The organism is Mycoplasma amphoriforme A39 (genome assembly GCA_000723365.1).
Taxonomy (GTDB): Bacteria; Bacillota_I; Bacilli_A; order Mycoplasmatales; family Mycoplasmoidaceae; genus Mycoplasmoides; species Mycoplasmoides amphoriforme.
In genome coordinates, this window is the sequence record HG937516.1 from 922743 (window position 1) to 980413 (window position 57671).

At 30.5% G+C, this 57671-nt stretch carries 41 protein-coding genes, 9 tRNA genes and 1 other RNA gene (2 of these 51 cut by a window edge); 23 read left to right on the forward strand and 28 right to left on the reverse strand.

Annotated elements, in window-relative coordinates; all coding sequences use genetic code 4:
* Nucleotides 1-6, reverse strand: partial view of a glycosyltransferase family 2 protein gene (locus ABDB96_RS03495; RefSeq protein ID WP_343251398.1) — the beginning only. 981 nt of this gene lie to the left of the window's left edge; only the first 6 of its 987 coding nucleotides appear in the window; it begins with the start codon at nucleotides 4-6; its stop codon lies beyond the left edge, outside the window.
* Between the two features lie 491 nt (nucleotides 7-497).
* On the opposite strand from ABDB96_RS03495, the gene ABDB96_RS03500 reads away from it, so the two are divergent.
* Both ABDB96_RS03500 and ABDB96_RS03505 read left to right on the forward strand, forming a co-directional pair.
* On the forward strand, nucleotides 498-1493 hold the full coding sequence (locus ABDB96_RS03500; protein WP_343251399.1) for a hypothetical protein: 996 nt from the start codon (nucleotides 498-500) through the stop codon (nucleotides 1491-1493).
* A gap of 246 nt (nucleotides 1494-1739) precedes the next feature.
* Nucleotides 1740-3338, forward strand: coding sequence for an alpha-amylase family glycosyl hydrolase (locus tag ABDB96_RS03505; RefSeq protein ID WP_343251400.1), 1599 nt, complete (start codon nucleotides 1740-1742; stop codon nucleotides 3336-3338).
* Nucleotides 3339-3501: 163 nt separating this feature from the next.
* Here the strand turns inward: ABDB96_RS03505 and ABDB96_RS03510 are convergent, their stop codons facing one another.
* From ABDB96_RS03510 to ABDB96_RS03520, 3 genes are all read right to left on the reverse strand, one after another.
* Complete coding sequence (locus tag ABDB96_RS03510; protein WP_343251401.1) at nucleotides 3502-4041, reverse strand: ferritin-like domain-containing protein; 540 nt, start codon at nucleotides 4039-4041, stop codon at nucleotides 3502-3504.
* Between the two features lie 455 nt (nucleotides 4042-4496).
* Nucleotides 4497-4784: a hypothetical protein gene (locus tag ABDB96_RS03515; protein WP_343251402.1), complete on the reverse strand. Its 288-nt coding sequence runs from the start codon at nucleotides 4782-4784 to the stop codon at nucleotides 4497-4499.
* On the reverse strand, nucleotides 4742-6358 hold the full coding sequence (locus tag ABDB96_RS03520; RefSeq protein WP_343251403.1) for a DUF262 domain-containing protein: 1617 nt from the start codon (nucleotides 6356-6358) through the stop codon (nucleotides 4742-4744). Before ABDB96_RS03520 ends, ABDB96_RS03515 begins: the two co-directional genes overlap by 43 nt.
* Before the next feature lie 301 nt (nucleotides 6359-6659).
* Between ABDB96_RS03520 and cdaM the strand changes: the two genes are divergently transcribed.
* The 16 genes from cdaM (at nucleotide 6660) to ABDB96_RS03600 (ending at nucleotide 26797) form a co-directional block, all read left to right on the forward strand.
* Nucleotides 6660-7313 (forward strand): diadenylate cyclase CdaM, encoded by a 654-nt coding sequence (cdaM, locus tag ABDB96_RS03525; RefSeq protein ID WP_343251404.1) that lies wholly within the window; start codon nucleotides 6660-6662, stop codon nucleotides 7311-7313.
* Nucleotides 7314-7319: 6 nt separating this feature from the next.
* Nucleotides 7320-9122 carry a translation elongation factor 4 gene (gene lepA / locus ABDB96_RS03530; protein WP_343251405.1) on the forward strand — a complete coding sequence of 601 codons (1803 nt, stop codon included), beginning with the start codon at nucleotides 7320-7322 and terminating at the stop codon, nucleotides 9120-9122.
* A gap of 9 nt (nucleotides 9123-9131) precedes the next feature.
* Entirely contained in the window at nucleotides 9132-10544 is a 1413-nt protein-coding gene (locus tag ABDB96_RS03535; RefSeq protein ID WP_343251406.1) for an MFS transporter, read from the forward strand.
* 433 nt (nucleotides 10545-10977) lie between these two features.
* Nucleotides 10978-11952: a P30/P32 family tip organella adhesin gene (locus ABDB96_RS03540; protein WP_343251407.1), complete on the forward strand. Its 975-nt coding sequence runs from the start codon at nucleotides 10978-10980 to the stop codon at nucleotides 11950-11952.
* Nucleotides 11953-12107: 155 nt separating this feature from the next.
* Nucleotides 12108-14054, forward strand: a complete 1947-nt coding sequence (locus tag ABDB96_RS03545) for a hypothetical protein (RefSeq protein ID WP_343251408.1) — start codon at nucleotides 12108-12110, stop codon at nucleotides 14052-14054.
* 222 nt (nucleotides 14055-14276) lie between these two features.
* Nucleotides 14277-14942, forward strand: a complete 666-nt coding sequence (locus ABDB96_RS03550) for a LemA family protein (protein WP_343251409.1) — start codon at nucleotides 14277-14279, stop codon at nucleotides 14940-14942.
* 864 nt (nucleotides 14943-15806) lie between these two features.
* Nucleotides 15807-17060 (forward strand): DnaD domain protein, encoded by a 1254-nt coding sequence (locus ABDB96_RS03555; RefSeq protein WP_343251410.1) that lies wholly within the window; start codon nucleotides 15807-15809, stop codon nucleotides 17058-17060.
* Between the two features lies 1 nt (nucleotide 17061).
* Complete coding sequence (locus ABDB96_RS03560; protein WP_343251411.1) at nucleotides 17062-18054, forward strand: ATP-binding protein; 993 nt, start codon at nucleotides 17062-17064, stop codon at nucleotides 18052-18054.
* A 163-nt stretch (nucleotides 18055-18217) separates the two neighbouring features.
* Nucleotides 18218-20224, forward strand: coding sequence for a cysteine peptidase family C39 domain-containing protein (locus ABDB96_RS03565; RefSeq protein ID WP_343251412.1), 2007 nt, complete (start codon nucleotides 18218-18220; stop codon nucleotides 20222-20224).
* Nucleotides 20214-20579 carry a hypothetical protein gene (locus ABDB96_RS03570; RefSeq protein ID WP_343251413.1) on the forward strand — a complete coding sequence of 122 codons (366 nt, stop codon included), beginning with the start codon at nucleotides 20214-20216 and terminating at the stop codon, nucleotides 20577-20579. The genes ABDB96_RS03565 and ABDB96_RS03570 overlap by 11 nt, the downstream gene beginning before the upstream one ends.
* 26 nt (nucleotides 20580-20605) lie before the next feature.
* Nucleotides 20606-21076, forward strand: coding sequence for an rRNA maturation RNase YbeY (gene ybeY / locus ABDB96_RS03575; protein WP_343251414.1), 471 nt, complete (start codon nucleotides 20606-20608; stop codon nucleotides 21074-21076).
* A gap of 58 nt (nucleotides 21077-21134) precedes the next feature.
* Nucleotides 21135-22046, forward strand: a complete 912-nt coding sequence (era, locus tag ABDB96_RS03580) for a GTPase Era (protein ID WP_343251415.1) — start codon at nucleotides 21135-21137, stop codon at nucleotides 22044-22046.
* Nucleotides 22037-22810, forward strand: a complete 774-nt coding sequence (gene recO / locus ABDB96_RS03585) for a DNA repair protein RecO (RefSeq protein ID WP_343251416.1) — start codon at nucleotides 22037-22039, stop codon at nucleotides 22808-22810. The genes era and recO overlap by 10 nt, the downstream gene beginning before the upstream one ends.
* Nucleotides 22811-22818: 8 nt before the next feature.
* Complete coding sequence (locus ABDB96_RS03590; RefSeq protein ID WP_343251417.1) at nucleotides 22819-24192, forward strand: glycine--tRNA ligase; 1374 nt, start codon at nucleotides 22819-22821, stop codon at nucleotides 24190-24192.
* Nucleotides 24193-24197: 5 nt separating this feature from the next.
* Nucleotides 24198-26120, forward strand: a complete 1923-nt coding sequence (gene dnaG / locus ABDB96_RS03595) for a DNA primase (RefSeq protein WP_343251418.1) — start codon at nucleotides 24198-24200, stop codon at nucleotides 26118-26120.
* A gap of 11 nt (nucleotides 26121-26131) precedes the next feature.
* A complete protein-coding gene (locus ABDB96_RS03600) occupies nucleotides 26132-26797 on the forward strand; it encodes a thiamine diphosphokinase (RefSeq protein WP_343251419.1) in 666 nt (221 codons plus the stop codon).
* 60 nt (nucleotides 26798-26857) lie between these two features.
* On the opposite strand, the gene ABDB96_RS03605 is transcribed toward ABDB96_RS03600, so the two are convergent.
* The 9 genes from ABDB96_RS03605 to ABDB96_RS03645 all read right to left on the reverse strand — a co-directional run bounded on the left by ABDB96_RS03605 (nucleotide 26858) and on the right by ABDB96_RS03645 (nucleotide 28653).
* A tRNA-Phe gene (locus tag ABDB96_RS03605) sits at nucleotides 26858-26933 on the reverse strand.
* 3 nt (nucleotides 26934-26936) lie between these two features.
* Nucleotides 26937-27010 (reverse strand) — tRNA-Asp (locus ABDB96_RS03610).
* 1 nt (nucleotide 27011) lies between these two features.
* Nucleotides 27012-27089: transfer RNA gene (locus ABDB96_RS03615), tRNA-Met, on the reverse strand.
* Between the two features lie 45 nt (nucleotides 27090-27134).
* A tRNA-Ser gene (locus ABDB96_RS03620) sits at nucleotides 27135-27225 on the reverse strand.
* 54 nt (nucleotides 27226-27279) lie between these two features.
* Nucleotides 27280-27355, reverse strand: a tRNA-Ile gene (locus tag ABDB96_RS03625).
* Between the two features lie 2 nt (nucleotides 27356-27357).
* Nucleotides 27358-27434, reverse strand: a tRNA-Met gene (locus ABDB96_RS03630).
* A gap of 4 nt (nucleotides 27435-27438) precedes the next feature.
* Nucleotides 27439-27515 (reverse strand) — tRNA-Pro (locus tag ABDB96_RS03635).
* A 68-nt stretch (nucleotides 27516-27583) separates the two neighbouring features.
* Nucleotides 27584-27659, reverse strand: a tRNA-Cys gene (locus ABDB96_RS03640).
* 178 nt (nucleotides 27660-27837) lie between these two features.
* Nucleotides 27838-28653, reverse strand: a complete 816-nt coding sequence (locus tag ABDB96_RS03645) for an aldo/keto reductase family protein (RefSeq protein ID WP_343251420.1) — start codon at nucleotides 28651-28653, stop codon at nucleotides 27838-27840.
* Between the two features lie 524 nt (nucleotides 28654-29177).
* Here ABDB96_RS03645 and ssrA point away from each other — a divergent pair.
* Both ssrA and ABDB96_RS03655 read left to right on the forward strand, forming a co-directional pair.
* Nucleotides 29178-29579, forward strand: a transfer-messenger RNA (tmRNA) gene (ssrA, locus tag ABDB96_RS03650).
* A gap of 246 nt (nucleotides 29580-29825) precedes the next feature.
* Nucleotides 29826-30659, forward strand: a complete 834-nt coding sequence (locus tag ABDB96_RS03655) for a phosphotransferase (protein ID WP_343251421.1) — start codon at nucleotides 29826-29828, stop codon at nucleotides 30657-30659.
* Nucleotides 30660-30684: 25 nt separating this feature from the next.
* On the opposite strand, the gene ABDB96_RS03660 is transcribed toward ABDB96_RS03655, so the two are convergent.
* Nucleotides 30685-31578 carry a hypothetical protein gene (locus ABDB96_RS03660; RefSeq protein ID WP_343251422.1) on the reverse strand — a complete coding sequence of 298 codons (894 nt, stop codon included), beginning with the start codon at nucleotides 31576-31578 and terminating at the stop codon, nucleotides 30685-30687.
* Nucleotides 31579-32834: 1256 nt separating this feature from the next.
* Nucleotides 32835-33668 carry a coiled-coil domain-containing protein gene (locus ABDB96_RS03665; RefSeq protein WP_343251423.1) on the reverse strand — a complete coding sequence of 278 codons (834 nt, stop codon included), beginning with the start codon at nucleotides 33666-33668 and terminating at the stop codon, nucleotides 32835-32837.
* Between the two features lie 1124 nt (nucleotides 33669-34792).
* Between ABDB96_RS03665 and ABDB96_RS03670 the strand changes: the two genes are divergently transcribed.
* Nucleotides 34793-35086 (forward strand): hypothetical protein, encoded by a 294-nt coding sequence (locus tag ABDB96_RS03670; RefSeq protein WP_343251424.1) that lies wholly within the window; start codon nucleotides 34793-34795, stop codon nucleotides 35084-35086.
* Nucleotides 35087-36736: 1650 nt separating this feature from the next.
* Here ABDB96_RS03670 and ABDB96_RS03675 read toward each other — a convergent pair.
* From ABDB96_RS03675 to ABDB96_RS03720, 10 genes are all read right to left on the reverse strand, one after another.
* Nucleotides 36737-40069 (reverse strand): DEAD/DEAH box helicase, encoded by a 3333-nt coding sequence (locus tag ABDB96_RS03675; protein ID WP_343251425.1) that lies wholly within the window; start codon nucleotides 40067-40069, stop codon nucleotides 36737-36739.
* A gap of 568 nt (nucleotides 40070-40637) precedes the next feature.
* Entirely contained in the window at nucleotides 40638-40997 is a 360-nt protein-coding gene (locus tag ABDB96_RS03680; protein ID WP_343251426.1) for a hypothetical protein, read from the reverse strand.
* The gene (locus ABDB96_RS03685) at nucleotides 40975-44697 is read right to left on the reverse strand and encodes an Eco57I restriction-modification methylase domain-containing protein (protein WP_343251427.1); all 3723 of its coding nucleotides are present in this window, start codon (nucleotides 44695-44697) and stop codon (nucleotides 40975-40977) included. The genes ABDB96_RS03680 and ABDB96_RS03685 overlap by 23 nt, the downstream gene beginning before the upstream one ends.
* Nucleotides 44698-45181: 484 nt before the next feature.
* A complete protein-coding gene (gene cls / locus ABDB96_RS03690; protein ID WP_343251428.1) occupies nucleotides 45182-46753 on the reverse strand; it encodes a cardiolipin synthase in 1572 nt (523 codons plus the stop codon).
* 25 nt (nucleotides 46754-46778) lie between these two features.
* Entirely contained in the window at nucleotides 46779-48512 is a 1734-nt protein-coding gene (gene ptsP / locus ABDB96_RS03695) for a phosphoenolpyruvate--protein phosphotransferase (RefSeq protein WP_343251429.1), read from the reverse strand.
* Between the two features lie 221 nt (nucleotides 48513-48733).
* Nucleotides 48734-49714, reverse strand: coding sequence for an RluA family pseudouridine synthase (locus ABDB96_RS03700; protein WP_343251430.1), 981 nt, complete (start codon nucleotides 49712-49714; stop codon nucleotides 48734-48736).
* Complete coding sequence (locus tag ABDB96_RS03705; protein WP_343251431.1) at nucleotides 49695-50534, reverse strand: TrmH family RNA methyltransferase; 840 nt, start codon at nucleotides 50532-50534, stop codon at nucleotides 49695-49697. Before ABDB96_RS03705 ends, ABDB96_RS03700 begins: the two co-directional genes overlap by 20 nt.
* The gene (locus ABDB96_RS03710) at nucleotides 50494-51492 is read right to left on the reverse strand and encodes a DHH family phosphoesterase (RefSeq protein WP_343251432.1); all 999 of its coding nucleotides are present in this window, start codon (nucleotides 51490-51492) and stop codon (nucleotides 50494-50496) included. The genes ABDB96_RS03705 and ABDB96_RS03710 overlap by 41 nt, the downstream gene beginning before the upstream one ends.
* The gene (thiI, locus tag ABDB96_RS03715) at nucleotides 51458-52684 is read right to left on the reverse strand and encodes a tRNA uracil 4-sulfurtransferase ThiI (RefSeq protein ID WP_343251433.1); all 1227 of its coding nucleotides are present in this window, start codon (nucleotides 52682-52684) and stop codon (nucleotides 51458-51460) included. The genes ABDB96_RS03710 and thiI overlap by 35 nt, the downstream gene beginning before the upstream one ends.
* Nucleotides 52684-53535 (reverse strand): MPN551 family DNA-binding protein, encoded by an 852-nt coding sequence (locus ABDB96_RS03720; protein ID WP_343251434.1) that lies wholly within the window; start codon nucleotides 53533-53535, stop codon nucleotides 52684-52686. The genes thiI and ABDB96_RS03720 overlap by 1 nt, the downstream gene beginning before the upstream one ends.
* Before the next feature lie 143 nt (nucleotides 53536-53678).
* On the opposite strand from ABDB96_RS03720, the gene ABDB96_RS03725 reads away from it, so the two are divergent.
* Complete coding sequence (locus ABDB96_RS03725; RefSeq protein ID WP_343251435.1) at nucleotides 53679-54206, forward strand: GNAT family N-acetyltransferase; 528 nt, start codon at nucleotides 53679-53681, stop codon at nucleotides 54204-54206.
* On the opposite strand, the gene ABDB96_RS03730 is transcribed toward ABDB96_RS03725, so the two are convergent.
* The 3 genes from ABDB96_RS03730 to ABDB96_RS03740 form a co-directional block, all read right to left on the reverse strand.
* Nucleotides 54184-55044 carry a hypothetical protein gene (locus ABDB96_RS03730; protein ID WP_343251436.1) on the reverse strand — a complete coding sequence of 287 codons (861 nt, stop codon included), beginning with the start codon at nucleotides 55042-55044 and terminating at the stop codon, nucleotides 54184-54186. The two genes, ABDB96_RS03725 and ABDB96_RS03730, sit on opposite strands and share 23 nt — an antisense overlap.
* A 247-nt stretch (nucleotides 55045-55291) precedes the next feature.
* Nucleotides 55292-55367: transfer RNA gene (locus ABDB96_RS03735), tRNA-Arg, on the reverse strand.
* Between the two features lie 42 nt (nucleotides 55368-55409).
* Nucleotides 55410-56816, reverse strand: a complete 1407-nt coding sequence (locus tag ABDB96_RS03740; protein WP_343251437.1) for an arginine deiminase — start codon at nucleotides 56814-56816, stop codon at nucleotides 55410-55412.
* 544 nt (nucleotides 56817-57360) lie between these two features.
* On the opposite strand from ABDB96_RS03740, the gene ABDB96_RS03745 reads away from it, so the two are divergent.
* Nucleotides 57361-57671, forward strand: partial view of a hypothetical protein gene (locus ABDB96_RS03745; RefSeq protein WP_343251438.1) — the 5' end (the start) only. Its footprint extends 394 nt past the window's final position; the window shows 311 of its 705 coding nt (coding positions 1-311); its start codon is at nucleotides 57361-57363; its stop codon lies beyond the right edge, outside the window.

Below are 57671 nucleotides of genomic sequence, written 5' to 3' on the forward strand. Positions count from 1 at the left end.
ATTCATGACTAAAACGATTAAACCAAACTGAAACTAAATGAACCTTGTTTGTTTTAATTATATTGGCAAACAATAATCCGAAATTATCAAAATTATTTAGCGATATTTTTAAAAAGATTCATAAACTTGGTCAAGGTTATTCTATCAAAATTTTAAATCATTTAGTTTTAAAATTATCCCTAATCTAACTAAAAATTACTAATTTTTAAAAGCAAATGGTTAATTGGATTTGATTCTTCATCTCTTCAATAATTTGTATTAAAAATTATTTAGAAATCAAAAAAGTAAATTGCATAACAAAAAAAATTAAGATTGAACATATTAATAACCTGTAAATGAAAAATTCGATGACTCAAATGTCTTCGTCAACATTTTTTATTTTGTTTTTAAAACCGAATATATCTCGATTAAAAAGCAAATTTTTATTGAATATTAAGTCAATATTAGGATAGTAAAATTTCCGAAATTTTCGCGATAATTTTTGCCGAGGTATTTCGATGAAAAAAGAAGTTATTTTGAAAAATTGAAAACTTACAAACCAACATGACATGCACGACATTGCTTATAAATACTGTCAGCAGGTAATTGATTTATTTATTCCATATGATCCTAAAAAACTTGATCGACAAAAAAACCGCATTTTGAATTTATTTAATGAAAAATCCAAAGATTTAATTTTTAACAAAACAATAGCTCAACAATTTTTTAAAAAATTTGAAAGACTAACCAAAAATTATTTAATAGCAACAAACGATCACGATAGATTAAATCAATTACTACAAACAAAAAAGCAAGTTAATCGTAAAGATTTAAATTTTGAAACTTTGTACCAAGCATTAATGCTCGCTCGTTCAAAAATGAATTACGTTGTCGAAGTTCAATTTAGTTTTATTGAAACTTTTGTCATGGTTCTTTGGTTTTATGGTTCATTAAAAACTACTAGTAAAATCATCAAAAACTTATCGCAACATACCTTTGCTTATCCGGGAATTAGTTTTGAATCACAATATGAAATTGCCTTACAATCGGTAAAATTAAATTCATTGAGCATTCGTAGTAAAGAAAATAAAATTAACGTTTTGTTTGGCATTTTAGACCACTTTTTATTCCACGATACGCTAAGCAAAATATGAATTAATTTATTACCTAAAAATAGCAAGGAAGGTGACATTGAAAAATGCCAAACTGATTTTTTTGAATGAATCATGCTTTATTATTTATTGCCTTTGTATGGCGTTATCAACTCATATAAAGAAAATGATTCAAAATTTAAAGAATTGATTCGTGAATTGTTTTACTATGATTTTAAGCAGCCAATTGTTCTTAAAGCATGTGAAATGTTATTACAAGTAGAAAAACAAATCCTAGATTTAAATAATCAAGAATTAATTGATTTATACGAACTGGCTAAACCTAAAATTTTAAACTACCAAAAACACTTTAATTCGATCATCATTAATCAAGCAAAAGTAAATAATATTTCGGTTATTTAATATTAAGTGTTAATTTAGCAATTGCATCAGAATCAAATAATGGGAGAAAAATATACTCATGAAGTATATTTTTTATTTCATACTTGGAATGATGTATTCTTTAATTTTAATAATCGCACTGGTTAATTTATAATTTTGTGAAATTAGATTGTAATCATTCAAAATTAACAACGATTGATAAACGACTGATTGAAGATCATCAGATTTAAAAAAAGGATAATTCTAGCGTTTTAAAGGAATATATTGATGCAATCAAAGCAAATCATTGGTTATCAAATTTATTTAAAATCATTTTACGATGGATTACAAACTGGACAAGGCAACATCCAAGGTTTAATTGAAAAATTACCATATTTAGCAGATTTAGGGATCAATTTAATCTGATTGTGTCCAATTTATGATGCTGATATGATTGATGCTGGTTATGACGTTAAAAATTATTTTGAAATTCATGCAGGTTACGGAACTTTAAATGATTTCAAAGAATTTATTCAAAAAGCTAAATCACTAAAAATTGAAGTCATGATGGATTTAGTGATCAATCATCTTTCGACTAATTCAATAATTTTTCAAAAAGCGAAACAATCGCGGAATAATCCTGAGTATGATTTTTTTATTTGATCAGATCAACCAGATGGAAAACAGCAATCTTACTTTGGCGAAAGTGCCTGGGAATTTAATAAACAAACAAATTCATACTATTTTCATTTATTTGCCATTAATCAAGCTGATTTAAATTGAGATAATCCTAAAGTTCGAGCCTATATCCAAGAAGTTATTCAGTTTTGAATTGATTTAGGTGTCACCTACTTTCGGCTAGATGCATTTGAACATGTTGGTAAAACAATCACACCGTTTGCAATTAAATATGGTAAATACCATTATCAATACATGAACGAATTGGCCCAAAAGGTGTTTATTCCCAACCAGGTTCATGTTTATGCTGAAGCTTGATCATTAACTAAAGAAATTGCCAAACAATTTACTAATTACCATCATCAAATTCTTGAAGGTTTTTTCTATAGTGGGTTACATGATCTTGATTGAAGAAGAAAAAATGAAGCATATGCCTTGGTTAAAAATCGACCAGTCTTTAAAGATTTACAAAAAGTTTATCAATATTTTGAACTAGATGGTTCATATATTAATTCATGAACCAACCATGATACTCCAAGAGCGATATCACGATATTTTCAACGTAATCTTCATTGGCATTATTACCAACAAACAATGATGTACATGTTTATAATGACCAATAAAGGCATTCCTTTTTTCTTTCAAGGTGAAGAATTTGGAATGTTAAACCCTAAATATGAAAATTGGCAAGATTATCCCGATTTAACTTTAAAAGACCAGTACAATGGTCGGGTAAGAAAACGACACGAATTAACTCACATGCAGTTTGAGAAAACAATTAAAACCGGAGCTAGAGCATTATCCCGTTCGATTATTTGTTGGGATAATCAAAAACCAAATTTAGGATTTAGTGCTGCTGAAAAAATCTGATCAAAACCCGGACAAAATGTCAATAATCCAGATCTGGCAAAAGACTTGCAATCAAAGCAAAGTTTAGTTTTCTTTTTGAAAAAGTTAATTGCCATTAGAAAACAAAAAAAGATGGAAATATTAACTAGTTATAGCCGGTTTAAAATCATCCATTTTAGTAATGAATTTGCAATTGTGCAGTTAAGTAAAGGGAATGAGAAAGTTCAATTAGAATTTAATTTTACAAATCAAACAATCGTAACAGGTAAAGATCAAAAAATGAAACTCATTCTTTCTAACTATGAAATAACCGATCATTATAAATTACAACCATACGAGGCAAGGATCTATAAAAGTTAATCTAACAATTGCTTAAATAATTCTTAATAAAAACAAAAAATGCATGAATAACAAACACTTTAAATTATTGCATGGTTTCCAATTTACATATTCAAAACAAATTGTTTTAAAAATATGTTAAAATCAACCATTTTGATTTAACATCTTTTTGTTTTAGTTATATTTATTTGTGACCGTGGTTACCGTGATCTTCTCCATGGTATTCCTTACAAATTTCTTCGATTCGCTTATCAACACGTAGATAGTCTTTTGATAATCGAAACGCATCATTAATATCAGTGCACTTCTTTTCTTCTTGGATTTGATCTTCAATGAAAAATTTAAGAAAATTATAAGTAGCAAAATCTTTTTCTAGTAAAGCTTGCTCAGCTATTTCATAATAAGAATCAGAAACAGTTCGCTGGTATTCAGTAATTGACTCTAAGATGGTTCTTGGCTCATTACTCTCTAATGGTTTAGGAAGCATTAATGAATTTGATTTAGCCCAACTATCACGGGATTTTAAATAATCAAACATTTTTAAAGAATGTTCGACTTCTTCTCTTGACCAGATATACATCAGTTTACTAAAGTGCGTCATTCCAAATTCATCAAGTTTCGATGCATAATCAAGAAACAAAACAGATGTAGCAATTTCCCGATTATATTGATTATTCAATAGTGTTCATATTTGTGGCGAAAGTTTCATTAAACCCTTAGACATGAAGTGCTCCTTATAATAAATTAAGATAAACCACAATTATGATCAATGGGTTTATGCAAAAATTTGATATTTTATTATAACAAATTCATGTTTGATTTAGCCTACACAATTTCTTAAAAATTTGAAGTTTTTAATATAAAAAACCTGATAAAAATAGCAAATATACAAAGATAAACATATTGAAAAACTAATTTATTTTTGGCATAGAACTTTTTATTTTTAAGATTTATATTTTTTGCAATGAATATTTTTACACAAAATTATTTCGAATTGTTTTAAAAAATGATTAATATTTACAACACAACTAGTTTATAATTTATTAATTTTTTAGACTTAAGAGAAGTTAAAATTCATTTCATATAAAACAAATTAAATTTTCAATTTTGCTAAGAAAATTATCTTATATTTTCAATTGATATTTATAAAAAATAGAAAACATAATGTACAAAAATAAGTTATTTGTCAAATGACTTAATAATTTTCTGAAGTTTTTCAAACATTTTTTTCCTTCTAGTTTGAATAAAAACTTGAAAATCTTTTAGTTCTAAACTAGTGTCATCTTCTAAAAATAAATCTTTTTTGTCCAGGCGATTTTCATCAACTCATTGTTTTAAAGATGTTGCGTGTTTTTTTCGATTATCTTTAGAACGTAATAATTGTAAATTAGCCAAACTATCAATATCATTTTCAAGACTTTTATCTATAGTACATTCAGAATTTTTAAAATCATTTTTTGGATGCATGTGATCTTGTTCTCAATCCTAATGTCCTCAAATGAATATTTATCTGCATATAATAAATAAAGTAAGCATCATGTTTTAGGATCATCCTTTTTTGCATTTTCAATTGAATGACAAAGGGTATCATCGTCAAAATTATAATTCGTTGCTGTGTCCTCGCTAAATTCATCTACAATATCTTTAATCGGAAAGGGGAAAATTCTGGACTTATCGTCTTTAATATTTTCAAAAACTTTTTTAATTCTCTTTAAAATTCCATCTACATTTTTTCCAAATATTCCTTTAATAAAACTAATATACAAATACTTAAAAATGTTTTTTTCATTTCGTTTTTCATCTTCTGTTCTAGGGAGTGATGAGTCGAAAATATTTTGATAATTCTCACGACAATAATAAATGTGGTAAATAATTGGTATAAGAACGTTTAAACCTTTAAATGTTTTATTATCAAATTTCAGGCGTTTAAGTAACCTAAAAACTAACTCGATGCTTTGCTTTACATTTTTTCAATTAGCTTTAAACTCATCAAATTTTTTTTCGTCATTAAAATTTTTTAGTAAAAAACGAATATTATCACTAAACAATACTAAATATGTTTTTAAAATAAATTCTTTAGATATTTCAAATTGAAAATTATCACGTATGTTTTTTATTAATTTAGTAATTTCTTCTCGTGCTTCAAATGGTTTATCTTCATTATTTTTAGATCCTACTTTTATACATATAATTGAAAAAATTAAATCAGATCGAGATAATGGAATTCCACCAGAATTTATACGGATAAACATTTCAAGAACATTATTGAGATTTTGTCCTTGTTCTTGATAATAATGAATTAATTTCTTTTCACAAATCAAATCAAAAAGTCGATTTAAAGTGCTCTTTACATGATGAATTTTAGAATTATCACGAATGTTATTTTTTATTAAATACTGTTTTATTTTCTCTTCTTTATCATTTTTATCATTATAATTTTTTAGCATTCCTGTAATTTCGAATAAAAGAGATTCTTCTCCGTAATCTTTCTTGTGGTTTTTCTTATATGTTTCTTTCTCATTTTGTGAAAGAAATTTAAAACTGTAACTTGATTCACTGTTGATATTTTTTTTATCAATTAAAGGAGTTAAGTTTAAATACAATTTATGTTCACTATTCTTAGTTTCTTGTTTACTTCTTGATTCATTAAATTTATAGGAGCCCATAAGTCCAAAATACAAACTTGTTAGCCTTTGTTGACCATCAATAACAAAGGTGGGTTTATCTATAGTGGAATTAATTTTAGTCTGACTGTGCAAATTATCAAAAGAATCTGGTTTATGATTTGTTAAAAATTCATAAGAACCAAATTCTTCAATAGGGTCATGATGTGGCTTTCAAAATATAAAAAGATTAATTGGAAAACCTAACATAATACTATTGAATAAGTTTTCGATTTGTTTGTGTTTTCAAATAAAATTTCGCTGTAAACTTGGCAAACGATACTCCTTTTTAAAAACATGATTTACCGCATCTTTTATACTAATGGATCCGTAAACACCTTCGCAGTGGCTAATCGAACTATGATCATCTTTTTCCATTTTATTTCAATCCTTACTGCAATCCATGTAAAATAAGCCCCAATAGAATTCATGTTAACTTAAGTTAATAAGGTTGATTTCATTATTATTTATGTAACAGATAATGTGATTATTTTAATATAATTAAAAATCCAGTTAATACTTCAAATAAAAAATGCTTGTATTTTCATTCCACAAAAGGATTATTCAACAAGACTTCTTATTCAAAGCATTGCAGCACATCATATTCTTATAGAATTTTTAAAAAATAATATACTATATTGTTAATTACAATTTATGAGTTTAAAAACAACTTTTGCAAATGCTAACTATAACTGATAAGCTTTTGATAGCACTTTTAATCATTTTTTTATTAGCAATCCTTACGTTTGTTGTTTTTGTGATTGCTAAATACCGAACCTACCATTCAATTTTTAAGTTTTTTAAAAAGTTTTTTAAGAAAAATAAAGAAGATTCGAACCGGTATGATTTTTATGGAAACTTATCAAGTTCATTAGTGAAATTATCGACTGATAAAATCGGATCAATTATTGCTATTGAACGCAAGGATTCATTAGAGACGTATGTTAATATTGGTTATAAGGTGGTGAGTGATTTTTCTCCCGAATTTATTATTTCCATTTTTTACAACAAGCATTCGGCCTTGCATGATGGAGCCATTATCGTTCGGAACCAAAACATTGTAGCCATTTCCAGTTATTTTCCGATGACCCGCCAATTATTAGATGTTTCTTACGGTGCAAGACACCGTTCGGCAGTAGGATTAAGCGAACGCACTGACTCGGTAATTTTTGTTGTTAGTGAAACAACGGGAAAAATTAGTGTTGCTCAAAACGGCAGAATCCGCCGTTTGTCGCAAAATCCCGACCGTTTAATTGATGAAATTAGTAAAGTTTTAACAATTCCAAATAAGCCGAAATTAAAATTAATGAAAAAATTAAAAAAACAACACTAATGAAAAATGGATAAAAAATATTTCCGAAATTTTAGCATTATTGCCCACATCGACCATGGTAAATCGACCTTATCAGACCGTTTAATTGAATTTACCCATACTCTAGATGCTAGGGAAATGAAAAACCAAATTCTTGATTCAATGGAAATTGAACGAGAGCGCGGGATTACCATTAAACTCAATGCGGTCCAGTTAGTTTATGATAAAGCACCAAACGAACGCTACTGGTTTCATTTAATTGATACACCAGGTCATATTGATTTCACCTACGAAGTTTCAAGAAGTCTAGCCGCATGTGAAGGGGCTTTGTTAGTTGTTGATGCTTCCCAAGGTGTGGAAGCCCAAACCCTATCAAACGTGTATTTAGCATTAGAAAATAATTTAGAAATTGTGCCAATTATTAATAAAGTTGATTTACCAAGTGCTGATGTGGAAAAAGTCAAGCAACAAATTGAAGAAATTATTGGGATCGATTGTAGCAATGCTCCTTTAATCTCGGCCAAAACGGGACTAAATATTCAACAGGTCATTGATGCAATCATTAATTATATTCCCCCACCAAAAGACGGGGTTGATGATGCACCATTACAGGCGTTAATTTTTGATTCTTACTATGATCCATACAAGGGAGCGGTCTGTTTTGTTCGCATCAAAAATGGCACCTTACGTCCGGGCGATAAAATTAAAATGATGTCCAATAATGCGATTTATGAAGTTTTAGAGGTTGGGGTGAAAATCCCGTTTTTAAGCAAACGCGACGTTTTAATTTCAGGAGAAGTTGGCTGGTTTGTAGCGGCAATTAAAACGGTTCGTGATGTCAATGTTGGTGATACCATTACCCACGTTAACCAACCTGCAGCTTCTCCTTTACCCGGCTACCGGAAGGTAATCCCGATGGTTTTTGCCGGAATGTATCCAATTAATACTGCCGATTATCGATCATTAAAAGATGCCATGGAAAAAATCATTTTATCTGATGCGGCTTTAGAATATGAATATGAAACATCACAAGCTTTAGGTTTTGGCATCCGTTGTGGTTTTTTAGGACTATTACATATGGATGTGATCCGCGAACGCATTGTTCGCGAATACAACATTCCCCTAATTGTCAGTGCGCCTTCAGTTAAATACCAAGTTTTACAGACAAACCAAGAAACAATTGCTGTTGATAACCCAGCCAATTTACCAGAACGAAGTAAAATCAAGGCAATCTTAGAACCATTTGTTGCTGTAAAAATTGCCACACCAGACGAATATTTAGGATCTGTTATGGAGTTATGTCAAAACTTCCGGGGCGAATATTTAGATTTACAAGAAATTGATAACGGGCGTAAACGGATTGTTTACCAGATGCCGTTAGCGGAAATTATTTATAGTTTTTTTGATAAATTAAAATCAATTTCCAAAGGTTATGCTAGTTTAGATTACGAATTAATTGGCTATCAAGAATCCAAATTAGTTAAAGTCGACATCTTACTAAATGGTACGAAAATCGATGCCTTATCATTTATTAGTCACCAAGAGTTTGCATATAATAAAGCGAAAAAAATTTGTGAAAAACTGAAGGATTTAATTCCCAGACACCTGTTCGAAATTCCCATTCAAGCTGCAATCGGATCAAAAATCATTAGTCGGGAAACCATTAAGGCAATGCGTAAAAACGTTTTAGCTAAATGCTATGGTGGTGATGTGACCCGCAAGAAAAAGTTATTAGAGCAACAAAAAGAAGGAAAAAAACGCATGAAGGCGATTGGTAACGTGGAAATTCCCCAAGAAACCTTTTCCAAATTATTGCAGGATGAAAATTAATTTTTAACGATGTTTTCTTTAAATAATACGCCTGCTTTGAACCTGGCTGCCATTCTTGTTAGTTTAACCATTTTTTTAATTACTGCATGCATCGCACCCATCATCTTTTGGAAAATAAAAATCCCATCAAAAAACTACAAATTACTCTTTATTTTTTATACCTTTTTCTGATTGCCGTTAATGCTAGTTCGCTCCTACCGTGGCACGTTGTATCACGATTTGGAACTTAACCCGGCCCTACTTTTTATTCCATTATCAATTTATGGGCTTGTTGGAATTTTTTTACGACCATTTTTTGATTGATTAGGAGCTTACTTCAAGTCACGAAAAGCAATCATTTTTTTTGCATTATGAATCCAGTTATTAACCTTTATCCCAGTCGCAATTGCTCCGTCGTTTGCTACCAATATTATTCAAGCAATCGGGGTGGGCGTTGGTGCTAGCTGCATTGGCTCATTTAGTTTATGATTTAATGAGCAACATACCAAAACCAAACCTTTTTTAACAATTTCGATCTTGTCATTACCACCTTTATTGGCTGATTTTTTAGCATCACCAGTGCAGGTGTTGATTCGAACCACAGCCCCGTACGGGCGGATCGATCCGACCGTTAAAATCCATGCTGATCCGCAATGAACTGCTTATTTATGAGTCATTGCTAGCATTCTTGTGGTCATCAATTTTGTTATTGGTTATTTTGTTAAAGAAAATCCCGAATTTGTTGGTTTGCAAAAAAACCAGCACAAAACCATTATTCACAATCAATGACAATGAATCATGTTAATTGGAATAATTGTTGTTGGAGCAAGTATTGACTTTACCAAATTTGCTACAGCTGGAGCAATTGCCGTCACCACCATTCAAAAGATTGCAGGTAGTTTTCATACCCGGTTTTTTGATGGTTATATTACCTCCATCTTTAGTTTTTTCCAATTAATTGGTGGCATTTTAATGGGGTTAGTTGGCATTAGATACTTTAGTAAATTGATCATCTATTTATTTGGAACAATTTTTTTTATTAGTTACCAAATAGTGGTAATTGTAATTACAGCCAATGTGAAAAATCCTTTTAATAGTGGGTTGTATTATTTAATCGCTCAAAGTCTAAACGGATTTGGTTATGGCGTTTTGTACAATTTACTAATTGCTCACGTTTTATCGTTAGGGTTTAAAACTAAAAAATTTAGTCCGTTAGGTTTATACCAATCGCTAGCAGCTTTAAGCATTGCTGGTGGCACGTTCTTTTCGTCAGCGATTAATAGTTTTTTAAAACAAGATTTTGCTAATACGCAATTGATCATTAACATTACTTTAATGATAGTAGCAACCATGATGGCTGTAGTTTACTATTTAGTAAACTACATCGAATTAGGATTTCAAAATAAACGACTGTGAATGATTCATAAAACGATCCAACAATAACATTGTGTCGGAGAATGATTAATTAACTCCTTACAAATTTAAGTGGTGAATCATGGGAAATAAATTAAAATTATCATTATTTGTTTTATATTCATAGGAAATAGTTGTGCACAGTTATTCTTGCGAAAATGAAAATTCGTTTCATTTTTCAAAATTAATGATTAATCAATATAATAAAATTTAAAAATCATCTTTATTTACCAATTTAGTTGCTTAGCTAGCGATCACTTTTTTCAAAGTGCAGTTTTGCACCTAGTGTGTTATCGCTACAAAACTGTTAATTATTATGAACTTATTTTGTTAAAATTCACTCCAATCGTGTAAAATATTAGTAGATTAATGTTTTCATTCATTTGTAATGTCATTTTTAGACAACATGTCTGGTTTACAGCAAGAACTGATTACAGAAAACATCAAGGAGTCTTATAATTCAATGAGATCTAAAAAGATGATCAAGAAAATTTCTGCTTTTTTCGGATTACTCACAGTTGGCGGTATGATTGGGGGGGCGATTCATTATCAGGTTGCTTCCGCAAAGCAAAACCATGGCTTAGTTGTTAACCAAATTACCCAAACACGAATTATCCATCACGAAGAAGAAGTTCAAACTGACCCATCGGCAGAATTGACTCAAACTCAAACAATTGGGCCAACACCTATTTATCAACAATCATGATTTGCACCAGTAGTTGGCACTGGCGTTGGCTTAATTGTTTTATCAATTGTCCTTGGACTAGGAGTTGCCATTCCGATCGCTAAGAAAAAAGAACGTTTACTTCAAGCTGAACGCGAAGAACAAGAAGCGTTAATGGCTGAACTTGAAGAAAAAAGTGCGGCTGCTGAAGCGGTAGAAGAAGAAAAAGTTGAAGAATTGAAAAAAGAAGAACCTAAAGGCGAGGTTCTTAACGGGCAAGTTTTACCAAATATGCCAACTCCATTTGGCCAAATGGCTCCCCAAAATGTAATGTTTAATCAGCAAGGTCATTTCGGGCAACAACCAGTTAACATGATGCACCAGCAACATCCAGGAATGATGCCGCGGCCGATGTTGCCAAATCCAAACCAAATGCCGCCGCGGCCGGGGATGCCAATGCAACCAGGAATGATGCCACGGCCGATGTTGCCAAATCCAAACCAAATGCCGCCGCGGCCGGGGATGCCAATGCAACCAGGAATGATGCCGCGGCCGATGTTGCCAAATCCAAACCAAATGCCGCCGCGGCCGGGGATGCCAATGCAACCAGGAATGATGCCGCGGCCGATGTTGCCAAATCCAAACCAAATGCCGCCGCGGCCGGGGATGCCAATGCAACCAGGAATGATGCCGCGGCCGATGTTGCCAAATCCAAACCAAATGCCGCCGCGGCCGGGGATGCCAATGCAACCAGGAATGATGCCATTACGTTAAGGTGTTTTTAATTCCATTTATAATCTTAAATTTAAAATGTCAAGCCGTCATCGGAGTTGACATTTTTATTAATTGGTCAAAAATTCTTTATAATAAATATGTAACAAATAATTAAAACAAAATCATGGAAAATAATTGAAAAAAATTAATTAAATATGGAACAACCAAGTCAAAAGGAAGCAAGAACAGTTCAAAAAACCCCGTTTACCTTGGATTTTTTAAGAATTATTAATGATCCAATTGGGGGTTTTTACAGCCATTTTGCCAAAACTTTAGATACCGTTATTGAAAATTTTATTACCAATGAGTTCATTGATAACCAGGCTAGGCAAAATGAAATTCAAGAACAAACGGCGTTCATTAATGAACAAAAACAAGCAATCATTGATCAAAAACGGATGCTAAAAATAACCCAAATGAAATGAAGGCGAGCGGTGATTTTTGTTTTGTTTTTTGCTTTATTTGTGGGTTTTATTTTTTGAAAGCAGTTTCAACACGCCAGAAAAAATATTAGTGAATTTAATCAATTTGAAGCGGAAACATTAGCCAAAATTAGAGAAGCTGTTAATTTTCGCTTTAAAATGATTAAAGCGGCTTTTTCGACATTTCAATTAAGCGATATTTACGAATATGTTTATAGCCAATACGGCATTAGAACCTCTGAATTACTACCCAAAACCGAATTATTTAACATCATCAAAGAAAGCAGTGCTGTTGATTTGGAAGCGGGAATCGTTGGTTACTACCGCAACAACCCTTTTTATGATATTTTAACTAAACATTTATATTACGAAGACGTCACTACCTCGCAATCGCAATCATTTCCTTACTGAACAACCGAAAGGATTTTACGTGATGATAAATGAATAACAAAAAGGGTCCAAAAATTCGAAGTTCTAACCGCTTACCATCGCGAATCAACGCCTTTTATTCACACTGAGAATTACTTAATTTTCAAAACTAATTTTGCACCAGAATTAAAAATAAATTTTGAAAAAAATCGCAACCACGATGCTAATAGCTTACGTTTTATTAATGCTGATTTTCAAAAGTATTTTAACGTTCATTTTTTGAACGATCAAAGCGTAAGTGAAATTCAGTTAGAACAAAAAGTTAAGGAAATTTTTACGCTGGCAGCTCAAGAAAATTTTGTTAATTGGTATCGATTAAACAATGGCTTTGTGGATTCGTTCAATAAAACTGGTAATATCATTAAAATTAGTGGTGTTTTTGGCTACAAAACAAGCATGAGTATGTTTTCTTTAATTAATGAACTTGGAATTTTACAAGAGCAAGAAAATGTGGATTTACAGACAGTAAAAAACCAAATTCATAGCCTTGTCAAAAGTTATTTTGAAAGAATTGTTTCCATGTTGCAAATTCCCTTATTGTCACCACGTTTTAGTGCAGAATGGTACCGGGATGATGCTCCTTACAACGTTGCTAATAACATTGATGGTTTATTAGATCCAATTCCACCCAAAATTGATTATTCATACACACCTAATCGCTTTTTAAGTTACCGGAGTATTTGGTGGGCGGATGATGTCTTGATCAAACGACCTGGTTGGTTTCAACTCATTGAGTCTAAATGATGAAATCATGGGATTGTAGCTAATTATTACAAAATGCATTCATTTACTTCCGAAATTTTAATCGATCAGGTTCCGGTTGTCGGGGTTCATGTTGGTTTACAGATAATTCCGGTTGAATACGAACGGTTTTATAAATATTACGAAAATAAATACATTTATCACTTGTATTTTGATACCAATAAATATTGTCGAATGGTAGTATCGCCTGAAAATGGGGCGGTGATCTTTGATAACCTTTACAGTTCGAAAGAAATTTTAGAATTAGTACAAACTCACCGTATTTGGTGTAATAATCCGTCATGATTAAACCAGTTTAACAACAAGCAGGCTTTAGAAAAAATTCTCCAAAAATTCGCTGTTATGAACGAACTGTTTGCCAATAGTTTGGTTTTAGCAATTGATAATTATGGGGTTTATTTAATTTCAAACAAATACCAGTTAGATTCTATTAAACAAGAAGTTGAATGGTTATTTTTAGAGATTGTTAGTTTGTTTAATAATATCTAACTATTTTTCAAGATGTTTAATCGTTGCTAATTCAAGATGATTAATTACAAAAATTATCTAGTAAACTATTTTCATCAAATCATCACGAAAATAAATATAGTTAAAATAATTGGCCACAGATGTTTAACAAACGATTAAAATATTATATAATTAAGAGTGTATGTTGATTTTTTAGTTTAAATCAATTTGAAAATTTTAATAATTTGCAACGAGGGAGATGGTATGTTAGTAGATAGTCGGGCTGAAAGGGAACCTAGTGGTCACCAAACTCGTGTTTTTAACAAAGAACAAAAGGTAGTTGCTAGTGGTAGTCAAAAGTTTTTTTGGTATGTTCTTGTAATTATTACGTTTGGTTTGATTTACATTAGGTCAGTAAAAGTAGCTAACTGGTTTAAAAAACAGCAAATCAGAATTAACGAAGTTGCTGGTAACATTGATGTCAATTTAGCCAAACGCCGCGACTTATTGGTCAAACTGCTAGAACAAACTAAGGGTTATATTAAACACGAACAAACGACTTTTGCTTTGGTTGCTAAGTACCGTGGTAACAATGCTTCCAAGGGCGAAATCCAGCAATTAGATGGTTCATTATCTAAGATGTTTTCTGACATTAACATTGCTTACGAACAATATCCCAATTTAAAAGCTGATGGCGTGGTTCGCGAACTAATGGGAAGTACGCAATATTTAGAAACCGAAATTGCTGCGGCCCGGCGGTTGTACAATAGCGAAGTTGGTCTATTTAATGCCGAAATTTTCCTGTATCCCGTTAAGTTAATCACCGCAGCGAAAATGGGATTGTCCACGATGGCATTGTTTGCTGCATCAACTGAACAAATTAAAGATGTTGACATGTCAAGCATTAGTTCTGATTTGAACACACATTAAAGATCTTTTTTGCCACAAACTCACTTGATAAAATCGTAAAGCCACCTTCAGTGTTTGTTGACCAAACACAAAGGTGGGCTTTTTTAAGTTCATTAGGTTTGTTTTGCATCGCCAGACTGAATTTTTTTAACTTGCAACATTACATTAAATTTAATTTTTGTTAAGTGAATATCAAAATCATAATCCTAGAAAATCGAATTTTAAAAACATTTAATCTAAAATTTCGTTCAAGAACATATTTTTTATTACTAAAAAATCTTTTTGGCTAAAATCAACCAATTTATTTAAATATTCATTATCAGATTATTATCTATATTCTTCTATAAAAGAGACTTTATAAAAATTTAAAATACAAAAAGAATAAAATATCGAACTATAGTTTTTAAGTTTAACACAATTATTCTTTTAAAACTATTTAAAGTAACTTCATTTCTAATTTAACTAATATAATCTACAAAATAATTAACACTGGAAAAACTTTAGAATAATTGGTGTTCGATAATTTTTTCTTTAAATATTATTAAAAAATAGCTAAGACTACGATTAGATCCTGTTGAAAATATTACTTTAACAAAAATAAAAAATAATTTATCTTCTAATGGAATTAGAAAAGGAAATATAAAAGGAATTAAGTCTACCTAAATTTATGATAATAATCCAAAATAATGTGGAAAATGAGGTTTTGATGCGGATTTTCTAACTTTTTTAGTGTGGATTTTCTTAGAGTAACTAATTTTCTTAGCGATTAAATTTTATTTTTTGAGAAAAGATTTTTTTAAATTTAATTTTCTCATTATACTTATACATGCCAATCGCTATTAGCGATTAATGTTTATAAAATCATCATGAAAGGTAATATAATTTATGGAATTAAATGATCTTGAAAAAATTACTTACATTATTTACCGGCCATTTGATTTTTCCTGTTCGCAAAAGCAATTAAGTTATATATACGCCCCAATTGTTGGATCTACAGCGATTTCTTTTTATCAATGGTTAATCAACGAATATAACGTGCAAACTGCACTAAAAGGAATCAAAAATCCGATTACCCGAATATTACACTGCTTGAATTGTACGAATAATGAATTTGCCGAAATGCGTAGTCAACTTGAAGCGATTAATTTAATAAGCACCCATACCCAAACAAATAATGACGAAAAAATGATGCATATTGCCGTTAATGAACCTTTGAATTGAAAAGAATTTAATAATAACCAAAAATTTAAGCACTTGTTAATTAACAAAATTGGCATTCGTGAATATGAAAGAATTAGTTTAGCTTTTACTAACCGACGAATTCCCAGTGATACCATTAATATTTCAGCATCGTTTGAAGCAGTCTTTGGAACCGGAAATATTAGCGAGATTATGGAATTTAATTTTCAAAATTTACATGAATTGTTAAGTAATGACTTTCAACAACCAGTAATTTTAAATGAAGCAGTAAAAATTGTAATTGAATCATTTTTTAAATCACATGATCTTTCCATTAATGAAATTAAAAAATGTGTAAGTGAGGCAACCTTTAAAAATAACAAAGATGGTTTGCTTTATGTGGATCAAAATTTACTAATAGATAACTTCAATAATTTAACAGCAGCAGCAATTAATATTGATATGAATGAAAATCTACAAATCTACCGAAATCCGGAAATTTTTTATAATGAATCGTTAAATCAAAACGAAATAAACCGAATTTTTAATGATTATCGTAATATTAATGCTGAGCGCTATTTAGTTAGCATTCAAAAAGATTCATTAGATTTAGATCAAAAGCAAGCAATTGCCTACCTAAGAAAAAAATCGCACCTAGAAGATAGCGTTATCAACATTCTAACTGATTTTACAATTTACCGTACAAATGGCAAATATAGTAGCAATTACATCAAAAAGATTGCAACAACAATCAACCGTTTGGGTTTAACTAGTTTAGATAAAATTTTAAATTACTTGCATTCGGTCAATAATAATTTAAAAACCCAAAAATATCATACAGACCGAATTGATCATGTCACTTCAAACATAGTCCCATCCAAAAAAATAATGCCTAGTCCTTCGGTTGCAGTAATGGTTGATGATGAAGAAGTTAACTGAAAGACGATCGAGATTATGTAAGATGCCTTCAAAAAAAACCGTTCGCACTAAAAAAGGAACTAAACAAGCAGCAATTACTTTGTTTGAAACAAAGTCACTTTTTCCTAACGCCGAACAGCGGATTTTAATTTTAAAAAAATCGCAATATTTTGAAAATTTAAACTTTTCTGACGCCCAATATTTTCAATATTTACCTAAACTTTGAAAAGTTTACATTGATATCGATGCGTGTAACAAAAGTTCAAGCAAGACCTGTTTAAACCCAAACGGTTTGCACCGGAAGTTTTTTTTAAAAGGAGCAATTTTACTTGATGAGTACGTAATGTGCTCAAAACAAAAGAAAATCAATAAGAAAAATGCCTTTAAAAAGAATTTAATCATTCGGGGTTTTGCAGAAAAATTACTAGATCTCCAATTCAATAAAAAAAATATTGATGCACAATGAGATTCATCACGTAAAAAACTTTTAAACTTCATGATTAATATGGTCCATAAAAAAGAGTTAAAAGGTTTTTATTTACACGGAACTAGTGGTGTTGGTAAAAGTTATATTACCACATTGTTCGCTACGCAATTAGCACAAAAAAATTATACTGTTGCGTATGTTTTGTTGCCAGATTTAGTAACAAAATTATTAAAAAGTTTTAATGAAGAATCGTCTAGTTTTGAGACATCTTTAAACGCAATGATCAATTCCCATGTTTTAGTCTTAGATGATGTTGGGGCTGAAACGTATCGTGATTGGTTTATTAACGATCATTTTTTAAAAATTTTGAATGACCGTGTGAATACTGATAAAATCACCATTTTTATAAGTAATTATAACTTAGATGAATTACATAATCACTATTGCAAGATTGATAGTTACAAAACTCGAGCATTATCGCGAGAAAAAGCGGCAACAAGGCTAATTGATCGAATCTATGAATTAGTTGGAGATAATGTTTTTCAATTATCGGGAAAAAGTTGAAGACAACATCATGATCATAAAAAAAACGAACATCAGTCTAATTAAATATGATGAGATATTTTTAAATTACTACTAATTAAAAGTCAATAATTTTCCCAATCATTTAAGAGTTTTGAAAAAAGTTTATTGCATATTTTTATCAATAAATTTCAAAAATTTTTGGTGTTTTTTTAATTTTTTTGACATTTAATTATGTTGGGAGATTAAAATGCAGGTAATTTTACAAGAAACCGAAAAGGAATGTGGCGTTTGTATTGTTACAATGCTGGCCAACGAATTACATGATCAAGATGTAGCGCGTGAAGATGTTGTGGAAAAAGCCAATTTAACAAGTGCTGGTTTAAGTCTTTATGATTTGGAAAGTTTAGCATCTGAATTTGGTGTGGAACTAGAAACATACGAATGTACACTTGAGGAATTTAAAGATTTAAATCGTTCTAAATACTATGTTGTATTAGTAAAAAGAATGAACGGTTTACACTATGTTATCGTCCGAAAGTACCAACACCATTTAATGATTTTTGATAGTTCGGTTGGAAGATACAAAACAAATTGAAAAACTTTTAAAAATGAATTTGCTGGCATTGTTTCAACGGTAAGTAAAAAAAACATTGAAATTAATTTAACCAACACTAATAATCAATTAAAATTTGATAATTTTGTTAACTGACAATTGTTGATTGCTGCCTTTTTATTAGAAATATTAGCAATTGGTTTTGGCGTTGGTGTCGCACAATTATTTAAAGTTTTAGTTAACGAAACAATTCAGTACCAAACAACTTTTAATCTCCTAGTAATTGTTGTGACCTTTGTCTTTATGAAAATTGTTGAAATTCTTGCAAACGAATTAATCAAATGAATCCAATCGCGTAAATTTCAAGCCATTTACATAAAAAGTTGAAACAAAATTGCAACCAATTTACAATATCAAAAATTTGATTTCTTAAAACTACATCCCTATGGAAATTTATACGAATTGGATCATCATTTAATGAATGTTATCAACGTTTATTTATCACAAATCATTAAGGTTTTAGCAGGGGTAATGATGTTGATTACAGTCATTGGTTTTTTAGCTAGTATCAACATGTGGTTTATTTTGTTAAGTTTAATCCAAACAGTTTTTAGCACAATCTTAATTTATGGCAATTACCGATGACAAAAACTTAAAGTTAGTAAAACCATTATTTTTACTGAAAAACATAACCAAAATCTTTCCGAATTAAATGCATCTTTTAGCATTGAACAAAATAATCTTGAATACAGAGCAATTATTAAAAATCTTAAAGAAAACATTCGCCAAATGGCAATTAATAACAAAATGAATTTTATGGGGCAGTCGGCTTTCAATGTCGTCAGTACTTTTGCAAGGTTTTTATTCGGCGTAATAACTTTGTGAATTGGCATTGAATATATTGTTAATTTTAAATCAATGTCATTGAGTGATTTAGTTTTTGTTATCAGTTTGCAGGCATTACTAACAAACTATAGCGATCATATAGTTGAATTCTCACTAAATTTTAATAATTTTAAAATTGCCAAGCACAAATTGGCTAAATTTTTAATTCCTGATTATAAAATGATAACAAAAAACGAATTTGCCATATCTCAAGTTAAAAAAATCAACTTTCACAACATTTCTTTGGATGATGGACCCAAAAAAGTATTTAAAAATTTGAATTTAGAATTCAAGAATCTAACCTTATTGTCGGGAGAAAATGCCGTTGGTAAATCAACAATTTTTAAAACAATTACTAAAAAAATAAAGTTAAGTAGTGGTACCATAAAAATTAATGATATCAATTTAGATAAAATAAGTGATCAATGAATTTTAGAAAACGTCTATTATTTAGATGGCACCAAGCGAACTGACGGGATGCTTTTGTATGAAAATGTTATTGAATCCTTAAAAATGGCAAAAAATCCAAAAATAATCGAAATTTTACAAAATGCTGGTTTTTTCGAAACATCTTTAGAAAACTATAGTAACGGTCAGCAACAGTTATGTCGTTTGATTCAAATTTTAAATTTAGAAAATAAAATCATTCTTCTAGATGAAATGACAAATAATCTAAGTATTGATTTGAAAATAATGGTGTATGAACAAATTATTAAAGAAATTGCTTTAAATAATTTTGTTTTAATCATTGATCATGATCCAATTGTGGAAAAATATGTAAATCAAAAAATCGAGATTACTAGTCATGAAGCATAAAATGATTACAATGTTTTTTTGTCTTGGATTTGTTTTATTAACCTTCATTGTTTTATTATTTACTTTAAAAATTCAAATTCATGTTCCAGCACAATTACACGTTCGAAAAGAACAAACTTATTTACTAGTAAATTCACCAAAAGATTTAAAAATAATGAACTCAAAAAAGATTTTTCACCTTTATGATGATCAATCGAAAAAGAAAACTATTTATTTCAAAATGAAAAGATCAAATTTAAATAAAGTACCAGTTATTTTTCTAAAAAATCCAAATTCACCATATAAAGAAGGTAAATATGACGTTAAAATTTTTCTAAAAAGTGTGACATTAGCCCAACATTATTTTGGGATTTAACAAAGATAATCATTATAATTATTATCATGTTAGAAAGTGTCACAAAAAAACTTAATTCACTTAGTAAAAAAAGCCAAATCAATTTAACAAAATTACTTCGAATTATCAATCAACAAATTTCTGATTATTTTCGAATAAAAATCAACTTATATTACGAAATTATCTGACTAACAAAACAAGAAAGTTTAAACTTTAACATCAAATATCGTAAGCGTCATTATGTTGCCGATGTTATCAGTGTTCCTTTGTGGCAAGACCAAACTTTAGTGACGCCTTTATTAGGCGAAATCTACCTTTGTTTTGCACAAATTAAAAAACAAGCAAAAAAATATGAAGTAAGTTTTTTAAGTGAATTAGCTAGGATGCTAATTCATGGTATTTTACATTTGTTAGAATTTGATCATGAAATTGATGCAACGTGAGAGTATATAACTATGGAAATCCAGGACAAAATTCATGAAATGGTTTTAAAGCGCTATCAAGATGACAATAATTAAAAATGATTTGTAATAGAAATTAATTCTAGTTTTATCATTAACATCAAGGGAATATATTATGTATTTAATCAATCTTACAATTGCTGGTTGTCCCAATGTTGGTAAATCAACGCTATTAAATAAATTAATGAAAAAAAAAGTAGCAATTGTTTCAAAATTACCCCAAACAACTAGAAATGCCACTAACTTTTACCTTCATCATCAAGAATTTTTGTTAAAAATTTACGATACCCCTGGTTTCCATAAACCAATTAATAAATTAGATTTATTTTTAAATAGCGAAGTAGTTTATTCATTTAAACAATCAGAACTTGTCGTTTTAGTTGTGGATTGCATGCAAGATATTACTAACGAATTACAAGAATTAATCAATAAAATAAAGGGAATTAAAAATCTAAAAATTTTTTTAATTTACAGCAAAATAGATTTGTTACAAAATCCAAATAAGTTCAGTAAATTAAAGAAAGATCTGCAAGAGATTTTAGATCCATTTGAAACCTTAGAATTGAATTTTTTAAACGATGATCTATCCGTTTTGTTAGATAAAATTGTTTTACATTTTGAAACTATAAAAAATGAATTAGAAAACGTTAATGAAAAAGATTTAGTAGCACACGAAGCAAATAATGATAACTTTGTAATCAGCGAAATAATTCGTGAACAAATTATGATGCACACTTACCAAGAAGTTCCCCATGCAGTCGCCGTAACAATTGAATCAAAAAAATACGATGAGATTAAAAACATCTTTCACATTGATGCCAATATTGTTGTTGAAAAAGATGGTCAAAAAAAAATAATTATCGGCAAGCAAGGATGTAAAATTAAACAAATCGGGACACAAACTCGTTTAGAACTATTAAATTTATTTGATTGTAAAATTAACTTAAAATTATTTTGTAAAGTGGAAAAAAATTGACGCAATAATGACTTTTTAATTAAATCGCTTGGTTATAAAAAATGGCGTTAACAATTTCAAATTGTTACATTATTAAACTAACTGATTATATGCTTTTTGACCAAGTTGTTAGTTTTTTAACTGAAAATGGACAACGTCACCATGTTTTAGCTTTGGGAGTGAAAAAAATTATGTCAAAAAATGGCAGAAATTTACAAGTTGGTAATTACAATCAAATTGAATTTTTTCAAGCCCGCGAACAAGGAAAAGTCGGTAAATTAAAAAAAACGGTCGTTATTAATCCGATTCCGTGAGAATTACACGAATATGTTTCCTTTAATTTAGTTAATGAATATGTTAATAAAACTGTCCACATTTCACAAAAAACTTTTTTTCTATACCAGGCAACAATCAACATTCTTTTAAAAAAGGAAACAAAAGACTGGTTTTTAACTGCAACATTACTAATTCAACTATTAAAAGTTAATGGCATCTATTTTAATTACAACGAATGCAATTTGTGTCATAAACAGCATATTAATGCCTTGGATAAAAATTTATTATACGGGTATTGTTCAGATTGTAATCATTCTAGCATCGCAAGTAAATTTAAAGTAGACCCAAATATTTTAGACATGATTAATTACATTTCTAAAAAAACAAAAAATAAACCTTCTTATCGATCAGGAATTGAATTTTATTTTTTACAATTTTTAAAATATGTTGTTGAAGAAAATATTGGTATTATTTTTAATAGTTTAAAAAAATATGATATAAGCAGAAACGCTGATTCAGAAATGTCGAAAGTCTTTAAGTTCATTAAAGAAAAAGAGTAATAAAACAAATGAAACATTCTCAAGATACCATCATTAATTATTTAAAAAATTATGGTTTTGTTTACGCTTCTAGTGAAATTTATAATGGTTTAGCCAATTCGTGAGATTATGGGCCTTTAGGTTCGTTATTAAAAAATAATTTAAAACAAGAATTGTTAAAACATTTTGTTTTTTCTAAACCAAATATGGTACTAGTTGATAGTTCAATAATTTTAAATCCTGAAGTTTGAAAAGCGTCAGGACACCTTGGTAATTTTTCTGATCCATTAATCGATTGTAAAAATTGTCAAAGTCGCTTTCGGGTTGATAAATTAATTAGTGAAAAATTAAAAATTAATGTTGCTGAAAATACTAGTCATGATGAATTTAAAAAAATAATCGAAACAAATCATTTGGCATGCCCTACTTGTAACCAGTTTAATTGAACCAATGTGCGACAATTCAATCTAATGTTTAAAACTTTTCAAGGCGTTACTGAAGATCAATTAAGCACGCTATACTTACGCCCAGAAACAGCTCAAGGAATTTTTATTAATTTTAAAAACATTCTTCGCTCGCAACGGTTGAAAATACCTTTTGGCGTGGCCCAAATTGGTAAGGCTTTTCGAAATGAAATTACACCGGGAAATTTTATTTTTAGAACTCGCGAATTTGAGCAAATGGAAATTGAGTTTTTTACAACGGAATTAGATGCTGCAACTCATTTTGATTTTTTTAAAAATGAAATCGAAAAATTCCTAACAAACGTTTTAAAATTTAAGCCAGAAAATAAAAAAATTCATGAGCATCCTGCAAATGAATTATCCCATTATTCTAAAAAAACGATTGATTTTCAATTTGCTTTTCCTCATGGTTTTAGCGAATTATGGGGATTAGCAAACCGCAGTGATTACGATTTATCAGTACACCAGAAATTTTCTGGTAAAAGCATGACTTATTTAGATTCACAAAAAAATACGGAATTTATTCCGTGAGTGATTGAACCATCAGTTGGGATTGAACGGTTATTTTATGCATTAATTTGTAATAGTTATGAACTTGAAAAAATCGAGGAAAATAATTTTCGAGAAGTATTAAGAATACCAAGTTATTTAGCACCTTATCAAGTTGCCGTTTTTCCTTTAGTTAACAAATTAAACGAGAATGCAAAAGCAATTTATCAAGAGTTGTTAGATAATGGTTTCCGGGTTATTTTTGATACCAGTGGTAGCATCGGCAAACGTTATCGACGCATGGATGCAATCGGTACACCGTTTTGTGTAACTGTTGATTTTGAAACAATTTCCGAACAAAAAATCACAATTAGAGAACGTGATAGTATGAAACAAACCAGAATTTTCTTAAAGGATTTAACGAAAACTTTGGCGGAAAAACTTAAGTAAAAAGTATGAATAATAAAAATTTTGACATTTTAATAGCGATTAAATCTCAAGCTGATATTGTTAATGTTATTGGTCATTATTTAAAACTTGAAAAAAAGGGAAACAGCTACATTGCCCTATGTCCTTTTCACAACGATCAGCACGCTTCGTTATCGGTGTCGCCAAAAAAACAATTATTTAACTGCTTTTCGTGCAATACTAAAGGCGATGTTTTTAAATTTGTAAAAGATTTCAAAACAATATCTTTCATGCAAGCGGTACAAGAAGTTGCTCAAATTGTTAATGTTGATGAATCTTTATTAAAAAGGTTAAAGCACACTGATCAAAATTTTGAAAAATACCAAAAATATTACGAAATCAACGAACTTGCTTTACGTTTTTTCAAAATTAATTTATGAAATAAAAACGAAGTCGAAGCCAATGCTTACTTAAAAAAACGTCACCTTTCATCAGCAATATTAGAACAGTTCGAAATTGGCTACGCCACGAATAAAAAAAATGCTTTAATCCTTTTTTTAAGTGAAATTCAAAAACAAGCCAGTATTTCACCTAGTGAAATGAAATATATTGGTTTAATTAATCCGCTAGATGACAATAAAGATTTTTTTATTAATCGGATCATTTTTCCAATTCGCGACAATAAGGGTAATTTGGTTGGTTTTTCGGGAAGAACAATATCTGAAGTCGAACCTACCAAATACTTAAACACTGGCTCGACTCCGATTTTCCAGAAGGAAAATATTTTATACAACTATTACCGGGCGGCAAATCTTGATAATTTAACTAATCTTTACGTTTGCGAAGGCTACTTAGATGTAATCGCGTTGCATCGTGTAAATATTAAAAATTGCATTGCTTTGATGGGGGTTAATTTAAGTCAATCCCATTTAGAAACCTTAAAACGCACGCGAAATTTAAAAGAAATAATCCTATGCTTAGACAATGATAATGCAGGAATTAACGCCACCATAAGTATTGCTAAAACATTACTGGTAAATAAAATTAATTTTAAAATTGTTAAGCCATTTGCAGCCCAATACAAAGATTGTGATGATTTAGTAAATAATTGTGAGCCAAAAAAAGTCATTGAAATTATTAGTAGTCATGTTGATTATTTCACTTATTTAATCGAAATCTGAAAGAAGAATGTCAAAAACCCAACACCATCCGAAATTTTAAATACTGCTACTAAAGTGTTGGTTGAAATCAAAAAATATGCTGACAAACTAATTCAAAACGAGTATGTGAAAACTTTAGCATCTTCATTAAACTTAAATTATGATGATCTGTTAAATAAATTACATGAAATTAATATTGATCAAGTTGCAAAAGAACCATCAGTTTCACAAACCACTGATGCCATTGATAGTTTTCCCGTTAATCAAAATCATTTTGACAAAACTAACACTTTAAAAACGATTAAGGTTTTTCAAAATATCACAAACCAAATATTTATGGATGAAATTAAATTAGTAACACTTTTTTACTTTCACAAAAAAGCGATCGACGATTTTGATAACTTTTCACAATTTATTTTTTCTAATGGTTTTTTCAGCAAATTATTAGTCAAATTAAAAGTTTTCTATTTGGAAAAAGAACACATTACATGACATGAATTTGAAAATTTAATCAACCAAACAGAAAATTCACACAAGATTAACATCGATATCCTTAAAAGCTTATTTAAAAAGGCTATATGAAACTTTAAATTACAGAAAGATCAAGAATATGACAAAAAAGACATGTATAAACTGATTTATACAATTATGATTAATGCCAACACTAGAGAACTGTTACAATTAACCTTAAATTTGAACCCAAATGATCCAGAAAGTTCTAGTAACTATTTAGAAAATTATAAGAATTTTCAAGCAACCAAAAAATATATTAATTGCCTTTTCGAAAAATATAATTCTTACTTTTCTTAACAAGATTAACAATGAAAAACCAAAATACTTACCATTTAGTTGCTAACGGACCACTAGCTCATGTTCCTGATTTAACAATTTACAAACAAGATCACGATATTACTTGAATTGGCATTGATGGTGGTAATCGAACTTTAGATCATTACCAAATCACGCCCCGAGTTGTTTTTGGAGATTTTGATTCAATACCAAACGAGTTATTAGAAAAACTCAAACTAAAAGTTAAAGAAATCTACCAGTGTCCAACAGCGAAAAAAGAAACCGATTTTCAAATTGCTTTAAATTACTTATTAAATCAAAAAATCTTTATGATTCGGGTTTTTGGATGAAGTGGTGGAAGACTAGATCAATATTTATCAAACTTAGTTACTTTAGCTAATCCAAAGTATCACGAGATTATTAGTAAAACGATTTTTATTGACAAGCAAAATTTCGTGCAGTTTTTTTTACCCGGTGAATGAATTGTTACACAAAATACGAAAATGAAATATGTAGGCTTTTTAACATTAACACCAGTAAAAAACTTATCAATTAAAGACGGTTTTAAATACCAAACAAAAAATTGGTCATTTGATAAGATGACCTGTTTATCCAGTAATGAATTTACCTTAGCATCAGGTGAATTTAGTTTTGATTCTGGCGTTATTGCATTAATTCAGTCAAAAGACCTGATTTAACGCAATGAAACAATAAAAAAACTAATGCAGTAATGCATTAGTTGATAATAATAGGACTAATGGTGGCCTCGGGCAGAATTGAACTGCCGACACACGGTTCTTCAGACCGTTGCTCTACCGACTGAGCTACAAGGCCGTCTGGCGGTTCCGACGGGAATCCAACCCGCGACCCCTCCGTGACAGGGAGATATGTTAGCATTACACTACGGAACCATGGTTGCGGGAGATGGATTTGAACCACCGACCTTCAGATTATGAGCCTGACGAGCTAACCGAACTGCTCTATCCCGCGATAACTTGAAAGCAAACTTAAGCTTTCAATAATTTTTTTAATAAATGGCGGAGGCTGAGGGATTCGAACCCCCGCGTACCGTTAGGCACCTCTCGGTTTTCAAGACCGAACCCTTCAGCCACTTGGGTAAGCCTCCGTAAAACGCAAAAATCGATTTACGTTTCTGTAAAATGTAGGTTTAAGATTTAACTGGTGGATCTAACAGGACTCGAACCTGTAACAGACCGATTATGAGTCGGGGGCTCTAACCATTGAGCTATAGATCCAATGGTAGCTGGGGTGAGAGTCGAACTCACGACAACTCGGGTATGAACCGAGCCCTCTAACCAACTGAGGTACCCAGCCATTATGGTCGGGAAAACAGGATTTGAACCTGCGACCCCTTGGTCCCAAACCAAGTGCTCTACCAAGCTAAGCTACTTCCCGACATGATAAATAATGGTGCACTACTTTAGGAATCGAACCTAAAAAACTAACTTCCTGATCAGTGCATATGGAGGTGCCTGTCAGAATCGAACTGACGCAATAAGAAGGTTGCAGCTTCTCGCCTTACCGCTTGGCCAAGGCACCACATACAATAAGCAAATATAAATATAGTCTTATTGAGGTAATAAACCTCATAGATTATACCATTAATTATTTATAAAAAATATTTTTTATCCACTTTACATCAAAAGGAAGTATTTATATTTTTTGATAGAGTTTTTTCGCACTTTTATTTTGTTATATAGAAGTGATCACCCAAAGACTAATTTAATTCTAAAGCCTGATCATAATAAGTTTCTGGGGCTTTGTTTTCATAAGTATTTAACGATCGTAATGTTGCGATTTCTGTTTTGGTTAATTTAATCTTCATACCATTAACATTAGAAATCACCCGTTCGGGTTGACTTGATTTAACAATTAAGGGAATGTTCTGACTATTTAAAAACGCAATTAAAATTCCCGGGACATCACTTTTATATTTTTTTGCAAGTTTTACTAAAATTGGATTTTTCAAGTTTTTTTCAATGACACCTAAGGGTGATCAGGCCTGAATCACAATTTTTTCTTGATTATTAAATACCAAACGGTCTTCACGAAAATTGTTTACAGATAATTCAATTTGATTGCACCACGGTTTAACTCCAGTCTTAGCAATAAGCAATTTAATCATATCTTTATCAAAATTACTAACGCCAATATTTTCAACCATTCCTAATTCCTTGCATTTGATCAATTGCTTCCAGGCTTGGATTGTTTTGTTCATATCCAAATGTGGCCGATGCAACAAGTAAGATCAAATTTTCGTTTGATTTAATTTTTTTAAAGATGATGATAATGCTTTTTTCACATCATTAAATTGACTAACTCACACTTTAGACTGGATTGGTAAATCAACTGGTTTTTTAGATTTTCTTAATTTACTTAAAACCTTACCAATTTGACTTTCGTTACCATAAATATGTGCTGTATCGATATAGTTGTAACCAACTTCAGAAGCTGCTGCGATACATTGTTCTAAACTAGTTGACGAAACATTCATTCATGTCCCAAAACCCAAACGCATTTTTTGATTATTCATTACTAAAATTACCACCTAAAAATTTCCTTACTTACAAGATACGAATGATTATTAACTTTTTTATTGATTAATCAAACCGAAACTAACGCTAGTTGCGATATTGAAATAAAAGAAACAATATGAGAATAAAAATTAAAATTACGAATCCTTGCTGTGCAAACTAATTAATTATACATTAAAAAAACTTAAATTTTTTTTACGATTCTAATTAAAATTTTTGTTCCTATATTTAACCATGGATCGAGCGTGAACTCTTATCTAAAGTGTGAAGACAAATTATTTAGTAAGAATCGAAAATATTTAGTACCTTTTTATTTTTTAAAATGTTCTTAAATAAAATTCCTGAATGACTGCTATCATTAAGCAAAACTACCGAATCTCATATTAATAATCTGGCGGTAAAATTTGTCACTATTTTAAAACTATTTTAAAAATAATTTAGAAACAACAAAAACATTTTGATCATAAATCATTGGTTTGCAATTTCTTGACGATTTGAGTAATTTGCATATAATTAATGTCATGGGGATGTCACGATTTCGACATGATTGATAGACCCATAGATGCAGTGGGGTATGCCCCTTATAGCTCAAGGTTTAATTAACCGACAAACATAACGACGAACAAATGGTTGAATTGGATCAAAATTTCCTTATCAACCAACAAATTAACCACAACTTCGCATTCGCTGCTTAAGTTGATTTAATTTCACTCAAATTAGTGAACGTTACATAACTAGTTTGTTTTATTAGTCAGTAACTCGTTTTGATGACGTCCGATAAATCAAAATTAAACTTTTCGGCTTACCAGTTAATGGTTGTGCGATAGCCTAATTTAACTGGGAATCAAAATCTTATCGTACTAAACTGTAGACTCTGTGGAAAAGTTAATTGTGGAAACGGGTTTGACTCCCGTCATCTCCACCATGATGGATGTGTTCAAAATCGGTTGAAAAAACGTTGGTTCAATTCCGACCATATCCTTAAAGTTTGTTATAATCAGTAATTGAAAAGTTTTCGTCAAAAAACAAATCATTAAAAATAAACTAATGGTAGCCATTCCATTTGTTTATTTTTGTATTTTTTAAAAAAAGTTATTTACTATTAATTAGAACTTTCAATAATCGTCTGAATACATATAATTAAAATCTAATACCAGAGTTAAAGGATGATATGAAAAATCACGAAGAAATTGCTAAAAAAATGTTTACCAAGCACATGGATAAAACCGAAAATCAAATTGTGTACATGGAGTTAATCAATGAGGGCTTTACCAACATTTCATATCTAGTTGTTAATCAACAAAACCAAAAATTTCAAGTTCGGATTGGTAATCATCAAATTAACCGGAATAATGAATCATTATTTCTCAAAGCAATGGCGGATTTTGGTGGTTTTATTTACTATGACAATCAAACTGGTAATGCCATTAAAAAATGAGTAGAAGGTCGAATTCCTGCCATTAATGAATGCCGTAGTGAAAAATTCATGAAAGCGTTTGCTAAATCCTTACGTAGTTTACAAAAATTAAAAATTTCCAAAAAAATGACTGAACGTGATTTTTACTGTTTTCAAAAAAAAGCTGATTTCAAAAACTTGGAGCATATTTGACAAAAGTATGATGAAATAATTCGAAAGTACCAAAACCTACCATTAATTGCTAGTCATAATGATCTGCGCCCGTCAAACCTCGTGTGGGATGATAAAAAAGTTAGTTTTCTTGATTTTGAATGGGGAACTAAAAATCATGGTTATTGGGATTTATGTAATTTTTTGAGAGAAATCGAATACCCACTGGCAAATTTAGAAAGCCTGATTTCTAAGCACTTCAAAAATTTAAAATTAGATATTGTTTTGGAATTTTTATTTGCAACTACTTGTTTTGCTTACCAGTGAACTTTTTTTCCAGAACCAAATGCATTAATATTGAAATATCGAAATAACGTCAAACAATTGATGCAAGAGTATTATGCGGTAATCACTAAAGAAAAACCAATGTTAAATTAAATGGAAGAATCTTTTTATTAAAAAATTAGTAATTTTGTTCGAAAAATCCTTCACCATATTCCATTGCTTTGCAAACAAAATCCCATAATTCTACAGGAATATCTTTAATTGCAACTTTATAAACTTTATTTAATCTTGGGTTAATGATCCCAATGTAACTTATTTTTTTAAACTTTACACGTAAAGATGAATTTAATCCTAATAAAAAGTAAACCATTAATTGAATAAAATCTTTATTGGATGGCTTTTTTGAACTAACTTTTAAATCCCATACAAAATCATCGTCATAAAAATCGCCATCTCCTGATTTAATGATCTTTTTGAAAGGATGGTGCAGATGATCAGGAGTAAAATGTACGCTACAAACCACATTATTTTCTTTTTTTAAAATTACTAAATTTCTTTGAACTAATTGCACAATAACATCATAAGTTAATGCGTCTAGTGTGGTTTGTTCTGGGTAAATGTCAGTATAAAGAGCCCGACCGATGGCATCATAATGCGATAGTTTTGCAACAAGTAAGGCGTTTTGTAACGATAATGAATTATCAACTTGAAGGAAATTTTGGTCATAGTAATTAATCAATTGTTTGAAAAAAGTTGTTTCTTCATCCAAAATATACTTTGACATATCACTTAGTAGAAGACCTGGATATGCTGCCGTAATTTTCATTCAGAGTAATTCGCGACCGTATTGACTAGCAAAGAATACTTCTTCCTTTTTTTGTCCTAATGATAATCTTGTTAAATAATCGACTGTTAAACCCATTATGATTGGCGAGATGCTTTCTTGAAGATTGATTAATTGAACACCATTTTCAATGATGTTTTCTTCCTTTATTAATTTCTTAAACAGGTAAAAATTTTGACCAATTTTTAATTTGTTAAGAAATCCAGTCACGCTCGTTGATGATACCATTATCGCTCCAATATCGATAAAATTTGGTTTCAATTATCATCTATTTTTAAAAATCTAATCACTCACTTGAACAGTAATTAAATTTGATAAAAAGCAGACGAAAACACAGTCAATATTAAAATGAATTTTTAAATTTTCTGTACTTTTAACTTTGTTTTTTTCAAACCCTTAAATAAAAAAAATTGTTTTCCTGTATTTGTTAAAAGAAATTTTTAAAAACTTTAAAAATAATCGGTTTTGACAAAACAACAATTGAATAATTATTGATAGGAAAAATTAAAATTTTTAAATTTTTTTTAAAAAATGTGAAATTTTAAATAAATTGTGTATAATTATTATGTGTCGCTACGACACTTGACTACATAAGTACGGTATCGCACCAAGATAAGGTTTTATACCGAGCACGCCACCATCAAGGGTGGTTTTTTTTATTTTTATAACCAAACTTTGCTTGATTTTTCTAAAGTTAAGAAAACTGTTACTAGGTTTTTACCAAACTAAACAATATCATCTAATTAAAAAGGAAAAGCAAAATATTAGTGGCTAAATAATAAAAAGATCATTTTTATTACTAAAATTAGTTTGGATTGATTAAAAATGATTACAAGTTAACTTCCATAAATCCTTTTAAGAACCTACATGATTTCAATATGCCATTCCAGAAAGCGATGATGGGAGCTGTTATGTTGAAAATTACTTTAAAAAAATACAATAAATTTTTTTGATCTATCTACTGATTTCGAGTTACAACCAAGGCCTACTACATTCTCATACTAAAAATATTAACGTAACTAGATTTAAAAAATAACTCGATAAATGAAAATAGTTAAATACTTTTTAATTACTTTTAAAGTTCAAAATCTATGAAACCTTTATTTCTAATTTTATATATTTTCATTTTTTAAAAATAAAAAAACTACTTTTTAGTTAATATTCATAATTACTTTAATAAAAATGAATGATTTATCATGCATTTAAACCATTTTAAATCACTGTTAATTTTTTATCAACATTATCAACTTTTGCTTTAATTTGTAAAAATCATTAAATTTATATTTAATCGATTAAAAATCAATTTTTGAAATTTAACATGATTATTTTGAGATGAATATTTTTGCTAGATAACAATGTACCTTTAATTTAAAAATTAAAGAAGTATATGAAACTAATAAATATGAATAAGCAATATATAAATTTAAATATATGTATCAAAAAGTAGGAAATTAGTTTAAAAAATAAGAATCTTTAGATACTGTTTAGATGCACTTTGATTCATCAGTTTCCTGATCAATCAAATATTGATAATCCTTACTAAATTCTATTTTTTCTAAGTATTTTTCAGCAAATTCAATCATATTAGCCTCTACTCGAAACTGAACGTAACCAACTTTCTTCTTTTTAAGATGACCAAAATCTTGATAAATTTGCTTAACTAATAGTTCTAACTTATGTTGATTTCAAGAAGTATCAATATGGACTACAACAATATTTTTCATTAATTTGTAAAGTTTTTGTACTGGTGGTGGTGGCGGTGGGAGATCAGTAGGTAAATGGTACGAATCAATTCGAGCGTTAAGTGCAACATTACCATCATCAACTTTTTGGTCAAGTTTATCAACCTTTTGGTTTGTTTTTTCAATTTCTTTCTTCAATTCAACTTTATTGTTGTCAATTTCCTTTTTTAACTCAATTTTAGTGTTATCAATTTTCTTGTCTAGTTTATCAACCTTTTGGTTTGTTTTTTCAATTTCTTTCTTCAATTCAACTTTATTGTTGTCAATTTCCTTTTTTAACTCAATTTTAGTGTTATCAATTTTCTTGTCTAGTTTATCAACCTTTTGGTTTGTTTTTTCAATTTCTTTCTTCAATTCAACTTTATTGCTGTCAATTTCCTTTTTTAACTCAATTTTAGTGTTATCAATTTTCTTGTCTAGTTTATCAACCTTTTGGTTGGTTTTATCAATTTCTTTTTTTAACTCGGTTTTGATGCTCTGAATGCTTTGATTCGTTTTTTTAGAGTTTTCGGTTAGCTCTTTTAGTTGCTGAAGAACCAATTTTTGAAATTTCGAATCATTATCTTTTTTAGCCATACTAATTACCTCTTTTGATACTTCTAATAAAAAGTTTTAAAATTGAACTTTCTTGTTTTTAATGGCTGAAAACAAGCGTAATTAATTATAAATTATTTTGCTTTTTTTGAATTTGCAATTTTGTAAAATAATTCTAAATTTATCATTCAAACTGATAACGATGCATTACTACTAGTTATCCAATCTAAATCATTATGGAAATTGTCAGCAAGCATGTAGTTTTTACTACATCAATTTAGATTAATAAATAAAGATTTTTTTAAACTTTTTAAGCGGTCATAATTCTCTAATAAGAATGATGAGACACCAGAGAATTTAGCATAAATGTATTATCGTAAATAATTGCATAAGTTACTTGAAGACAAGATATCAAATTAGAAAAACGATTAACACTTTGCATACTCAACAAATAAGAAATAAAAAAATCAACAATATTTATTATTGTTAAACAACTTAAATAACTAGAGTTTATTAATTGTAAAGTTATTGAATAAATTTTAAAAATGTTTTGATGTTTTAAATTTCATTGATCTATTCAAATTTAGTTTTTAAATTCATAGTTGTAAAACAGATTGTAAAAGTAATCTATTCACAATTAAATTTTATTAGATATCAAATTATGAAAATTTTTAACAATAATAAAATTTGAAGTAATTATCGCCTTCAGTTGTTGTTTGATTTTATCGCTTAAATTTAATGATTAATAATAAATCAAGTATAACCATTTCATTTTATTTGGAACTTTACTATGGCTTCAGGTTAGTGTGGTTATTATAATCGAGTCTAAATTGGTATTTGCCTTCAACATTTTTAATATTTCGCTTTCTTAAAAACGATTTTGAAAATTATATTTTTTAGTAAATTAGTTTAGTTTGTTTTGCAAACTAATTAATTTTAAAAATTATCAATATTTTTAATTTGTATCATATTGTCAAAAGAAAATTTAAAGAATCTTTCATATGATGATTAATTTGTTAAATTCTGCAATTTTTCATTTTTGCTATTTTTTTAACCTCTATATTAATAGATAGAATATTTTTTCTTGTTATCCTAAAATTTTGGATTATAAAAAATTTAATTTTTAGGTTTTTCCATCAAAAAGCACGACTTTTTAAACAAACTACTTGACAAAAAAACAAAAATTTCCATCATTTAAAAACAAAACATGAAATTTATCCAAACCTTATTTGTTGGTGAAGAGTCATGTCAGGAGAGGAATCGAAATGAAAAAATTTAAAAAGAAGTTTTTATTAACTGGATTGGTATTAGCGGTTCCATTAGTAGGAGCCATTGCATCAGCCTGTTCTGAAGTTAGTCAAGGTGAAGATCGAACCCCTCCTTCAGGCGGATCTGGTAATTCCACAATGATGAAAAGTAACAACGATAACATACTTGAGAATTTACCTAGTTTCTTTTAATTAGCAAGAAAATAGAGTCACATTATTTTTAAAAAAGCAAATCCTTATGACAAAAAAAGGGGGTGGTTGCTTTTTAATTTTTAAATATTTCAAATTTATCTTTATTATGGTAACTATATATGAAATAATTAAAACTTCAAATTAATCACATTTTTTTAATTTTAAATATTAATTTCTGTATAAAATAACTTTACTTACGAACAAATACCTATTTATATTGTTCTTCTTTTGTAAATTTTTATAAAAGTAAATTTCCTTAAACCATAGTTCAAAAGATTTATTTAAACCAGATATTTTACATATAATTATTCCGCATCCTAGAATTAACCTTAAAAAGTTTAAGTATTTTTAACTTATATCATCCAATTGTGTGCATATTTTATGCGTATAGGACATAATTATTTGTAAATTTGCTATTTTTAAAATTCGACTTTAATTTTTGATTTTTTTATTTCCGATGAATGAATCATATTATGGGATTAATCTAAATCAATAAATATAATAATAAAATTTAACTAACTGAATTGGCATTAGTAGTTTTATTAGTTAGTATGATTCCGTTATTGTGTTCTGAAGTCGCAAAAGACGACGCTTTACAATAGCTGAGAACAAAAAAATAAAAATTATTTTGCTAATGGAAAGTATAAGGTCTAGCCAATGCACTTGCTAATAATTTTAAAGAAAAACAAGGAAAATCGCCAATGGAGATCAGCGACTGTGATAGATTAATGCACAGATTAAAAATGATTAAATTATTCACTAGATTGTAGGTTAAAACATTAAATATATAGCAATATTTCACAAGATTAATTATCAAAAAAACTTTATCACAAACTAAAACAAATGCGATAAGTAATGCTACTTGAATATTTGATATGACAAAAGGGTGTAACCTGGTATTAAAAACGATTGAATTCCAAATTAAATTGATCTTTAATTTTGCTTTTTATTTCTTTTTTTGTATGCACGATTACAATTGTTTTTGATTAAAAAAGTTTAGGCAAAATCTTTTAAAACCATTTATTAAATTGATAACTAAATTGCATCTGACTAATTTAGCTTTACTCATATTTGTTTCTCATCTTAGAACAGGCCTTCTATTCTAAAAGAGTATTTTACAGTTTGATAAAAAATAATATTTTTTTAGTCTTGTTCATTTTACTATCAAACTATCTACCTAATATGGTTGCGTGTGTATGTAGTATTTTTAATATTTTTTTACAACTTGGCCTTTATAAATTAAATATGCCAAAACGATAAAACAATAGTTTAAGATTCGGAAACAAAAACAATATTTTTTAAATTAAATCGCAACATCGTGTATTTTTCCTTGTTTATTACTTTAAAAATATTTTCAATTTTCTAACATTTAAAAACAGCAAAGTTAACCATTAGTGTTAATACTAAAAATAATAAAAAAAGGTATGAAATAGTTTTTTTACAATATAGCTTTTTAATTTGAAAATCAAAAAATCATTTCGTGTTTATACCATTTTTATAATGCTACTTTTATCCAAACAAATATCTAAAATAATATACGATACTTCGTGAAAAATATAAATTAAATAAATGGTTAAAAAATGTAAATACATTTAGGTTTTTAAAAATACTCATTTAACGACTTTAAAACAATTAAAATTTATCTTTATTCTAGTATGGATTATCAACATTTTTCATGGCTTTATATAAAGTTTTAAAATATGGTAAATTTGATCAAACCGATTTATTTCCTAAGACGACTAATCGCTTTCTTGCGCGTGTGATTGAAACGTTTAAAAGGTTGGGCTTTTCGCAAGCTCACCTAGCACCTTTGTAATTTTTTAATCCACATCCTAGTACTAAGATCACCTCTTGAGCATCTTTACCTTGAAAAGTGTGAACGGTTCCGACATTTGTTTTTAATCATTTTTTTAATACAGAAGTGTCAATAGATAATTTTTTTGGCAAGGTTTCGATTAATAATCGTTTAAGTTTGTCAATGACATCTTTAAAGGGTGACAAAATATATAATTGTTTGGTTCCGCTTGAAAAATCTTCAGCTTTAAAATGCCTAGATACTAACTCTAAAACGCTTCGACCCTCTTGTTTTACAAAATGACTGTCAACTTCAGGTTCTTCTGTTGTGTTATACCAAATTGATTCATTAAAGCGAGCAAATCCTTGTTCATTTACTGCACTAAACATGCGGTTTGAATAGGAAATCATGTTGCTAACATTGAACATTAATTCTTCACAACGCCGGTGAACTACTAATGGTAAGCCCACAATTTGGTGATTAATGATACCAACATACGGACTACATGCGTCAGCTAATTGTTGAACAGATAAAAATGGTAGAGTAAAAAGACGATTAATGTTGCTATTTAATTGAAATTCACGCATTAAAGTTTTAGGCGTTTTGGTAATGGGTTCAATTTGCATCGGGTCACCAACGATGATCACATCTTGAGCACGAATGATGGCTCCGATAGCTGCTGATGCGGGTGCTTGTCCAGCTTCATCAATAATTAATAAACCAATTTCTTTAGGACGAACATATTTTAAAAAAGTGCCAACTGATGCAAATGTTGTACTCATCACTGGAATAATAAATGATAAAGCCTGCCAACCACGTTCAACAATCGCTTGCCAATGCTCTTCATATTCACTAAAGGCTTGCGGTTTTTCTAAAAAGCAAAAAAGGAGTTTAATGTTTTTGGTGATTTCCTTGTTGGTTTTTACATAAGCTTTATGAAGTTTTAAAGCTAAGAAAAAAAGTTTTTCTCTAGCGATATCTAACTCGCGACTAACTCATGGGCATTGTTTTTGGGAATTTTCGTTAAATTGAATAGGCTGACGTTGGTTTATTAGTCCGTTTCAAAACTGATCGTCTGGTAATAAATTGGAGTATTTGTTTTTTAAGTTAGTTAAATTCATCCACGCTTGTTGAAGATGACTATGTTGCCCTTTAGCGTTTTCATATGCTAATTTAGTTTTTTCTAGCATGTTTTTAGTATCAATAACCGCAATTTGAGCGTTTTTAATAATCTTGTTCTGTTGTTTAATGATTTCAGGTTCTTTGCTTCCGAAAAATCTTTTTATTTTTTGAAGAAATGATAGTGATTTATTTAGTAATGGTAATTGACTAATGGCTTTAAACAAGTTTTCATTAACATCTTTATATGATATTTTTAATTGTTCATAATCACCTTCAATTTTTGAAAAGGAATCGTTAATTTTAATTATTTCATCTTCTAAATCTCAACTATAACCCTGCTGGTTAGCAAGTTTTTGATTTGTAGTAATCATTGCCTCCAATTCTTTTAATTTTTCAAAGTCTTGCTGAGCATTTTGAATTAATTTTTCAACTAAATTCTTTTGTTGCAAAAACATTTCACGACATTCTTCAAATTGATGTCTCAATAAATCGCTTCGATCATCATGATTTTCAAAAATTTTTTCAAAATAAGCCTTGTAGGTCTCGATTAAACCTTTGATGTTTGCTTTTTTACCTAAAGGAATTGACAAAAATCCCCAAGCATCGATTTCATAGTTATAATGAACATTAACTAAATCCGTATAGTAGATTTCATCATTAATTCGATTGTCAAAATCGTTAATGTGGGCTTTTGTTCTACTTACATTAGCATCATAATAAACGTTTGGTGCAAGGGGTAATTCTTTCGAAATATTTTCAACCGCTTTATTATTTGATGAACAAACCACGATCCAACCTTCTTTAAAAAAATTTGGAAGTGGATAACTAATAAAATTGTATTGAACGCCATGATTTTGATTCAAAATGATTCCTGTTAAATCAATCTTATCGCCATGACCATTTTGTACATTTTTAGTCAAACTAAAGTTACACAATTTGATCGCTCGATCAACAATTCGTTCGGCAATAACATCTTTTAATAATGTTGTTTTGCCAGTTCCCGGTGGTCCGTTTACAGCAATAATTTGCTCGTTTTGAGGATTTTTTGGCTTTTGATCACGACGATGACTAACTCGGTTAAATTTAGTTGCATTAATAGCAACCTGCTGCATTAAAGAAGGGCGATTGATATTTGGTCATTTAGCTAATGTCATCATGTTCGGACTTGTTAATTTTTTTAAACTTTCCACATCCCGATCAATCAAAATTTTATTCATTGATCTAACAATAAATTCAAGTTGTTGATCACTAGGGTTTGCATTTGTTCCGATTTGTTCAGCAATTAATACTGCATCTGATAAAAAATTAATTAATTTATCATTAACGCCATCTTCTAATGATTGCAGGTATTTAATGGCTTTATCAATCTCTTCTTGATAAAAAGAATTTCAAAAAGATAACCCTCAAGTATCGTGATCTTCAATAAAAAACTTTGGTTCTAATTGCTTTACTTCATTTTTTCAGAAATCATGAAAATTAAAGGTTTTACAAATTACTTCCAATAAAAATTTTTGTAATTGTTTTAACCCTTCGCTTATTGCTTCAAATGAGCGGGGATATTTACCAATTTTTTCTAACTCATGACCATATCTCTCGCGAAAATAAAGATTTCATTTTTTTGTTTTAGCTTTAATATCACTTGTGTCATCATGATTAACAAGGGCGACAATGGCAACAAAAAACGGGGCTAACTCAATGCTATTTTTTTGAAATTCCAAAAAATAACAACCAGAATCCTTATCTTTTTTAATATGCACATTAAAAAAACCAGCAGTAATTTTTTCCTTGGATTCAAATTCTTGATTAGTTTCTTCGGTGTAAGAAGTTTTGATAATTTTCTTTTCTTGTAAATAAAATAGGGCGTTGCCTAAAATTACATCAGGTAAAAAACAAGTGATTTTTAATCCATTTAAAAGACTTGGATCGTTCGGCAAAGTCGTTTTATTATAGTCTTTTAAAACCGATAAATTGGTCAAATTTTGTGGCAAAAACGCTTCGAGCGTACGCAGATATTCCAAAACTTGGATGGCTTTTGCTTTTTTACTGGCAGGAGTTTCTTGTTTCATATCATTCAATTATGATCTAAGTGATTAATTTTAATTATACTTTTTAATATAAATAAGGCCTTGAGAACAATAATTATTCAATACAAGGCTGATAGCATTTTTAAGAATAATCAACGGAAAAATTAATGCTAACACTTTTGCTAAATCTCTAAAAAGAAAACATTTTGTGTTAAAAAACTTACTATTTGAAAAATTATCAAATTATTTTTTGATAATATTTTTTACAAAAAAAATAAAAATTGGTATAATTACCATGTACTCCGGTACAATATCATTAGACTACATAAGTATGATACTCGCTACTGAATAAGTAGCCTCTGTGCCGAACACACCAGCGATAGGGCTGGTTTTTTTATTGTTTAATTTAAAAAAAACTAAATAATTTAGTTTTATAAATTTTAGAACGAATGTATATAAAAACTATCGGATCAACTTAACGACCATAAATAAAAAAATAAGAATTGAAGTATCTAGAATCTTATTTTTAGTAAAAAATCGAAATGTCGCTCAAGTTTAGTTTATATAAATCTTTAATATTAGATGAAGATTATTATTTTTTTAACGACAATTAATTTTCGACAATTTCAATAATATTACTACTATCTTTCTTTTGAATATTTTTCATAACAAACGCCTTAATTGTGTTGGCAATTTCATATTTTGCAAACAAAATATCATCAATTTCAGCCACACTTTTATCAATTCATAAATTATCATATTTTAAATAAGGTACCGCTTTTCAAGCCGTTGTACTGTGCTGGGAGTTTTTATTTCGGTAAAGTAGCGCTCTGCAGAATTGGGTCATCAAAAATTTGGCATGAATTTTTGCTTGTTCAAGCGTATCGAAGCAACCAGATTCTAAAAAAGTTTCGGTACAGATTTGTTGTGGTTTAGCAATGTAAATTTTAGCAAATCCCCCCCAAGCCAACCGTTTCGTTCATTGCTCCTCATGCGTAGGGAACAAAAACTTTATATTTATCTCTTGTTTTCGTTGCTTTGATTTGGTGACAGTCAAGCCGGATATAACGAAAAATCAGTTTAGATCCCTTTTTACCAACAACGATCAGATCATCATCTTTTTTTCGGTTTAAATCCATGGTTTGTAAACCATACTTCGCTTCGTTACCAATAACATCGGTAGATAAGCCATAAGGTTTTCGTGGAGATGTAAATTTTTGTAAACTGATAAATCCTGGGGTACTACCAACAATTTCAGCCAAATCAATAATTTCTTGCGGTTTGATAATTTCATTCTGATTGCAAAGTAATTTCTTGACATCATGATTTTTACCATGGATTTTAATTAATTGTTTCCCAGATAAACCGTTGTCATAACCATTTTGTCACAAGACAATATTGACTCATTCAACCCCAGCGATGTTTTTAAAAATTCCCTGGTATTTATCGATGTAAACAATTTGTTTATCTGCTTTAATTTCCAAGCGATTAATTTCTGATAAACCATTGGCACTTTTTGGTTCTTGTCAGCCAACGGGAAAAATTAAACTAACAATCTTGCCAAGTTTTAATGAAGTGAGATAAAAATGGGGATAAATTTGTTGGTGGTTGATCCCTTGATATGGCGGATTACCAATCACTGCGTCAAATTTGATCGTTGTCCCCTTTTTCTTTCAAAATTCTGGATTGGTTAATTTCTTCACAAGTTTATCCTTTTTATGCTGCATCTGGGAAATTAAATCATCAAAAGCATGAATATTAATTTTAACTGACCGGTAGCCAACTAATGTTCTTGTAGTAATTTGTGACGCCATTGGCGATTTACTAATTATAAAAAGATTATTACTAATAATCTCATCCCAAAGTTCATATTTTGCTTCCAGATTGCAATCAGCAATATTTAACGCATTAGTTTTTAAAGCATACAACGAATATGCAACGTATAACATGTATAGGCCTGACTTTGAATTGATTTCTAAAAACTTTGCATGTGGATTAAGAACGGTTTGTTTAGAAAATAAACCTTGATCCACAAAAACCGGCTGATCTTGCTCGTGATCAAAGGCATTTTCATCAAAGAAACTATAACCGCCAATCGTTGTTTTTAAATGCAAGTTAACAACACTTCATGGTGTTAAAACAGTTTCGCGATCAGGATTTTTAAACGTTTTAAAAATTTCGACAATTCTTTCAATTCTAGCTAATGGTTCTAAGTGGTCAGCGGCTTTAGCAAGTTGTTGAATTGATTGGCCTGCACCAATAAAAATATCGCGATCATAATACTTAGCTAAGTCTTTAAATTTTGCTTTGGTAATTCCGTCAGGCATAAATTCTTTTCACGACACATCATCAATTAAATCAGCAAAATCGTCAACGCTGGTAATTGTTTCAAACTTTAAATTACTACCGAAAAATAATAAGGGAATCCGAATTGAGATGGCTTTTAAAATGGAAATGGCAAATTGCCGGTTTTTCAGTTCTTCTTTAATAATTGCTTGATTTGATTCATCGTTTTTCGTTAATATTTGTTTGGATATTAAATCGTAATTGGTTTCATTACCCGCAAAACCCTCACGGTTAATGATGTAAGTATTTTTATTTTTAGGAAGCAAGTGCTTGGTATATTGTTTTAAATCAATAAATTTTTCTAAATCTGAACTGTTTAATTTAAAAAGTTCGTCACTATATAATTTTAGACTATCAAACCCGCTGCGAACAACCTTATCAATATAGGCTTTTTTTAATTCTTGCATCAATTTATTCACATTGTATTCACGCATCATTGAATTCGATAAGCTAATAACTGGACAGTAATTTAGAAATTCTTGTAATCGTGTTTCACTTGCCATTGGACTTTTAAATGCCATTTTTTGATCACTAAGGTTAGAATAATCAACAAAATCAGCAATCATTTTCAAGGCACGATCTGGTGCAAAATCAAAGACATACGCATTTTGTTTGGTTTTACCACCAATATTAGCTGGTGATTGAACGCGAAAAATGGTTTGCATGTATTGGGAAGCCTTAGTGGAATAGCCGCCAGATAACATTAGAACTGCCGTTCAAGCCGGCACAGTTACTCCGGTTGTTAATCGCCCACAAGTAACCGTAATGGTTCGGGTGTGTTCTGGAGTATCTGTCATTTTTTCACGCAGCGTTTTTAAAGCTTGATTTGGATCAATTTCTTCATCGCCAGCACCAGCCACATTAATAATTTCAAATTGTGAAAAAACTGGATGTGAGCGCATTAATGCAGCTAATGCTTTCGCTTCTTTCACACCTGGCAAAACTCAAAGGGTATGCCGGAAATATTCACGATACTTATCTTTAGAAAAAGGAAAATTATCAGTTTCGCGATCAGCAACAATTAAATTCAAAAAATGATTGACATCTACTTTGTGAACAAAATCACCAACATCAAGATCACTTAAATTATGATCATTTGCATCTTCGATAGTTTTGGTCCGAAAAAACTCTTTAAAACTAAACGCTTTGTCTTCTAAATCTAAATAAGAACTGAACTTATTTGCTAAATGGTAAGTATAAATATGCATTTTTGGCAAATCTTCATAGGGATTAGTTTTTCCAAAATTATTTTGATTTCATAAGTATTTTGCTGATTGTTCAGCAATATAATCTCAGGTAAAAATCTCATGTGATTCATACCCATCTAATAAATTAAAGGGTGTTCCTGAAAGTTCTAAAACTTTCGTTTTCTTTGGTTTGTTTTGGTCGGACTTAGTTAATAATTTGATGACATTTTGACCTAACTCGGTAAGCGTTCCTTCATGGGCCTCATCAGTAACTAATAAATCTCAATCAATCGCAAATAATTCTTCATTTTTATCCTTTTTATTTTCAGCAACTGCTGCTGAGCCCTTGAGATCTTGAAGTGAAGCAAAATAAACAATGTTTTTGTCGGTTTTTAAAATATCGTGATAATTTAAACCAAAGGTTTTTGAACCGTATGCATGCGTGGTTACATCATTAGCAAAAATTTTGTGAAAATCTTCAAATCAACTATCTTTCACAACTGGTCGGTTAGTAATGATAATTACCTTCTTAAATTCGGGATTTCGTTTAATTAACTCTAACGCACATAGGGTTTTGCCAAAACGCATTTTTGCGTTTCATAACATCCGGTCACTTTTTTTAAAAGTTTTCAGGGCTTTTTGAATGGCTTGTTCTTGTTCATCGCGAAACCTAACCCGATCTTTTGCAACAATACAATGATTTTTATCTAGTGAGGATTGGTTTTGCTTGCAAGCTTGAATTGCCGCAATTGCTGTTTTCAAATCGCACCGAAACCATTCGGAGTTAGAAGCATCTTTTTTTAGTTTAACTTTATGAAAACCACTTCTTTGCAAAACCTGGTGAACATCATAATCACGAAAAACAACTAAACCTTGGTTCGTTTTTTTAATTGCTAATTCTGTATGCAATAAATCATAAGAAATGGCAGCAGTTTTCGTATATTCGTCAATGCGTTTGCGAGCTACTGTTTTTAATTCATCACAGTTAGCAATTAACTCATCGGGCTGTTTGCTTGAATTTAACGTAGTCTGACCAATTTTCACGCAACCAAGATGGCTGGCATCATTAATTGTCATGATGTAAATTACTTTATATTCTAGCGTATCGATAAAAGCAAGTTGTTGGGGTTGTGACATGCGATAAATCTAATAATTATTAAAAATTTTAACTTAATTTTTCAATTATAACCAGTTTTATGATAGTTAAAATTTACTTACAAAAACACGCTTATTTTCAATAAGATTAATTATCATAGTTTCATAAACTAATAATTACTTTAAAAATCAAGAGGCGTTTTTTTAATAACTTTTCATCTAGTTAGTTAACTTAATAATTTCAATTAAAATTTCGTTTTAATAAACTAAAAATAAGTTCGCTAAATTACCTAAACCACTTTATAAATAAAAAATTAGTGTTTACAACCTAAAAATATCAACGCAAGAAAATATATGCATTAACTTCCACTTTTTAATGGATTTGACTAATCATCCTAAAATTTAATGTAATATCTTCAAAATCACAATCATTGCTTGTTAACAAAAGAAAAAATATAGTGCTGATCCTAACATTAATCTATATATCACTTCGAAAAAAGATTTTTTTACAGGATTAGGCATTTAGTTACAAAAGAGGATGGTAAATATTCATAAAAGCCATTTTTCACTTAATGATCTTTTTTTGCTTATTCGAAAAATAATTTGGCGAAATCTGATCACTTTGGATTTTTAATTGTTCAAAAATATTTTGGTAGTCATCATGAGTTTTTTGGTTTTTAACAATTAAAGCGCTTTCGTAATTAATAAAAAACGAACGAAAATCCAAGTTAAAAGTACTGGTAATTGTTAAATCATCATCAATTAAGATAATTTTCGAATGGATAAAACCATGATATTCGTAAACTTTAATATTCGCATCAAGTAATTTTTCATAATGGGAACGGTTCATGGTTAAGATATAACTTTTATCATCAGGCATGCCAGGCATAATTATTTGCACATCAACACCTGATAAAGCGGCCGTTCTTAACGCAATTAAAATACTTTCAGTAGGCACAAAGTAAGGCGTGATAATCATGATTTTCGATTTGGCTTTAGCAAACATCGAAACAATTAAATCGTGTAAGGTTTTTTCGTTGTATCCTGGCGAGGATTCAATAATTTGGGCAATGGCTTTTTGTTCGGGTGAAAAAACTGGTTCTTGGAGTTGTAAATAGTTTGCTGGATGATGAAATAGATCATCCTTTTCAATTTGGCTTTTTAAAAAACCACAATAACTTAACCAATCTAAACAAAAAATTAAATTTAAAGTGTTCACAATGTGACCGGTAATGATGACATTGCTATCGTACCAATTGTTAAATCATTTGGCGTAACGGATGTATTCATCAGCGATATTACTGCCACCATAAAGGGCTAGTTTGTTATCGACAATCAAACACTTGCGGTGGCAACGAAAGTTCGTTTTTGAAGTGTATTTAGTGACCGTTGCCGGATTAAATGCACCAACGAAAACGCCCGCTTTTTTTAGTGTGTTAATAATTTTATTAGCACCGCGGTTATAAGCACCAAGCCAGTCATAAATCAAGCGGATTTTCACGCCTTCACGAACTTTTCTAATTAAAGCGTTGGCAATACTTCTTAACCAAACGCCGTCGGAAATAATGTAGTATTGTAAATGGATAAAATCCTTGGCTTGCTCAATTAAGGCCAAGGATTTTTCGTATAAATCTTTCGGGTTTTTAATAACTTCGATCGCATTGTTTTCATAAATGGGGCGCTGTTCGGAATTAACACTAAAAGAAAAGATGTGTCTGGTATTTTCGTCAAGATCGCTTTTTTTTAAAAACCTTTTGGTAAATTCAAAGTTTTCGTGCTTGATAAAAGCGGCTTGGTAGTTTAAATAATCATTTCTTTTAAAACGTAAAAGGGGGTTAATACCAAACAAAACAAATAATAAGAAACCAAAAACAGGTAACGATAAAATCACAAATATTCAGCACATTTTGACATTGACAATGCGGCGTGAATTTAGTAAATAAAAGGCCAGTAGGATTTGAAAGATAAAAAAAACAGCAATGACAATTGTCATGTAAAATCACGCCCGAAAAATGGCAACAGTAACCACAAAGGCAACTGTTGCTATTATCGCGAAAAGCCCAGCAATTAAAATTAGAATTTCTTTCTTTTTATTCATGCAATCAATTTAATCAAGTTTTAATTTAGTACTTAATGTTTTGCTTGTCTAAAAAACTTTTCACAAGGGAGTTAACAGCAACTTCTGAATCCAAACTAATTGCAATATTAGCAATTTTTTTACACTCTTGATAATTCAGTTTGGAAATCATGTACTTTGCTTTTAGCATCGCTGGTGCACTCATTGAGAATTCTTTTAAACCTAAACCTAATAGTAACGGAATCGCTAATGGTTCACCAGCCATTTCGCCACACATCCCCGTTCACACGTTATTAAGTTGCCCACCATCGATAGTAATTTTAATTAAACGTAATAAAGCGGGGTTTAATGGTTGGTATAAGTAACTAACGGCTTTGGACATCCGGTCAGCAGCAAACGAATACTGGATTAAATCGTTCGTACCAATCGAAAAGAAGTCGACATGTTTACTTAAAATATCAGCCAGCATGGCTGCTGAAGGAATTTCAATCATAATGCCCACCAATGGCTTACCAAATGGCGTGTTTTCTTTTTGTAATTCGGCTGCACAAGTCGCAAGTAAAGCTTTAACTTTTTGCAACTCATTTACGGTCGCAACCATTGGGAACATGATGCCAATTTTACCATGAGCACTCGCTCGTAGTAATGCTCGTAATTGGGTTTTAAAAATTTCGGGTTGGTTTAAAGTAAAACGAATTGCTCGACATCCTAAAAAGGGATTCATTTCTTTAGGAAAATTAAAATATGGTAAATCTTTATCGCCACCAATATCTAAAGTTCGAATGATTACTAGTTCGTTATTGGCTAAACTAACAACACTTTTATACGCTTCGTACTGGACTTCTTCGTTTGGTCATTCGTTACCGTTCATGTATAAAAATTCGGTCCGAAATAAACCTACACCCTTCCCGCCATACTGCTTCACACCGCTCATGTCTGCGGGTGTACCAATATTGGCACAAACAATCACTTCGTGATGATCAGTGGTAATGGCTTTTGGGGTAAGATATTGCAATAACATCCTTTTTTCTTCATCAAATTGCCGTTTTTTGTTTAAAAATTGTTCACGATCAGTAGCAGATAAATTTCAACCCACGATTCCTGCTTGACCATCAAGCATAATTTCTTCACCGTGCTTTACGTCTTCAGTAATGGTTTTTAAACCAACCACTGAAGGAATTTCTAGGGTTCTGGAAATAATGGCAACATGGCTCGTGCGACCGCCAACATTTGTCGCAAAACCCTTAATGTATTTTTTATCTAACAAAGAAGTTTGGGAAGGTGATAAATCTTCAGCAATAATAATGACATCAGAATTAATGGTCAATAAGTTAGGCAACGGGGTTTTGGTCATAATTGCCAAAACCCGGGTCCGAATGTCTTTAATATCCGCGGCACGTTCGCGAAAATAAGGGTCTTGTAACGATAAAAACAAATCATAAGTCGCTTGAAAAGCATCACTAATGGCATCCAAAGCGTTTTTAAAATTCTTTTTAATCCCGGTTTCAATTTGGCTATACAACATGGGGTCATTTAAAATTTCAATGTGGGCTTGAAAAATGTCACCCTGCTCTTTACCTAATTTTTGGTTAGCAATCGCTTTAATTTCAGCGATTTGTTCTTTCGCTACAAGAAATGCGGCTTTAACTTTAGCTAATTCATTGACCACCTCTTGGGCCTTAATGGTCGTTTGGGGAATGGAAAATACTGGTGTACTTAACTTGTAAACTTTTGCAATTGCAATTCCGTCTGATGCACCAATTCCCTGTCTAATTTTCATACCGTTACCTCGGGATTTTCTACACTAAAAAACTATAAAACTTCATAATCAATCACATTTTTCGTTTATCTAAATACAGACAAAATATGAATGATTACGTTTTGCTACTTAGATTTTAACGTTTTTTTTTAAAAGGGTTAAAAAATGTTCAAACTAACCGCTAACTAACTGGTTGATAGGCATTATTTAACCAAGATGACAAGATAATTTTTGATCGAAAGTTATTTAAGAAAGGGCAATTTTTGAAATCACGGAATCATTCGTGACTCAAATTTCATGTTCGATAAATAATGCAATTGTTTAAATTGTTCACGATCTAAATGGGGGAAAATAATGGTTTTGGCGTGCAGTGCTTGAAACTTAAATTGGGCATTAGCTTGGTGAAATTGGGCTTGGCTATATTTGGTTTCACCAACTAGTGGGTGGCCTAAAAAATTAAAGTGAGCCCGGATTTGGTGGGTCCGACCCGTTGTTAATTCCACTAATAATAAACTCATTTTTGCTTTAACAAAATGTTGAATTACTTGGTACTTAGTAATAATTTCTTTACTATCTAAAGTTTTTTTATTTGAGATGGATACTAAATTCAAATCACTTCTTTTAGTTAAATACGCTTTTAAAGTTTTGGCTTTTGGTTCAATTAATCCGTAAATTAAGCATTCATACAATTTGGTCAACATTCTGTTGCGCAATAATTCGTACATTTCTTGTAAAGCTAATGCATTTTTAGCAGCAATAATTAAACCGGCAGTATTTTGGTCTAAGCGGTGACAAATGCTTGGGGTAAAAGTGTCATTTCAATGCAGTTCATTTTTGCTATACAAATATTTTAAAAATAAGTTTTGCAAAGTTTGAACAGATTCATCATTACCGGGTTGACAAATTAAGTTAACTGGTTTGTCAATAACAACAATGTTTTGATCTTCATAAACAACGTTTAATTGGCCCTTAGTTTGTAAAAAGGGCATGGCTTTTTTGCCATTTTTGTTTTGTTTAGAACTAAAAATTAAATCATGATAAATTTGGATGACATCATCATTTTGGATCGTTGTGGCAATTTTACAACGCACCTTGTTCACCTTAATTTTTTTTAAACGCAATAGTTTAAAAATTAACGCCCGGGAAAAATCGGGAAACCGTTTGTGCAAATAATTTTCAATTCGCACGGGATTTACAAGATCTTTAACAATGATTTTTTTCATGATCATCTTGATTTAATTCGTACAAAATAATTCCAGAAACCGAAGCGACATTTAACGATTCGACCTTGTCGTTAATTTTAATTCAAACACGACTATGAGCAGCTTTAATAACCTCTTCGCTTAAACCATGGCCTTCATTGCCAAAAGCCACTACTAAGCCTTTTTGATTTTGATATTCACCAATCGGTTTAGCTAGTAAATCGCGAGCGGTAATCACTAATTTTAGTTGCTTTTTTTGTAAAACACTAACAAAATCATTCCAGTTGCTAATCAAACTAATCGGAATTTTAAAAAGCGTTCCCGCACTCGCCCGAACTAGTTTCGGATTTCAAAAATTAGGACAGCCATAACTGAAAATGCCAGCAACGTTAAACGCAGCAGCATTGCGAATGATTGCTCCAAAATTATGCGGATCTTGTAAATGGTCGCACAACACGTAATTATAAGTATTATTCATCACAAAACTACGATTAAAAATCATTTTTTTATCATAGTAAAAAAACACGTCATTACCATTGCCAAGTTCATTAACTTTACTTGTTAATGCTTGGCTTAACTGAATGCAACGCACCTTGTGGTTTTTAATTAAAGTTTTGATTTGATTGACAATTTTCGGATTAATTTGGGTATTGATAAAAACGGAATGGGGCAAACAATTGTTTTGTAAAGCCAGTAAATTGTTTTTTAAACCAGCAACACAAAAAAGATCACGAAAGTCCTTATGGTCACCGTTTTTCACAAATACCTTTAAATCTTTAAAAATCGGATTATTACTTGAATTAATTAAATGAAATTTGAACATCGCTGTTTTCTTTAGCACTAAGTGATGCTAAATAGTCATTTAAAACGTTAATTAATTTCTTAAAATCAGCCTTATTGTCCAAACTAAAACCCGAAGCAAACTTATGACCGCCGCCGTTAAACATCGCGGCAAACTGATTAATCGGTAAGTCGCGACTACGGATTGAACCCTTTCACTTCTTGGAAACATCATCGTAATATAATGCAGTCCAAATGCGCACACCACTAATGTTGTTTAATGCATGCACCATGGTCATTGGTGATTCAATTCCAAAACGCTTGTGTGAACCTTTACGTAACGAAACGTGAGCTAGTCCGTAAGACGTAATTTTCGCCCGGTTAACAACGTATGAATAGTACTTATGTTCTAAAATCGGTTTATTGTAAACTGCATCATGAACTAACAAACGGTTAAAACCCGTTTTTAAAAGTTCATAAGTCATTTTGTAAGTACTAGGGGTTGCTGATAAATATAGATAACGTCCCGTATCGGTGATGATTCCAGCATAAATGTAGGTGGCAATTTCGGGTGTTAGTTTATAACCTAATGCTTTAATGAACCAACCGACCATTTCCGCAGTTGATGAATAAGTTGGATCAACCCATTCAATCATCCCAATTTCTTCGGTTTTCGGATGATGGTCAAACCGAATCAATTCTTTGGCACTTTCGTGGCGTTGGGTTAAAACCCTAGCCGCATTTGCCGTATCAAAAATAATCCCTAATGAACTGGCTAAAAATTTTTCATCAACTTCGTTTTTTTCAAAAGGAAAAAGGTCAGCCCCATAAGACGGGTGTAATTTATATGTACCCATTACATAAACGGTTTTACTTGGAAAATATTCGGCCAAAAATGATTTAAACGCAAACGCCGAGCCAAGGGCATCAAAATCAGGACGTTCGTGGACGTATAAAGTAATGTTATTGAATTCTTTAATCTTATTAATTATTTGTTTTTGGATCAGTGTTAAAATCATTGCCTAGATCCTTAATATGGTAAATGGTAATTTGCTTATTGCTAACGCTATTAACTAGTATACCAGTTAAATTCAAGTCTTGTTCAATTTTAGTAGCAACGATCACCTTCGGATGAGTTACGGGTTTTTTCGGGGCAAATAAACTGCAAGCATCATCATAAGGTAAGATCGAAGTAGCATAAGTGCCAAGCGTTTTGGCATAATTAATAATTTCGTTTTTATCAAAACCAATTAATGGTCGCAAAATTAAAAGATCGGGAGTTACTTGGCTAATTGTTTTTAAACTGGTAATTGTTTGCGATGCAACTTGACCTAAGGCATCGCCTGTAGCAATTGCGTCATAGTTATGCTTTGCACACAGCTGTTCGGCAATTTTTAAAAAAAAGCGACGCATCATGGTAATTTTATAACTTTCAGGATGACAATGGTTTAACTCGTGCAGGATGCTGGTAAAATTGCAAACATATAATAACGAATCGCACAACGTGCCATTTTGCGTAATAATTTGTGCTAATTTTTTAATTTTATTGACCGTTTGAAGCGTTGTGTGTGGTGGGGTGATAAAAGTTAAAAAATCAACGTGCATGCCCCGTTTGAGCAACTGGTGGGCGGCTACTGGACTATCAATTCCGCCAGAAAGCAAAACTAAAACTTTACCACTAGAACCAACTGGTAAGCCATTTAACCCCCGGTATTTATTAGTAAAAACCAAGAAGTTTTGTTTGGTTATTTCAACATCAATTTGGACCATGGGATGGTTTAGATCAACTTTTAAGTTGTGGTGATTAGCTAAAACATAATTGGCCAAAAGAACTTTTAATTCCAGCGAATTATACTGGTATTTTTTATCTTTCCGTTTGCATTCAATCCGAAACGAAACATCATCAGATATATTGGCATTAACACAAATTTTTAGTAAATCTAAGTCACGTTCTAACTTGTAGCCTAAATGAATTAAACTAATTCCCGGAATCGTTTGTAATGTGGTGATAATGGCGTTAATTTGGGCTAAATCAAAATCATAAATTTCCAAATAATCATAATGAGTTTTAAAAACTAGCTTGAAACTACTTAACGCTTTAGTCAGGTTTTTTTGCAAAATTTTGACAAAATCAGGTTGGTTTTTCCCTTTTAGTGACAACTCACCATATTTAACGACAATAATCGGTTCACTTGTTAATCGTTTTATCATTAAATTCCAGCCCTTAATTGTTCTTGGAGTCACACATGATCAATATCAGTAAACTTCGGACTAATTCCTTGCTTAATGTAAGTGTTATACCAATTAATTCCCGTTTCAATAAACGGAAGAATCTGATTGCGGTTCATATTCATATTAACTAGGTGGACTTCGCGTTGGTTCAGATTAATTTTTTCAGGTTCTTTATAATCAATTCCTTTAAGAAAGCAAATCGCGAATAACCCCTTTTCGATATTTCTTAAGTATAAATACAATCCTAATTGCAACTTGTAATCAGGCGGGATCACAATTTTTTGGTTGTCATCAAACCAAGTCGCTTTTTTACCACCATTTTTTTTCACTAACGGTAAGCCTTTTGCATCAAAAATCAAGCGTGTTTCACCATCAACTTGTTTATATACAAAACTATCAATTGATGTCGTTTTAATTTCAAGCATTGGTTTTTCTGGATAATTCAAATTGCCGTTGGCATCAATTGGCTCGCCATCAGGAACCCCACCATAAACGTCATGATCACCGATAAAAACATCCCAATTCACTTGGGCGGGGTTGTAAACTTTGAAATCAAGATCAAGTTTTTTACTTACAAAATCACGAATTTTAGGTTCAATACAATTACCAACTTTTGCTAGTACTGGATCCATTGTTTCTTTATAAATTCCCACCATATTACACCACACTTGTAAGGGTGTAGTGTATTTGTTAAAACCTAAAACACTACTAAATCGTGACCCTGTAATTTTTTTAAATTTTGCTTGTTGGCGTTGTAAATAGGCTGGTAAGAGTTTGATTTGGTCGCTAATAATTTCAAAATCAACGTGATTTTTTTTAGTAAAAGGCATGAAATGATGATCCTTGGTAATTCTTAATTCTAACCCAAAATTTATCGCAAGTGATAAAAAATTAATTAGATTGTTTTATCAACAAATAGTTTCAACAATTATAGTAAAATCAAAGTTAATAATTATAACGACCAAGTTTAATCATGTATTTAGATTTTTATCAAATTAATAAAGACATCAGTTTAAGAAAAATTGATCTTAGTAGGGTTGCTGAATTATACGAAATAACTAAAGTGAACCTGAAACACCTGCAGTATTTAGAATGAAGTCATCTGCCAAACTATAGCCCTGCTAGTGCTTACATGACTGTTGCTAATGCTTTAGATAATTGAAATCAAAAAACACAATATACCTATTTTATTATTAAGAAACATAAAATTATTGGTGACTTTCAAATCCGACCAACAAAAATCGCGACAGCTTTTGAAATGGGCTACTGGCTTGACTACAAGCACCGGCTGCAAGGAATTACGTCAACAATTGTTAATTACATGTGCAACGTTAACTTTAAGTTGAATAAAAAAATCGCCGTACTAATTATTTGACCAAGTAACATTCCTTCGGTTAATTTAGCAATTTCGTTAGGTTTTATTAAATACGTTGGCAATAATAACCCGTTTTGCACCAAAACTGGTTATGATACATACATTAAGTACTTAAAGGATCATTAGTTTCAGTAACTACGTTTGCTTTTAAATATTTAAAATCAAGATCAATGGTATTGATCATCGTTTTGGCTCGTTCATTAGGGACATGATCAAAAATTAGTGTTAAAGCAAAGTCGGGAAACAGTTTATTCATTACGTTCGTTACTTGTAAAATCGTTCACCGCACTGGATCATCAAAAATATCTAGATTCCGAACAAGCCAGTATGGTGGGTGGTTCGAACCTTGTTGCTTTTTTAACATTTTTTCAAGCTTTTTTAAAGTTTTTTTGTTCAAATCATGATTAATACTAATGTAACGTTCACGGTTTAAAATAAAACTGGTTTTATAAACAACAAAATCTTTCAGGCCGTACCGGCGGTTAACAGCAATCACTTTTTTTAATAAATATAAATAAAACATGGCAATGCCAAAAGTAATAAACGAAATTACTAATAAAACCACCGCTGTAGGATCAGCAAACGTTTGTTGAAACGCCTTATTAATGCTAGAAAAATCAAACTTAATTAATCCCGACAAGGCCACACTAATTGGTTGGGCAATACCAGCAATTAAACACACGATAAAAGCCGTTAAGCAAAACCAACAAAAAACGTCAACAATTCAAATTCATAACGGCTTACCATTGACAATATCGACAGAATGCTTGTAATTTGACGAACGGAACAAAAAGACAACAATGTAATATAGTAAACGCGAATGCTTTTTTAGATTGCAATCTAAATACTCATTAACAATTGTGTAAAAGCGGTCTTCGCTAAAAACTTGGCCGCAATCTTTTGATTTGGCAATGATTCTTTCTATATTTGCATTAATTTTTTTTCCAGTAACAATTAATTTCATATAAATTTACTAATTTTTCAAATTCAATTCTTTCTCAAATTTTAAGAAATTGGTTTTCACTGTAACTAGTTTAATTTTAATATTGTAAAACGATTTTTTAAAATGTTTGTCTTTTCTTAAATAAAAAAAGGAAAGAACTGACCACTTTTTTAAGAATAATTAAATTGGATCAAACTTTAAATTTAAAAGCAAACTAATTAAGTGAAAAAAAATGCACCACGGTGAAGTGGTGCACGATTAAATAATATGGCGTGCCACGAGGGAGTCGAACCCCCGACCACACGCTTAGAAGGCGTGTGCTCTATCCACTGAGCTACTGGCACATAAATGAAATAGTTTATTTTAGAAACTAATTATATTTTACCTTATTCTCTTCAAAGTGGGCAAATCATGTTAAACGGACCACCCGGAGCCCGGGATAATTCAGCTGAAGGAATGGTATGAATTGTTACCCCTAAATTAATCAACAATTGGTTCGTATAATGGTTCCGGTCATAAGCCACAATTTCACCAGGAGCAATTGTTAACGTATTAATCCCGTAATAGTTTCGTTCGCGTTCGCTTCTAATTTCATCACCACCACCACAAATGACAAATTTTGGTCGTTTGTTAATTAATAATTCGATCACTTCGCTAAAACTTAATTCTAACTGTTTGAAATTAAGTTTATTAATTCCGTCAATATCTTTTTCAATAGAACTAGTAATTTCAAAGATTTCGCTAACGTTTAAAACACTTTCATCAATAATAAATTTGTCGCGGTCGACAACGTTAAACATTTGCGACAAACTGCGACTTGCTTCACTTAATTGGTAGGTGTGAACGTTAATTGCCACAATGCGTTTAATTGAATTTTTACGATCATTAAAAACGTTGCGGGCTAGGGTTTCAATCGCTACTACGTCAGTTTGTTCGCTAATGCCAATTAATAAGTTAGTATCGTTAAGTAAAACCACGTCATTTCCTGAGATTTCACAATTTTCAAAATCACGGTTAAAATACAAGTTTAAATTGTCAAAACGGGGGTGAAATTTGATTAAATACTCGTAAAACAAACTCGCCCGTTGCCCTTGGTGGTTTCCAGATTTAAATAAACTAATACCGTTACCTAAAACGTGAAATAATTCGCGTTGAAAAAGAAATTTTGGTAGCGGTGTAATTAAAAACGGGTTTGAAGATAACAAAATATCGCTAAAACGGTTTTGTTCAATTGGGGGAACTTCACTAATTTTAACCCCAGCAATCATTGCGTTGACCATATCGATTCCCGAATTAAAACTGCGAAAGTAATTAACACACGTTTGGTAGACGCTAACGCTTTGAATCTTGGCTTCACTAACAAACCGTTTAATGAACTGGTCTTTAACCAAAGGGCCAGCAAATTCTAAAGCTTCAGCAACCATTTTTTCTAGATAATAAACCTTAACGCCCCGTTTTTTCAAGATGTTTACAAATAGATCGTGTTCCCTTTGGGCTCGTTCTAGGTGCAAGTTTCCTTCAAAATTGCTTATAGTGGTCAATTTATTAACCAAACGCTCAATTTCTAATCCCGGGCGGTGCACAATCACTTCACGAAGTAGATTGGTTTGGTTAACAACATTAACACCCTGGTTAAAGCCAAAATTATTACGCGTTAATTTGCTTGCAGTACTTTCATTTTGAACTTGACTTGGTTCTAATGCTGCAATATCAACCACCTGGTTTAGGTTGCTTGACTTTAATTTGTTTTTTTGGGCTTTTATTTGGGAATTTGAAGAAGTTTTTTTAGGCACAATAATCACCACTCCATGAAGTTCGAAAATTTAAAAAATTAACAACATACACTTTATATTATAGATTGATATTTTAGTTTTATTACATTATAAAAAAGGTTCATTCAAATCTTGGGTTAAAGATGAACACATAGGTAGTTAAAAAGCAAAACAAATATCAGGATTTAAACCGAAAATCTTAATAAAAAGTTTGTAACAATATATTATGCAAAAATGGTGATCATAATTTTTCATTACTTTCGAACTAAAGAATTTTAATCAAATAGGTTTACATTGAAATTTTGACAAATTATTGCTAATCAAATCCTAACTAACTTAAGATTCTTGTGGCCGAACAAGATAATTAAATTAATCGGGAAAGATTGCTAAATTTGATGTGTGAAATTTTCAAAAATAAATAAAAATAATTAATTATTTTTAGCAGCAATAGCCTAACTAATTTAATGAGCAATTTAACAATATTTTTTTAACTCCCATATAATCTAATAACTAAACACGCCGTTTATTTCGGTAACTTAAAAATAAGTGTCTAGAAAGGATCATTATGATTAAATGCGTAAATTCTTTTTTTAAAAAAATTACTTTTTTAGTCGGATTCATTGCGTTAATTATTATTACTGCAATTGGAATTGCTGGCTTACGCTTTAAGGCTGATGCACAAAAATTTTATGGTGACAAATTGTCAATCATTCAAAATAGTGTTAGTAAAGTTAAACGGGAGATTGATAATGCACCAGATACGATTGACAACTTTGCAAGGCAAGCCAATAATTTCATTAATCAAGGTTTGAATACATCACTAGATGTAAAAAATAAAATCGAAACCATTAAAAATGCTTTTCCGACAATTCGCAA